Annotated in this window: 50 protein-coding genes (1 of these 50 only partly in view); 17 read left to right on the plus strand and 33 right to left on the minus strand. The window is 65.9% G+C overall.

What is annotated here, in order from left to right:
• The 3 genes from VSR72_RS06425 to VSR72_RS06435 all read right to left on the minus strand — a co-directional run.
• Nucleotides 1-984, minus strand: a 984-nt coding sequence (locus VSR72_RS06425) for a DUF1501 domain-containing protein (RefSeq protein ID WP_342951595.1), incomplete at its 3' end; no start/stop codon positions are given.
• A gap of 76 nt (nt 985-1,060) precedes the next feature.
• Nucleotides 1,061-2,569 (minus strand): DUF1800 domain-containing protein, encoded by a 1,509-nt coding sequence (locus VSR72_RS06430; protein WP_342951596.1) that lies wholly within the window; start codon nt 2,567-2,569, stop codon nt 1,061-1,063.
• Nucleotides 2,570-2,811: 242 nt separating this feature from the next.
• The gene (locus VSR72_RS06435) at nt 2,812-3,126 is read right to left on the minus strand and encodes a hypothetical protein (protein WP_342951597.1); all 315 of its coding nucleotides are present in this window, start codon (nt 3,124-3,126) and stop codon (nt 2,812-2,814) included.
• Nucleotides 3,127-3,386: 260 nt separating this feature from the next.
• Here VSR72_RS06435 and ompR point away from each other — a divergent pair, with 260 nt between their 5' ends.
• The 3 genes from ompR (at nt 3,387) to VSR72_RS06450 (ending at nt 6,221) form a co-directional block, all read left to right on the plus strand.
• Nucleotides 3,387-4,112 carry a two-component system response regulator OmpR gene (ompR, locus tag VSR72_RS06440; protein WP_035514479.1) on the plus strand — a complete coding sequence of 242 codons (726 nt, stop codon included), beginning with the start codon at nt 3,387-3,389 and terminating at the stop codon, nt 4,110-4,112.
• 53 nt (nt 4,113-4,165) lie between these two features.
• Nucleotides 4,166-5,515 carry an ATP-binding protein gene (locus tag VSR72_RS06445; RefSeq protein ID WP_342951598.1) on the plus strand — a complete coding sequence of 450 codons (1,350 nt, stop codon included), beginning with the start codon at nt 4,166-4,168 and terminating at the stop codon, nt 5,513-5,515.
• Nucleotides 5,516-5,672: 157 nt separating this feature from the next.
• Nucleotides 5,673-6,221, plus strand: a complete 549-nt coding sequence (locus VSR72_RS06450; RefSeq protein WP_342951599.1) for a peroxiredoxin — start codon at nt 5,673-5,675, stop codon at nt 6,219-6,221.
• Nucleotides 6,222-6,246: 25 nt separating this feature from the next.
• Here the strand turns inward: VSR72_RS06450 and VSR72_RS06455 are convergent, their stop codons facing one another.
• From VSR72_RS06455 to ispD, 3 genes are all read right to left on the minus strand, one after another.
• Nucleotides 6,247-7,371, minus strand: a complete 1,125-nt coding sequence (locus tag VSR72_RS06455) for an acyltransferase (RefSeq protein WP_342951600.1) — start codon at nt 7,369-7,371, stop codon at nt 6,247-6,249.
• 192 nt (nt 7,372-7,563) lie between these two features.
• The gene (gene ispF, locus VSR72_RS06460) at nt 7,564-8,043 is read right to left on the minus strand and encodes a 2-C-methyl-D-erythritol 2,4-cyclodiphosphate synthase (RefSeq protein WP_342951601.1); all 480 of its coding nucleotides are present in this window, start codon (nt 8,041-8,043) and stop codon (nt 7,564-7,566) included.
• A 34-nt stretch (nt 8,044-8,077) separates the two neighbouring features.
• On the minus strand, nt 8,078-8,797 hold the full coding sequence (gene ispD, locus VSR72_RS06465) for a 2-C-methyl-D-erythritol 4-phosphate cytidylyltransferase (protein WP_342951602.1): 720 nt from the start codon (nt 8,795-8,797) through the stop codon (nt 8,078-8,080).
• A 214-nt stretch (nt 8,798-9,011) separates the two neighbouring features.
• Between ispD and mfd the strand changes: the two genes are divergently transcribed.
• The 4 genes from mfd to mscL all read left to right on the plus strand — a co-directional run bounded on the left by mfd (nt 9,012) and on the right by mscL (nt 15,578).
• Complete coding sequence (gene mfd, locus VSR72_RS06470; protein ID WP_342951603.1) at nt 9,012-12,491, plus strand: transcription-repair coupling factor; 3,480 nt, start codon at nt 9,012-9,014, stop codon at nt 12,489-12,491.
• Nucleotides 12,492-12,675: 184 nt separating this feature from the next.
• A complete protein-coding gene (gene argE, locus VSR72_RS06475; RefSeq protein WP_342951604.1) occupies nt 12,676-13,899 on the plus strand; it encodes an acetylornithine deacetylase in 1,224 nt (407 codons plus the stop codon).
• Nucleotides 13,900-13,930: 31 nt separating this feature from the next.
• Nucleotides 13,931-14,941 (plus strand): threonine/serine dehydratase, encoded by a 1,011-nt coding sequence (locus VSR72_RS06480; RefSeq protein WP_342951605.1) that lies wholly within the window; start codon nt 13,931-13,933, stop codon nt 14,939-14,941.
• A gap of 190 nt (nt 14,942-15,131) precedes the next feature.
• The gene (gene mscL, locus VSR72_RS06485; protein ID WP_342951606.1) at nt 15,132-15,578 is read left to right on the plus strand and encodes a large conductance mechanosensitive channel protein MscL; all 447 of its coding nucleotides are present in this window, start codon (nt 15,132-15,134) and stop codon (nt 15,576-15,578) included.
• Nucleotides 15,579-15,648: 70 nt separating this feature from the next.
• Here the strand turns inward: mscL and VSR72_RS06490 are convergent, their stop codons facing one another.
• The 3 genes from VSR72_RS06490 to VSR72_RS06500 all read right to left on the minus strand — a co-directional run bounded on the left by VSR72_RS06490 (nt 15,649) and on the right by VSR72_RS06500 (nt 19,996).
• Complete coding sequence (locus VSR72_RS06490) at nt 15,649-17,646, minus strand: response regulator (RefSeq protein WP_342951607.1); 1,998 nt, start codon at nt 17,644-17,646, stop codon at nt 15,649-15,651.
• A gap of 119 nt (nt 17,647-17,765) precedes the next feature.
• Nucleotides 17,766-18,266 carry a response regulator gene (locus VSR72_RS06495; RefSeq protein ID WP_342951608.1) on the minus strand — a complete coding sequence of 167 codons (501 nt, stop codon included), beginning with the start codon at nt 18,264-18,266 and terminating at the stop codon, nt 17,766-17,768.
• A gap of 77 nt (nt 18,267-18,343) precedes the next feature.
• Nucleotides 18,344-19,996, minus strand: a complete 1,653-nt coding sequence (locus VSR72_RS06500) for an ATP-binding protein (RefSeq protein ID WP_342951609.1) — start codon at nt 19,994-19,996, stop codon at nt 18,344-18,346.
• 416 nt (nt 19,997-20,412) lie between these two features.
• Between VSR72_RS06500 and VSR72_RS06505 the strand changes: the two genes are divergently transcribed.
• A complete protein-coding gene (locus VSR72_RS06505; protein ID WP_342951610.1) occupies nt 20,413-20,913 on the plus strand; it encodes a hypothetical protein in 501 nt (166 codons plus the stop codon).
• A 95-nt stretch (nt 20,914-21,008) separates the two neighbouring features.
• Here the strand turns inward: VSR72_RS06505 and VSR72_RS06510 are convergent, their stop codons facing one another.
• Nucleotides 21,009-23,528, minus strand: a complete 2,520-nt coding sequence (locus VSR72_RS06510) for an AsmA family protein (RefSeq protein ID WP_342951611.1) — start codon at nt 23,526-23,528, stop codon at nt 21,009-21,011.
• A gap of 130 nt (nt 23,529-23,658) precedes the next feature.
• Between VSR72_RS06510 and VSR72_RS06515 the strand changes: the two genes are divergently transcribed.
• Together VSR72_RS06515 and fetB are read left to right on the plus strand one after the other, a co-directional pair.
• Complete coding sequence (locus tag VSR72_RS06515; RefSeq protein WP_342951612.1) at nt 23,659-24,405, plus strand: ATP-binding cassette domain-containing protein; 747 nt, start codon at nt 23,659-23,661, stop codon at nt 24,403-24,405.
• Entirely contained in the window at nt 24,402-25,214 is an 813-nt protein-coding gene (fetB, locus tag VSR72_RS06520; RefSeq protein WP_342951613.1) for an iron export ABC transporter permease subunit FetB, read from the plus strand. The genes VSR72_RS06515 and fetB overlap by 4 nt, the downstream gene beginning before the upstream one ends.
• A 66-nt stretch (nt 25,215-25,280) precedes the next feature.
• On the opposite strand, the gene VSR72_RS06525 is transcribed toward fetB, so the two are convergent.
• Nucleotides 25,281-25,850, minus strand: a complete 570-nt coding sequence (locus VSR72_RS06525) for a DUF6013 family protein (protein ID WP_342951614.1) — start codon at nt 25,848-25,850, stop codon at nt 25,281-25,283.
• Nucleotides 25,851-26,148: 298 nt separating this feature from the next.
• Nucleotides 26,149-27,201: a non-homologous end-joining DNA ligase gene (gene ligD, locus VSR72_RS06530; protein ID WP_342951615.1), complete on the minus strand. Its 1,053-nt coding sequence runs from the start codon at nt 27,199-27,201 to the stop codon at nt 26,149-26,151.
• Between the two features lie 369 nt (nt 27,202-27,570).
• Between ligD and serB the strand changes: the two genes are divergently transcribed.
• The gene (serB, locus tag VSR72_RS06535) at nt 27,571-28,410 is read left to right on the plus strand and encodes a phosphoserine phosphatase SerB (protein ID WP_342951616.1); all 840 of its coding nucleotides are present in this window, start codon (nt 27,571-27,573) and stop codon (nt 28,408-28,410) included.
• 83 nt (nt 28,411-28,493) lie between these two features.
• Here serB and VSR72_RS06540 read toward each other — a convergent pair whose 3' ends face one another.
• The 5 genes from VSR72_RS06540 to rimO form a co-directional block, all read right to left on the minus strand.
• Nucleotides 28,494-29,699, minus strand: coding sequence for a cystathionine beta-lyase (locus VSR72_RS06540; RefSeq protein WP_342951617.1), 1,206 nt, complete (start codon nt 29,697-29,699; stop codon nt 28,494-28,496).
• Nucleotides 29,700-29,801: 102 nt separating this feature from the next.
• A complete protein-coding gene (locus tag VSR72_RS06545; protein WP_342951618.1) occupies nt 29,802-30,407 on the minus strand; it encodes a hypothetical protein in 606 nt (201 codons plus the stop codon).
• 46 nt (nt 30,408-30,453) lie between these two features.
• Nucleotides 30,454-31,638 (minus strand): beta-ketothiolase BktB, encoded by a 1,185-nt coding sequence (gene bktB / locus VSR72_RS06550; protein WP_342951619.1) that lies wholly within the window; start codon nt 31,636-31,638, stop codon nt 30,454-30,456.
• A gap of 82 nt (nt 31,639-31,720) precedes the next feature.
• The gene (locus VSR72_RS06555) at nt 31,721-32,659 is read right to left on the minus strand and encodes a sugar kinase (RefSeq protein WP_342951620.1); all 939 of its coding nucleotides are present in this window, start codon (nt 32,657-32,659) and stop codon (nt 31,721-31,723) included.
• A gap of 5 nt (nt 32,660-32,664) precedes the next feature.
• The gene (gene rimO / locus VSR72_RS06560) at nt 32,665-34,002 is read right to left on the minus strand and encodes a 30S ribosomal protein S12 methylthiotransferase RimO (RefSeq protein WP_342951621.1); all 1,338 of its coding nucleotides are present in this window, start codon (nt 34,000-34,002) and stop codon (nt 32,665-32,667) included.
• A 318-nt stretch (nt 34,003-34,320) separates the two neighbouring features.
• On the opposite strand from rimO, the gene VSR72_RS06565 reads away from it, so the two are divergent.
• A complete protein-coding gene (locus VSR72_RS06565; RefSeq protein ID WP_342951622.1) occupies nt 34,321-34,611 on the plus strand; it encodes a helix-turn-helix domain-containing protein in 291 nt (96 codons plus the stop codon).
• Nucleotides 34,612-34,694: 83 nt separating this feature from the next.
• Here VSR72_RS06565 and phaR read toward each other — a convergent pair whose 3' ends face one another.
• From phaR to VSR72_RS06595, 6 genes are all read right to left on the minus strand, one after another.
• Nucleotides 34,695-35,300, minus strand: coding sequence for a polyhydroxyalkanoate synthesis repressor PhaR (phaR, locus tag VSR72_RS06570; protein WP_233881611.1), 606 nt, complete (start codon nt 35,298-35,300; stop codon nt 34,695-34,697).
• Nucleotides 35,301-35,451: 151 nt separating this feature from the next.
• Entirely contained in the window at nt 35,452-36,192 is a 741-nt protein-coding gene (locus VSR72_RS06575; RefSeq protein WP_342951623.1) for a 3-ketoacyl-ACP reductase, read from the minus strand.
• A gap of 146 nt (nt 36,193-36,338) precedes the next feature.
• Nucleotides 36,339-37,520 (minus strand): acetyl-CoA C-acetyltransferase, encoded by a 1,182-nt coding sequence (locus VSR72_RS06580; RefSeq protein ID WP_342951624.1) that lies wholly within the window; start codon nt 37,518-37,520, stop codon nt 36,339-36,341.
• 90 nt (nt 37,521-37,610) lie between these two features.
• Complete coding sequence (phaC, locus tag VSR72_RS06585) at nt 37,611-39,509, minus strand: class I poly(R)-hydroxyalkanoic acid synthase (protein WP_342951625.1); 1,899 nt, start codon at nt 39,507-39,509, stop codon at nt 37,611-37,613.
• Nucleotides 39,510-40,018: 509 nt separating this feature from the next.
• Nucleotides 40,019-40,888 (minus strand): peptidoglycan editing factor PgeF, encoded by an 870-nt coding sequence (gene pgeF, locus VSR72_RS06590; RefSeq protein WP_342951626.1) that lies wholly within the window; start codon nt 40,886-40,888, stop codon nt 40,019-40,021.
• Nucleotides 40,885-42,138, minus strand: a complete 1,254-nt coding sequence (locus tag VSR72_RS06595; RefSeq protein ID WP_342951627.1) for an RluA family pseudouridine synthase — start codon at nt 42,136-42,138, stop codon at nt 40,885-40,887. The genes pgeF and VSR72_RS06595 overlap by 4 nt, the downstream gene beginning before the upstream one ends.
• 41 nt (nt 42,139-42,179) lie before the next feature.
• Between VSR72_RS06595 and VSR72_RS06600 the strand changes: the two genes are divergently transcribed.
• Entirely contained in the window at nt 42,180-43,076 is an 897-nt protein-coding gene (locus VSR72_RS06600; protein WP_342951628.1) for an outer membrane protein assembly factor BamD, read from the plus strand.
• A gap of 118 nt (nt 43,077-43,194) precedes the next feature.
• On the opposite strand, the gene rlmD is transcribed toward VSR72_RS06600, so the two are convergent.
• Nucleotides 43,195-44,499 carry a 23S rRNA (uracil(1939)-C(5))-methyltransferase RlmD gene (rlmD, locus tag VSR72_RS06605; protein ID WP_342952025.1) on the minus strand — a complete coding sequence of 435 codons (1,305 nt, stop codon included), beginning with the start codon at nt 44,497-44,499 and terminating at the stop codon, nt 43,195-43,197.
• Nucleotides 44,500-44,842: 343 nt separating this feature from the next.
• Here rlmD and VSR72_RS06610 point away from each other — a divergent pair, with 343 nt between their 5' ends.
• The 3 genes from VSR72_RS06610 to VSR72_RS06620 all read left to right on the plus strand — a co-directional run bounded on the left by VSR72_RS06610 (nt 44,843) and on the right by VSR72_RS06620 (nt 46,459).
• On the plus strand, nt 44,843-45,034 hold the full coding sequence (locus VSR72_RS06610) for a hypothetical protein (RefSeq protein ID WP_342951629.1): 192 nt from the start codon (nt 44,843-44,845) through the stop codon (nt 45,032-45,034).
• 91 nt (nt 45,035-45,125) lie between these two features.
• The gene (locus tag VSR72_RS06615; protein ID WP_342951630.1) at nt 45,126-45,434 is read left to right on the plus strand and encodes a hypothetical protein; all 309 of its coding nucleotides are present in this window, start codon (nt 45,126-45,128) and stop codon (nt 45,432-45,434) included.
• Between the two features lie 134 nt (nt 45,435-45,568).
• Entirely contained in the window at nt 45,569-46,459 is an 891-nt protein-coding gene (locus tag VSR72_RS06620; protein ID WP_342951631.1) for an endonuclease/exonuclease/phosphatase family protein, read from the plus strand.
• A 23-nt stretch (nt 46,460-46,482) separates the two neighbouring features.
• Here VSR72_RS06620 and VSR72_RS06625 read toward each other — a convergent pair whose 3' ends face one another.
• Genes VSR72_RS06625 through surE form a run of 5 tightly spaced genes read right to left on the minus strand, consistent with a single transcriptional unit; the run spans nt 46,483 to nt 51,159 of the window.
• On the minus strand, nt 46,483-47,262 hold the full coding sequence (locus VSR72_RS06625) for a 3'-5' exonuclease (protein WP_342951632.1): 780 nt from the start codon (nt 47,260-47,262) through the stop codon (nt 46,483-46,485).
• 19 nt (nt 47,263-47,281) lie between these two features.
• Complete coding sequence (rpoS, locus tag VSR72_RS06630; RefSeq protein ID WP_342951633.1) at nt 47,282-48,388, minus strand: RNA polymerase sigma factor RpoS; 1,107 nt, start codon at nt 48,386-48,388, stop codon at nt 47,282-47,284.
• Between the two features lie 13 nt (nt 48,389-48,401).
• Nucleotides 48,402-49,325: a peptidoglycan DD-metalloendopeptidase family protein gene (locus tag VSR72_RS06635; protein ID WP_342951634.1), complete on the minus strand. Its 924-nt coding sequence runs from the start codon at nt 49,323-49,325 to the stop codon at nt 48,402-48,404.
• 5 nt (nt 49,326-49,330) lie between these two features.
• A complete protein-coding gene (locus VSR72_RS06640; protein WP_342951635.1) occupies nt 49,331-50,401 on the minus strand; it encodes a protein-L-isoaspartate(D-aspartate) O-methyltransferase in 1,071 nt (356 codons plus the stop codon).
• A complete protein-coding gene (surE, locus tag VSR72_RS06645; protein WP_342951636.1) occupies nt 50,398-51,159 on the minus strand; it encodes a 5'/3'-nucleotidase SurE in 762 nt (253 codons plus the stop codon). The genes VSR72_RS06640 and surE overlap by 4 nt, the downstream gene beginning before the upstream one ends.
• A 278-nt stretch (nt 51,160-51,437) precedes the next feature.
• Here surE and VSR72_RS06650 point away from each other — a divergent pair, with 278 nt between their 5' ends.
• A complete protein-coding gene (locus VSR72_RS06650; protein ID WP_342951637.1) occupies nt 51,438-52,409 on the plus strand; it encodes an NADPH:quinone oxidoreductase family protein in 972 nt (323 codons plus the stop codon).
• Between the two features lie 78 nt (nt 52,410-52,487).
• Here VSR72_RS06650 and VSR72_RS06655 read toward each other — a convergent pair whose 3' ends face one another.
• The 4 genes from VSR72_RS06655 to dnaX all read right to left on the minus strand — a co-directional run.
• A complete protein-coding gene (locus VSR72_RS06655) occupies nt 52,488-53,759 on the minus strand; it encodes a CaiB/BaiF CoA-transferase family protein (protein ID WP_342951638.1) in 1,272 nt (423 codons plus the stop codon).
• 75 nt (nt 53,760-53,834) lie between these two features.
• Nucleotides 53,835-54,431, minus strand: coding sequence for a recombination mediator RecR (gene recR / locus VSR72_RS06660; RefSeq protein WP_133184310.1), 597 nt, complete (start codon nt 54,429-54,431; stop codon nt 53,835-53,837).
• 174 nt (nt 54,432-54,605) lie between these two features.
• The gene (locus VSR72_RS06665; protein ID WP_322033073.1) at nt 54,606-54,932 is read right to left on the minus strand and encodes a YbaB/EbfC family nucleoid-associated protein; all 327 of its coding nucleotides are present in this window, start codon (nt 54,930-54,932) and stop codon (nt 54,606-54,608) included.
• A gap of 82 nt (nt 54,933-55,014) precedes the next feature.
• A protein-coding gene (dnaX, locus tag VSR72_RS06670) for a DNA polymerase III subunit gamma/tau (RefSeq protein WP_342951639.1) crosses the window boundary here: on the minus strand, nt 55,015-57,039 show its 3' portion. Its footprint extends 330 nt past the window's final position; 2,025 of the gene's 2,355 nt are visible here — the last part of the coding sequence; the start codon falls outside the window, past its right edge — the gene reads right to left on this strand; its stop codon occupies nt 55,015-55,017.

Genomic DNA, 57,039 nt, shown 5'->3' on the forward strand with positions numbered 1-57,039 from the left:
CCGCCCAAACTCCGCATACGTCACGATCAGCGTGCGATCCCAACGCCCGAGTTCCACAAGTGCCGAGCGCATGGCCTCCATACCCGCGGCGAACTGGCGCAGCAAGTCGGCGTGACGCTGCGGCTGGTTCTGGTGTGTGTCGAAGCCGTTCAGCGTCAGACGAATCACCGCGACGCCTCGCCCCGCCACCGGCGCGCCTTGCGGCGTGTCGCTCGATGCGAGCGCCTGCATGGCCGTCTTGATCGAGGCGCCGAACGCGCCCGCTGGAAACGCCGTCTTCAGTGCGTAATTGCCCGGCCGCGGCCGCAGTGCATCGGCGGCATGCACGATGTCGTTCTCGACGTCGAGGATATGCGCGAGCGCGGGGTTGCGCTCCTTGAGCGAGACCGGTGTGACAAGGCGCGAGGCGCGCGCGAACTGCGCCGGATTCACGAGCGCGATGGCGCGAGCGCCGTTCGAGAGCGGCCCCATCTCCGCGCTTCCGAGCACCAGCGCATCGGCGGCAAATCCAGGCGGCACCGGCTCGCGTGCAAAGGCCCGCGTGAGCCAGCCCTCGCGCAGATATTCGTTGGAGCGCGAAGCCGTGTCCCAGATCTCGATCGAACGAAAATGCGAAAGATTCGGTTGCGCGTAGCTCACGCCCTGCACGATCGCGAGTTCATGTGCGCGCCACATCGGCATGAGCGGCGCGAGTGCGGGATGGAGCGCCGTGCGCTCGTCCAGTTGTATCGCCTGCGCGCGCGGCACGCCGATGGTTTGCCGGTAGCTGTAGTAAAGCGGATCGGCAAACGGCACGACGGTGTTGAGGCCATCGTTGCCGCCTTTCAGCTCGACGAGAATCAGCAGGTTCTCGTAGCCGCTCGCGTTGCCCGTGTGCAGGAGCGCCGCGCCTTGCGCGCGCGCAGCGCCAGGTAGCCATAACGATGAACCCGCCATCGCGGCGGCCGCTGTCGCACCGGCTGCAAGAAAGTCGCGTCGCTTCATGGCTTGCCTCGCTCGTCAGTGCGGCGGCGCACATTGCCGCCCGGGATTCGGCCGTTCATATCCATGTTTCACTTCTTCACTTCAACTGATACACCGGATCCATCAGCAGTGCCTGGAGATATGCCTGCGCACTGCTGCCCACTGCAATCGCATCGACGGGCGCAAGCGGCAGGACGGCGTGCTGCATCTGCAACTGCGCAGAGAGGTTGGGCCTGGCGTCGGCGCTAAGACCGAAGTGCGAAAGCCAGCCATCCAGATCGAAACGCATGCCGCCTTGCAAGACGTCTCGCCGCATCGCGTTCGGTGCGTTGAGCATGCTTTGCGGCATGCTCGCCGCGACCTTCGCCGGCGCGGCCGAAGCATGCGGGCGCCCTGCTTCCGTCGCACGAAACAACTGCTCGACGAACTGCTTGCGCGCGAGCAGCGTCGAGCTATTGATCCACGACGCGCCGCCGGGCCACCCCTTCACGTTCGGCGGATAAAACAGGTTCTCGCCCAACGCGGCAGCGCGCCGCGCGAACGGCAGCGTGTCGCCATACACCACGTCGAACCGCCGCATCGTCCCGACGATGAATTCCACCGGCGAACTCACGAGCACGCCCCGATTGCCTGCATCCCAGAACGCCGGCGTCAAAAGCAGCGCGTGCAGCGCAGCGCCGACCTCATAACCACTTGCGCGGAAGCGATCAGCGACGCCTGCAAGCTGCGCATCGTCCGGCGTACCGGAGATGAACTCGCGCCACAGCCTGGCCGACACATATCGGGCAGTTTGCGGCTGCGCGAGCAGGATGTCGAGCACCTGATCGCCGTCGAACGCGCCGCTGCGTCCAAGCACGGTCTTCTCTGCGTCGTCGTGCAAGTTGGCGCGCCAGACGAACGCCTGGGTGTCGGGGTCGAGACTCCAGCCCGTGTAGGCGCGCGCCGCTTCGGCAACGTCGCGCTGCGAGTATTGCCCTTCGCCCAGCGTGAACAGCTCCATCACTTCGCGCGCGAAATTCTCGTTGGGCCTGCCCTTGCGATTGCTCGCGCCGTCGAGATAAAGCAGCATCGCGGGATCCTTCGCGACGGCGTGCAACATGCTCGCGAAACTCCCCAGCGCATCGCGCCGCAAGAGCGCGTTTTGCGCGGCCATCAACTGCGGCTCGCCGACTTTGTCCTGCCCCGAGGTGAAGTGGTTGTGCCAGAAGAGCGTCATGCGCTCGGTCAGCGGTGAAGGCGTGACGAGCATCTCGCGCAGCCACCACGCGCGCAATTCGTCGTAGCGCGCACCGCGCTGGCGCTGCGCTTCCTGGCGTTCTTCGGGTGTCCATGCGTTGCGCTGCGCGCGGCTCGGCGGCACTTCGGCTGTCCATGCGGGTAGTGGTGTGAGCGCCTCGCTGCGCGCGCTGCCGACGAGCCGCGCGACCGCCTGTTCTCGCGTGAGTCCCACGTAAGACCCGACTTCGCTGGCCCGCGGTGCGAAGCCCGTGCGCACGAGAAGATGGCGGGCGTCGTCGGCATCGAGCAGCGCATCCGCGCTGTCGTCGGGCGTCGCTGCGTCCGCGGCGGACTGCGCGTTTGGCCTCGACCGTCTGGAATCGCTCATGATGATTGGGCGCCCGACAAAACCGCCGGCGCAGTCATTGAATGTACCGGCTTAACGGTCGCGGTCAAACGGATGTTGACTGCCCAATTGCTACGGTATTTTTCAACGCGTCTCACCGGCACGATTACACGATTCGATGCCGATAAAATCATGAAAGGCGCGAGAAAGGCGCGAACGAGGGCGAAGGGAAAATCGTGAATACGTTATCGCGGCGAGCGGCATTTACGCGCGCCGAAGCGGCATTAGCGCTTGTACAGTTCGCGCACGGCGTCTTCGATATGCTGACGCAAGAGGCGCCGCTCGTCGGGCGTCATATGGCCGTCGCGGCGACGCTGATCGAGATCGGGGGGAACCGCGGGACGCTGGTTGATGTCGGATGCAGGGCGCGGGATCGTGTCGCTGCGTATGCGTCGCATCGACGGTTTGCCGCCCGGCGAGCGAGTGGAGGACTGCGAGTTCTCGTAGCGGTCTGCGGAGGGCTGGGCCCGGGCTGGCACCGACTCCAATGCAGCCGCCACGCCACCGGCTAGCGCCAGTGCAAGCATGGTGTGGCGCATTGTCGGCCTGACCCCTCCCATCGTTTTGTTCCCTTCTTGACGCGGCAAACGGCTACCTCGAATACATGTACGAACCCGGCTCGGCGCGGGCATGAATTTTAAAGTCGAATGAAGTATCTACCGAACTGCCGCTTTACGTAAAGAAGTCTATCTGTCAGTGCTTGCCGTCGTGGCACAGCACGGGTAAATTTTGTAACTGACTGTAACCTGATAATTGGTGCAAACTCGCATCAGTATCCAATCGCGCTAAGATGCCAGGCATGGAAACCAAAAACCCGTCCAAAATTCTCGTTGTCGATGACGATCCCCGGCTGCGGGACCTGCTGCGCCGCTACCTCGGTGAGCAAGGCTTCAACGTCTATGTGGCCGAAAACGCCCCCGCCATGAACAAGCTGTGGGTGCGCGAGCGTTTCGACCTGCTGGTGCTCGACCTCATGCTGCCAGGCGAAGACGGCCTGTCGATCTGCCGCCGCCTGCGCGGCAGCAACGACCGCACGCCCATCATCATGCTCACCGCCAAGGGCGAGGACGTGGATCGCATCGTCGGCCTCGAAATGGGCGCCGACGACTATCTGCCCAAGCCCTTCAACCCGCGCGAACTTGTCGCACGCATTCACGCGGTGCTGCGCCGCCAGGCGCCATCCGAATTGCCGGGCGCGCCCTCGGAAACCACCGAGGTGTTCGAGTTCGGCGAATTCGCATTGAATCTCGCCACGCGTACGCTCACCAAGGCTGGCCAGGAAATTCCGCTCACCACGGGCGAATTCTCGGTGCTCAAGGTGTTTGCGCGTCATCCGCGCCAGCCGCTCTCGCGCGAAAAGCTCATGGAGCTTGCGCGCGGCCGTGAATACGAAGTGTTCGACCGTAGCCTCGACGTGCAGATCTCGCGCCTGCGCAAGCTCATCGAACCCGATCCGGGCAGCCCGCGTTTCATTCAAACCGTCTGGGGACTTGGCTACGTGTTCATTCCCGACGGCGCCGCCTGATCCTGGATGGTGTCTCGTTGTCTGCACTGCCTCTGTTGAAACGGGAAGGGTCCATGCGGATTGACCGGCGTTTGCTCACGCTCGCGTTCGGCGATCTGTTCTGGCGCACCTTCCTGTTGATCGCCCTTCTCATCGCGGTCAGTCTCGCCGCGTGGTTTCAGAGCTTTCGCGTGATCGAGCGGGAGCCGCGCGCACAGCGCGTGGCGCTCCAGCTCGTTGCGGTCGTGAAGCTCACGCGCACCGCGCTCCTCTACTCCGATCCCGATCTGCGCCGCGCGCTGCTGCAGGATCTCGAGAGCAACGAAGGCGTGCGTGTGTACCCGCGCGAAACCACCGACAAATACAAGCTCCAGCCCGACGAGTCGCTCAATCGTCTGATCGAGCATGACATTCGCGGGCGGCTTGGCGACGACACCGTGATCGCGCAGTCCGTGAACGACATTCCGGGCGTGTGGATCAGCTTCAAGATCGACGACGACGACTACTGGGTCGCGCTCGACCGCGACCAGCTCGACAACGTCACAGGCTTGCAGTGGGTCGGATGGGGCGTCTCCGCGCTTGCGCTATCGCTCTTTGGGGCGGCCTTCATCACGAGTCTCGTGAACCGGCCATTCGCGCGTCTGGCCATGTCGGCACGGATGCTGGGCTCCGGGCAGCCGCCCGCGCCCTTGCCTGAGAGCGGCATGGGCGTCGCAGCGGAGACGAATCGCTCGTTCAACCAGATGGTGCGCGACCTCGAGCAGCTAGAGGCCGACCGCGCGCTCATGCTCGCGGGCATTTCGCACGATTTGCGCACACCGCTTGCACGTCTGCGGCTCGAGACGGAGATGAGTCCATCCGACCAGGCGACCAAGGACGCGATGATCGACGACATCGAGCAGATGGACATGATCATCGGCCGCTTCCTCGATTATGCACGGCCTGCCCAACGCATGCCCGAGCGCGTCGATCTGTCGGTCATCGCGGGCGAGATGGCCGCGCGCATGGCGACCGAAGACGGCGTGCGCCTCATCACGCGGCTCGCGCCTTCGGCCATGATCGAGGCCGACGACACCGACATGCGCCGCGTGGTGGGCAACCTCATCGAGAACGCGCGCAAGTACGGCGCGAGCGAAACCGACGGCATTCCGCACATCATGCTCGAAACGCGCGTCTCGCATTCGCGCGTCGAACTCTCGGTGGTCGACGAAGGCCCCGGCATTCCCGAAGATCAACTCCCGCTCGTCACGCGGCCGTTCTACCGCGTCGACACGGCTCGCACGCAGGCCAACGGCACAGGCCTCGGCATGGCCATCGTGCAGCGCCTCGTGGGCCGCTATCGCGGCGCGCTGCGCCTGCGCAACCGGCTGCCGGGCCCCGGCCTCGAAGTGACGATCGAGTTCCCGCTCGCCAAGGGCGCCTGAGCTCCCCCTCTCCTGCGCGAGACCCGGCGGCGGCGCACCCTCGCATCATGCGCCGCCCGCACCTGCGACAATCGTTTTCATGGGCACGCCACGTTGCGCACCGCGCGCGGCGTCAAAGCGGGCCGCCCGGCCCGCCTCTCGTCTGAGGACATCCGCCATGAAAACCGTCGGCGACAAACTCGAAGCCTTCACCGTCACGGCCGCGAAACCCGGCTTCAACCATCCCGAAGAAAACGGCGCATCGGCGTTCGTCGAGATCACCGAGCAGACCTTCGCCAACAAGTGGAAGGTGATCTACTTCTACCCCAAGGATTTCACGCTCGTTTGCCCCACCGAGATCGTCGCATTTGCACGGCTCATCAAGGAATTCGATGACCGCGAAACAGTCGTCATGGGTGGCAGTTGCGACAACGAATATGTGAAGCTCGCCTGGCGGCGCGAGGACAAGAGTCTCGATCGCCTCAATCACTATTCGTTCGGCGACGTGAAGGGCGAACTCATCGATCAGCTCGGCATACGCGACAAGGAAGCGGGCGTGGCGCTGCGCGCGACGTTCATCGTCGACCCCGACAACACGATCCAGCATGTCACGGTGAACAACGTGAACGTCGGGCGCAGCGCCGAAGAAGTGCTGCGTGTGCTCGATGGCTTACAGACCGGCGAGTTGTGCCCCGACGGCCGCGAGGTCGGCGGCGAGACGCTTTAGGCCTCGCCTCCTCGCGCATTGCGCTTCACGTCTGGCTCGCCGCGGCGCGCGTGGGCAGGCGGTTGCGTATCGCTGTTTCGAGCGGCCGCTTCCACTCGAGCACGCGCTTTTCCAGCACCTGCCACGACAGATGCGCGAGCAGCACGGCCAGCGCGAACTGCAGCGTGAGCGCGAGGACGGTCTGTGCGGCGTCCGGCAAGTGGATCCGCGCATAGAGCCCCGGCGCTACGCCAAGACGCGCCGGCACGAGGTTGTGGAAGAGATAGAAGCCGTAGCTGATCGTGCCGAGATATGCGAGCGGCCGTACCTCGAGCACCGCGACGAGCACGCTGTCCTGGCAACGCACAAGCCACAGGAATAGCGCGCAGAGCGCGAGGGCGAGCCCGATGTCGATGAAGCCCGGCAGCATCGTCGCGCTCGTTACGCCTTCGGCCCACTCGCCACAATCGGCACGCGCCAGCGCGAAGCCGGCGATCGCCGCACACGCCACGACGAACCACACCGCGCTCAAAGCGCGCGAGCGCAACGGCACGCGCGCGCCGCCAATCGCCAGCGCGCCGCCGAGCGCGAGCATGGCGAAGTTCCACGGTGAGAACGCGTAGATGAGCGGCGCGATCGCGCCTTCCTCGTAGAGCGCGAGATGCGCGAACGCAGCCGCCGCGATGACCACCGCGCAAAGCGCGAGGTGACGCGACGCACGCACGAACAGGAGCGCAAACGGCGCGACGAGATAGAACTGCTGTTCGACCGCGAGGCTCCAGAAATGCGACACGGTGCCGGGCCAACCGTCGTGCACCACGCCAATCCAGTAATTGGAGAGGAATGCGAAATGCCAGGCGAGTCCAAGATCGACATCGCGCTGATAGAAGCTCGCATGCGCGATGGTGAGCGCAATGAGCAACAGGTAATACACGGGAAAAATGCGCAGTGTGCGCTTCATGAAGAAGACATACAGCAGCGCGGCCGTGCGCGCACCGTGCTGCTCGATGCGGACCCGATTGCGATGCAACTCACCGATGATCAGATAGCCACTGATCAGAAAGAACAGCCAGACACCGATCTTGCCAGCGTCGACGGCATCGACGTGGGCCTTGTGCGAGAGGAATACGAGCACGACTGCCAGCGCCCGCAGGCCGTCGAGGCCTTTCACGCGTCTTTCAACTCCCGCCATCGTCCTCCCCACTTCCGGTTACCGGTTCAGTATGGGACGAAAAAAACGGAAATTAATCGGCAAGAAAAGCAACGGCGATGATTGCAGCTGCAATCATCGCCGTCGGGTGCGCAGCGGGCACGCGCCCTGCTCGCGCCGTTCAACCCTTCAAAACAAGGGTTGAATAACGCATCACGCGCGCAGCAGCAGGACCGCAGCCTGCGCTTCGATCCCTTCGCTGCGGCCGAGATAGCCGAGCTTCTCATTCGTCTTCGCCTTCACGTTGACGCGCTCGACCGCCAGGTTCAGGTCTTCGGCGATCGTCTGGCGCATCGACTCGATATGGGGCGCGAGCTTGGGCTGCTGCGCGATCACCGTGGTATCGACGTTCATGAGCGTGAAACCCGCCTCCTGCACGCGGCGCAGACATTCGCGCAGCAGCACGCGGCTGTTGGCGCCGTAGAACTGCTTGTCGGTGTCGGGAAAATGGCGGCCGATGTCGCCGAGCGCGGCGGCGCCGAACAGCGCGTCGGTGATGGCGTGCAGCAGCACGTCGGCGTCCGAGTGGCCGAGCAGGCCGCGATCGTAGGGGATCGTCACGCCGCCGAGCACGAGCGGGCGGCCGGGCACCAGCGCGTGCACGTCGTAGCCTTGTCCGATTCTGATGTCCATGTGTGGGGTTCCGGTAAATGGATTGCGGGTGCGCTTATTCTGCGGGCCGGCTGAGGATCGCTTCGGCGAGCGCGAAATCTTCGGGGTACGTCACCTTGAAGTTGCGCAGGCTGCCCTGCACGAGTCGCGGCGCGTGGCCGAGCCATTCGATCGCGCTCGCTTCGTCGGTGAGATCGTGGCCGTCTTGCTGCGCGCGTTCGATGGCCGTGCGCAGCATGCCGATGCGGAACATCTGCGGGGTCTGGGCCTGCCAGAGTCCGTCGCGCGATTCAGTGCGCGCGATGTGCGTGCCGGGCGCCGCGGGGTCTTTCGGTGCGACGCGCTTGAGCGTGTCGGCCACCGGCAGCGCCATGATGCCGCCCACGGGGTCGTCCTTGAGCGACTCGACGAGCGTGCGGATCAGCGCGGGCGTGATGCCGGGGCGCGCGGCGTCGTGGACGAGCACCCAGTCGTCGTCGGTTGCGCCGAATTCGGCGAGCGCGGCGAGGCCGTTGTACACCGAAGCCTGGCGCGAGGCCCCGCCGCAGCGACGCACGGCAAAGCGCAAGCCGCCGAAACGCCGGGCGTCGAAGTGGCTATCGTCGGGCGAAAGCACCACGAGCGTCTGCGAGAATTCGTTGCAGGCGTCGAAAGCGGCGAGCGTATAGTGCAGGAGGTCGCGTCCGGCAACGATTCGATATTGTTTCGGCATGGCCGAGCCCGACCGGCTGCCGGTGCCGGCGCACGGAATCAGGGCAAAGAGGCGTGAAGTCACGGTATCGCGAGACGCATGAGTCAAAGTAAAGGACGGATTTTATAATAGGTCCCTTACCCGCACGCCGGACGCCTGCAAAACGTCGGTCGACGTGAGAAATACGCGCGACGAATTCGCTTGAAGACCAGAAACCGGCCCCCATATTCCGGCGTTGCACTCCGCCCGAACTGAACTGGCCACCATACCGACACACGCGTCGGCCACCCTGCTGCCTATGTCCGATATCGCCGCTTCCTCGCAATCTCCGTCCCCCGTCGCCGTCGTCAAGCCGGGGCAGCGCTACGCGTTCGACGGCACGCACGGCTCGTCCGACGCGCTACTGATCGCCCGCTACCGCGAGGCCGCGCGCGCCGGCGCGGGCCAGGCGCCACTGCTCGCCGTGTTCTGCGCAAGCGCCGTGGACGCGCAACGGCTCACCCAGGAGATTCCGTTTTTCGCGCCCGAGGCGCGTGTGCGCCTCCTGCCCGACTGGGAAACGCTGCCGTATGACACCTTCTCGCCGCACCAGGACCTCGTTTCGGAGCGTCTTGCCACGCTGCACGACCTCGGCGAAGGCCGCTGCGACATTCTCATCGTGCCGGCCACCACGGCGCTGTATCGCATGCCGCCCGCCTCATTCCTCGCGGCCTATACGTTCTCGTTCTCGCAGGGCGAGCGCCTCGACGAAGCGAAGTTCAAGTCGCAGCTCACGCTCGCGGGCTACGAGCACGTGAGCCAGGTGGTGCGCCCCGGCGAATACTGCGTGCGCGGCTCGCTCATCGACCTCTTTCCGATGGGCTCGCCGCTACCCTACCGCATCGATCTCTTCGACGATCAGGTCGACTCGATCCGCGCATTCGATCCGGACAGCCAGCGCAGCCTCTACCCCGTGAAGGACGTGCGCCTGCTGCCGGGACGCGAATTCCCGTTCGACGAAGCGGCACGCACGGCGTTTCGCAGCCGCTGGCGCGAGGTGTTCGAGGGCGACCCGAGCCGCGCGACGATCTACAAGGACATCGGCAACGGCGTGCCTTCGGCGGGCATCGAATACTACTTGCCGCTCTTCTTCGAAGAGACGGCTACGCTCTTCCACTATCTGCCGGAAAACGCGCAGCTGGTGTTCTCGGGCGACCTCGAAGCCTCGATCCGCCGCTTCACGAACGACACGAAGCAGCGCCACAACTTCCTCTCGCACGACCGCGAGCGGCCGATCCTCGAGCCGCAGCGCCTATTCCTGACCGACGAGGACTTCTTTGCGTTCGCGAAGCCCTTCGCGCGCCTCGTGCTGCCCGCGACGAGCGCCGGCGGCTGGGCCACGGCGCTGCCGAGCCTCGCGATCGACCGTCACGCCGACGACCCGCTCGCCTCGCTGCGCACGTACCTCGACACGACGAAGAACCGCGTGTTGTTTGCGGTGGAGTCGGCAGGCCGGCGCGAAACCATCGCGCAGCTGCTCGCCGACAACCATCTTCGCCCCGGGGGCGCGGACAGCTTCGAGGACTGGCTCACCGGCGACGAGCGCTTCGCGCTGGGCGTCGCGCCGCTTTCCACGGGCTTCTCGCTGCCGGGCGAGGAACTCGCGGTCATCACTGAGACCGAGCTTTACGGACCGCTCGCGCGCCGCGCCGGGCGCCGCCGCCAGGAACAGGCGAGCAACGTCGATTCGATGGTGCGCGACCTCTCCGAACTCAAGGTGGGCGATCCGGTGGTCCATGCGCAGCACGGCATCGGCCGCTATCACGGCCTCGTGACGATGGACCTCGGCGAAGGCGACACAGAATTCCTGCACCTCGAATACGCAAACGGCAGCAAGCTCTACGTGCCGGTCTCGCAGCTGCATGTGATTTCGCGCTACAGCGGCGCCGATCCGGATAGCGCGCCGCTGCATGCGCTCGGCTCGGGCCAGTGGGAAAAGGCGCGCCGCAAGGCCGCGCAGCAGATCCGCGACACCGCCGCCGAGCTGTTGAATCTCTACGCGCGCCGCGCCGCGCGCGAGGGCCACGCGTTCGCGCTCGAACCGAAGGACTACGTGAAGTTCGCGGAGAGCTTCGGCTTCGAGGAGACGCCCGACCAGGCCGCGGCGATCGCCGCTGTGATCGGCGACATGACGAGCGGCAAGCCGATGGACCGCCTCGTGTGCGGCGACGTGGGCTTCGGCAAGACCGAGGTGGCGTTGCGCGCGGCGTTCATCGCCGTGATGGGCGGCAAGCAGGTGGCGATCCTCTCGCCCACCACGCTGCTCGCCGAGCAGCACACGCAGACCTTCACCGACCGCTTTTCCGAGTGGCCCGTGCGCATTGCCGAGCTGTCGCGCTTCAAGTCCGCCAAGGAAGTGAGCGGCGCGATCCAGCAGATCAACGACGGCAGCGTCGATATCGTGATCGGCACGCACAAGCTGCTTTCATCCGATGTTCAGTTCAAGCGCCTCGGGCTCGTGATCATCGACGAGGAACACCGTTTCGGCGTGCGCCAGAAGGAGGCGCTCAAGGCCCTGCGCGCGGAAGTGGACGTGCTCACGCTCACCGCGACGCCCATTCCGCGTACGCTCGGCATGGCGCTCGAAGGCCTGCGCGACTTCTCCGTGATCGCGACCGCGCCGCAAAAGCGCCTCGCCATCAAGACCTTCGTGCGCCGCGAGGAAGACAGCGTGATTCGCGAGGCGATGCTGCGCGAACTCAAGCGCGGCGGCCAGGTGTACTTCCTGCACAACGAAGTCGAGACCATCGAGAACCGCCGCGCAATGCTCGAAGCGCTCGTGCCCGAAGCGCGCATCGCCGTGGCGCACGGCCAGATGCACGAGCGCGAACTCGAAGCCGTGATGCGCGATTTCGTGGCGCAGCGCGCGAACGTGCTGCTCTGTACGACCATCATCGAGACCGGCATCGACGTGCCGACCGCGAACACGATCCTCATTCACCGCTCCGACAAATTCGGTCTCGCCCAGCTGCACCAGTTGCGCGGCCGCGTCGGACGTTCGCACCACCAGGCGTACGCGTATCTGCTTGTGCACGATCCGCAAGGACTCACGAAGCAGGCGCAGCGGCGTCTCGAAGCCATCCAGCAGATGGAAGAACTCGGTTCGGGCTTCTATCTGGCGATGCACGACCTCGAGATTCGCGGCACTGGCGAAGTGCTCGGCGACAAGCAGTCGGGCGAAATTCAGGAGATCGGCTTCCAGCTCTACACAGACATGCTCAACGACGCCGTGAAGGCGCTCAAGGACGGCCGCGAGCCCGATCTCAACGCGCCGCTCGCGGCGACCACCGAGATCAACCTGCACGCACCCGCTATCCTGCCCGCCGACTATTGCGGCGACGTGCAGGAGCGCCTGTCGCTCTACAAGCGCCTCGCGAACTGCGAGCACGACGACTCGATCGACGGCATTCAGGAAGAGCTGATCGACCGCTTCGGCAAGATGCCGGCGCAGGCGCACGCGCTCATTGAAACGCATCGGCTGCGGCTGGCCGCCAAGCCGCTCGGCATCACGAAAATCGATGCGGGCGAAGCGGTCATTGGCCTGCAGTTCGTGCCGAATCCGCCTGTGGACGCCATGCGCATCATCGAGATGGTGCAGAAGCACAAGCACATCAAGCTCGCGGGCCAGGACAAGCTGCGCATCGAAACGCGCAGCCCCGACCTCGCCGTGCGCGTGGCAACGGTGAAGGAGACGTTGCGCGCGCTCGGCGCGCCCAATCGCGCCAGCGCATCGCGCTAAGCGCCCTTGCGGCACCTTCAGACGCCCGCGCGGTTTGCCCTCCGCGCGGGCGTTTTCACGTCATGCTGCAGCGCGCCATACACGCTGCAATTGCGCGTTACGTGAGACGCCGCACAGCCGGCAGCTTTGGCTTGCCGCATTCTTTTTGGGTAAGATGAAGAATACAAGCAAGCCGGAGTCCAACATGTCCCTCGCCGCTGAAACAGCGCAGTCGTCCACGCCTTCCGCCGCCCTTCCCGCCTCGCTCCCCTGGGTTACCCGCCTCGTTTCGATGGATACGGTCAGCCGCCATCCGAATCTCGGCCTGATCGAAACCGTGCGCGACGACCTGCGCGCGCGCGGCATCGAGTCGACGCTCACCTATGGCCGCGACGGCAAATGGGCCAACCTGTTCGCCACGATCCCCGCGCATGACGGAGAGACGAACGGCGGCATCGTGCTCTCGGGTCACACCGACGTGGTGCCCGTGGACGGCCAGAAATGGGACAGCGACCCGTTCAAGCCCGAGATCCGCGACGGCCTGCTCTACGGCCGCGGCACCTGCGACATGAAGGGATTCATTGGCGCGGCGCTCACGCTGCTGCCCGAGATCCAGCAGACGAAACTCGCCAAGCCCCTGCACCTCGCGCTCTCGTTCGACGAGGAAGTGGGCTGCGTGGGCGCGCCGCTCATGATCGAAGAACTCGTGAAGCGCGGCGTGAAGCCCGAAGGCTGCATCGTGGGCGAGCCCACGAGCATGCGCCCCATCGTGGCCCACAAGGGCATCAACGCGTATCAGTGCTGCGTTCGCGGCCAGGCCGCGCATTCGTCGCTCACGCCGCGCGGCCTGAACGCGATCGAGTACGCGGCGCGTCTCATTTGCTATATCCGCGACATGGCCGACGAGTTCCGCGCGAACGGCCCGTTCGACGAGCTTTACGATGTGCCGTTCACGACCGCGCAAACCAGCACGATCGAAGGCGGCAACGCCATCAACACGGTGCCGGCAGAATGCCGCTTCGCATTCGAGTTCCGCAATCTGCCGACGCTCAACCCCGATACGATCTTCGCGCGCATCGAGCAGTACGCACGCGAAACGCTCGTGCCGAAGATGCAGCGCGAGCACGCGGTGGGTGCAATCGAATTCACGAAGATCGCAGCCGCCCCCGGCCTCGACGCCACCGAGCAGGCCGCGATCACGCAACTCGTGCGCGCGCTCACTGCCGACCAGTCGCGTCGCAAAGTGGCCTACGGCACCGAAGCTGGCCTCTTTGCGCGCGCGGGCATTCCGAGCGTGGTGTGCGGCCCCGGCGACATCCAGCAGGCGCACAAGCCGAACGAATACGTCTCGCTCGAACAGCTCGCGGCCTGCGAAGGTTTCCTGCGCAAGCTCGTGCACGGCATGTCCGTCGAAACCCTGGCGCAGTAACCCCTGCTAACCACGCTGGACGCGCACCATCATGTCCACCGCCGCGCCGCTCCCCACCAGCCACACGATAGACGGTGAGGCGATCCCCACGCTCGACGAGATCGCCTCGCAGCATTTCGCGCTCGCGCCGTGGGTGTTGCGAACGCCGGTGTTCGACCGCCACGATCTGTCCACTCTCGAAGCCACGCTCGTGAACTTCAAGTTCGAGCTGCTGCAATCGAGCGGCAGTTTCAAGGTGCGCGGCGCGTTCACGCATCTGCTCGCGCTCGACGCCGCGCAACGCAGCGCGGGCGTCACGTGCGTGTCGGGCGGCAATCACGCCATTGCGGTCGCGTATGCGGCGATGCGCCTCGGCATCAGCGCGAAGGTCGTGCTCTTTCGCACCGCGAGCGCGGCGCGCGTCGCGCAATGCAAGCGCCTTGGCGCGGAAATCGTCGTGGCGGGCAACAGCAGCGAGGCGTTCGAGATCGTGCGCCGGATCGAGACCGACGAGGGACGCTATTTCGTGCATCCGTTCAACGGCTATCGCACGGTGCTCGGCACGGCCACACTCGGCTACGAATGGGGGACGCAAGCGCCCGATCTCGACGCCGTCGTCGTGCCCATTGGCGGCGGCGGGCTCGCTGCGGGCGTGTCCACCGCGCTGCGGCTCGCGAATCCGAGCGTGCGCGTGTATGGCGTCGAGCCCGAGGGCTCGGATGTGATGAGCCGCAGTTTCGCCGCGAACCGCACGGTGCGCCTGACCCATATGCATTCGATCGCCGACTCGCTGATGGCGCCGCATGCGGAGCAATACAGCTATACGCTGTGCCGCCGCCATCTCGAACGGGTCGTCACGGTCTCCGACGACGCCCTGCGCAGCGCGATGCGCGTGCTATTCGAGCAACTCAAGCTCGCCGTGGAGCCCGCTTGCGCCACCGCGACGGCGGGGTTGCTCGGGCCGCTGCGCGATACGCTGCAAGGCAAGCGCGTAGGCGTGCTGTTGTGTGGCACGAACACCGATCCCACGACTTTCCATCAGCAGATCTCGCACGCGCATTGAATCCATGCGCGTGCGGTAGGCACGCGAAGTGCGTTTGCCGGGGCTTCGTCGCGAGTCCCTGGCAAAACCGCCCGGCAAAACGTCAGGGAATGTCAAATTGCTACCGCGATACGGATGCGTTCGCTATGATTGCGCCAATACGCCGTATTGACCCCAGCCCCGTGCCGCGCCATTCAGGGAGAGCCCGCTCATGAGCATCGTCCAGGAGTTCAAGGAATTCGCCGTCAAAGGCAACGTGATGGATCTCGCCGTCGGTGTGATTATCGGCGGCGCGTTCTCGAGCATTGTCAACTCAATCGTGAAGGACCTCATCATGCCGGTCATCGGCGTGATCACGGGCGGCCTCGACTTCTCGAACATGTTCGTGCGGCTCGGACACATCCCGGCCAGCTATAAAGGCAACCCCGAGTCGTACAAGGACCTGCAGACCGCGGGCGTGGCCGTGTTCGGCTACGGCTCGTTCATCACCGCGGTGATCAATTTCGTCATTCTCGCGTTCATCATCTTTTTGATGGTGAAATTCATCAACAAGCTGCGCCAGCCGCAAGCGGCCGCCGCCGCCGAGCCGGCGCCCACGCCCGAAGACGTGCTGCTGCTGCGCGAGATCCGCGATTCGCTGCAGAACAATCCGCGCTGATCCGCGCGAGAATCCAGACAAAAGCCCGCGCCGCCGCAAGGCCGCGCGGGCTTTTTTGTGCCCAACGCAATCAGGGAGCAGGTGCGGCGGAACCGGGTTCGGCCGCCGCGCTGCGCGCAGCGATGGCCTCTTCGATCAGCCGTTCGAGTTGCTCGAAATTGACGGGTTTCGTGAGATGCGCGGTGAAGCCCGCTTCGACGCTGCGGCGCACGTCGTCGTCGGTGCCGAAGCCGGTGAGCGCGACGGCGGGCGCCGTCGATTGCGCACGAAACGCCCGGATGAAGTCGATGCCCGAGCCGTCCGGCAGGCCGATGTCGCTCACCACGAGGTCGAACGGCATGCTGGCCGTGAGCGCGAGCGCGCCGGCCACGCTGCCCGCCACCGTCACCTCGTGGCCGCCCGCGCGCATGAGCTGCGACATGACCTCGGCAGTGTCTTCGTGATCCTCGATCAGCAGGATGTTCAGCGCGCCCGCCCGATGCGGCCCGCGCAGTTCGGCTGTCGTCGCCGCGCCCTCGCCTCGCGCCGCGCTCGGCAGCACGATGGTGAATGTCGCCCCGCAATGCGCGCCGGGGCTCTTCGCGCCCACGCTCCCGCCGTGCGCCTCGGTCAGCGCCCGCGTCACCGCAAGACCTAGACCGAGCCCGCCGAACTGGCGCGTGAGATTGTGGCTGCCCTGTTCGAAGGCATGAAAGAGCTTGCCGATCTGCTCGGGCGCAATGCCAATGCCCGTGTCTTCGACCTCGATCTCCACGTGCATGCGCTCATCGCGCGTACGCACGTAAATGTGGCCGCCGTCGGGCGTGAACTTCGCGGCGTTGCGCACGAGGTTCCAGAGCATCTGCTGCAGGCGCGCGCGGTCGCCGCGCACATAGTGTTGCTGCGCGCGCAGATCGACGTGCACGTCCTGCTGCTTGATCTGGATTTCGCTATGAAAGAGTTCGAGCACCGCCCCGATCACTTCGTGCACGTCGACCGTGTCGAGCGCGAGGCTCAGCTTGCCATTGGCCACACGCGTGAGATCGAGCAGATCGTCGATCAGACGCGCCTCGAGTTCGATATTGCGGCGGATCATCAGCACGCCCGAGCGCGCCGCGTCGGGCAGGCCCGGGATCTGCTCCAGCAGACGCGTGCCCGCGAGCACCGGCGTCAGCGGCGTGCGCAGCTCGTGCGAAAGCATCGCGAGGAACCGGTCTTTCGCGCGGTTGGCGTCTTCGGCGGTCTGCCGTGCGGCCTGCTCCGAGGCGAGCAGGCGCTCGCGCTCCTCGGTCGCTTCGCGTTGCGAATCGATGTCGGTGCAACTGCCGAACCACTTGTTGACGCCGCCGCGCGGGTCGCGCATCGCAACGATTCGGACATCGAACCATCGATAAGCGCCATCGCGGCGGCGAATCCGCATCTCATGGCGATAGTCGGTGGCGCCGCTGCCCACGGCATCGAGCCAGGTATCGCGAATCTCGTCGCGATCGTCGGCGTGCACGGCATCGAGCCAGGCGAGACCGTGCGACTGGCCCGCGTCGAGCCCCGTGTAGTCGAGCCACTGCTTCGAGACAAAGTCGCAATGGCCGTCCGCGCCGCAGGTGAGCACGAGGTGCGGCAACGCCTCGGAAAGCGTGCGGTAGTGCTCTTCGCGGTCGCGCAGCAGCAGTGCTTCGTCGGAGGCACGCTGGAGCGCCACTTGCGACAGCACGCGTGCAACGGCTTCCGGCAGATAGTCGAGATAGTCGCCCGATTTCGGCACCACGTCCGAGACGCCCGCGCGCAGCGCTGCGATCACGCGGGATTCGTCGGTGAACCCGGTCACGAGGATGGCCGGCACGCGCACGTCGTCGGCACGCAGGCGGCGGAAGAAGTCGAGGCCCGTTTCCGCGCCGTCGAGCTGATAGTCGAGCACGAGCACGTCGGGCGTCTGAACGGCGAGCAATGCGCGCGCCTCCCCCACACCCGTGCAGGTGTCCACGCGCGCTCCGGCGCGCAGAAGCGACTTGCGGGCGAGGCGCAGGATGCCTTCGTCGTCGTCGACGACGAGCACGCGCGCGCCGGCCAGCATCGTGGGTTCCTCAGTCATGCGCGAAGCGTCCCTTCGGGCACGGTTCGGGCTTGCAGTGCATGCCGCCGTTTTTGCCGCCGTTCTTCCATGCTGTTGCCAATGCGTGACGATTCCATGCGTGATGCTTGCGTAAAGCGTTATTGTGCGCCGGCCGGGGGCGCCTGAACGAAGCGATGCCCCGGCGGCAGCTTGACGACCTGGAGAAAGAAGCCGAGTCGGCGCACAGCTTCGATGAACGCGTCATATTCGACCGGTTTCGTGATGTACACGTTGCAGCCGAGCTCGTAGCAGCGTTCGATCTCGCGAGGGTCGTCGGTGGTCGTGAGCACGATCACCGGCACCGACGCCGTGGCAGGCTCCGCTTTCAGGCGCCGCAGCACCTCGAAGCCGTCCACGCGCGGCATGCGCAGGTCGAGCAGCACGACGAAATTGCCGAGCGCCTCGCGCGACGGCCAGGCCGCCGACGCAGCCGGGTTGTCGCCCGGCGTGCCGAAAAAATAATCGAGCGCCTCCTGGCCGTCGCGAAAGCGCAGAAAGCCGTTTGAAATCCCCGAACGCCGCAGGTTGCGCTCGACCAGCGTGGCATGCCCGTCGTCGTCTTCGATCAGCACGATGCTGACCTGTTCCCCGTTCGTCATCTCGACTCTCCTACGTACTGCATGAATTCTTCAAGGCTTGTTGAAAGCTTGCGGCGCTGCGCGCGCCGGCTTACCCGCTATGTGGTACGCATCGGCTGATCGGGCAGCGCGACGAAGAACGTCGAGCCCGCGCCCTCGGTCGATTCGACCCAGACGCGCCCGCCATGGCGCTCCGCGATACGCTTGGCGAGCGCGAGGCCCGTGCCCTGCCCAGGCGATTCGCCGCCGTGCAGGCGCTGGAAAGCGCGAAACAGCTTGGGCAGATACGCTTGCGCGATGCCTACGCCATTGTCGCGCACAAAATAGGTCCGCGTACGCTCGCCAGGCTCTGCGGCCTCTGTTTTTCCTGCGTCTTTTCCGGCGCCTTTACCGGGTTCGCCGGCGGATTGGCCGCCGGCCTCGAGCGCGCCGATCTCGACCCGGCCCGGCCGCGCTGGATCGAGATGGTGCAGCGCATTCTCGATGAGGTTGCCGAAGATCTGCTCGAGTGCGGCCGGGTCGCCCCACGCGGGTGGCAGCTCCCCCACTTCTATGCGCGCAGCCTGCGCGCGTTCCTCGGCGAGACCGCCCAGCACGCGTTCGACGAGCCGCGCGACGTTCACGCGCTGCCAGCGGTATTCGAGACGCCCGGCGCGCGAAATGCGCAGCAGCGCGTCGATGATGGCCGAGGCGCGCGCCACCGCCAGGCGCAGGAATTTCAGCGATTCGTCGACATCGCCGTCGAGCACTTCGGCCATCGCGCGATACTCGTGCTCGGGCAGCCCCGCCGAGTCGACCTGCGCGCGCAAGTCGTCGCAGGATACCTGCAGTTCCTTCGAAAAACCCTGCAGGTTCACGAGCGGCGAGCGCAAATCGTGCGACACGCTGTAGATGAACATCTCGTTGTCCTGACTCTCCTGCCGCAAATGCTCGTTGGCGCTCGCGAGGTCCGCGGCGCGCGCCTGGAGCTGCACCTTCAGTGCGGCCTGCTCGCGCTCGGCCACACGCAGCCGCGCGCTCGTCTGATGCAGCACCGCATCGAGTGCGGCGATTTCGTCGTTGCCCGTGAGCGGCGGCGCGAGCGGCGCGCCGTCGCCCAGACGCTCGGCGTTCGCACCGAGCGCGGCGAGGCGCACGCCCACGTTGCGCGCGAACGCCATGGCCGTGAACGCCCAGATCAGCATCGAGCCCACCACCGCAAAAATGAGCGCATTCTGCTGGCGCTCGCGCGTCTCGCGCAGCATGGCCGCGCGGGCCTCGTCGAGCCGCGTTTCCTCGGCGATGAAGTCGCCCAGCACCTCGCGCACCGTCTCGATCTCGGGCGGCATGCCGTTGCCCGCCACGCGCGCGAACGGTGCGCTGTGGCCCATGCGCAGCGCATCGGCAATATCGCCGGCTTCCTTGCGCCATGCATAGGCGGCATCGCGCATACGCTGGACGCGCGCGAGTTGGGGAGGATTGTCGGCGACCATGCGCGCGAGCAACGTGATGCGGTCGGAGAATTCAGTCCAGACGGCGTGGCGATCGATGAAGGAAGGGTCTTCGAGCACGATGCCGGTGCGCACGCGCGCCGCTTCGCGCAGCAGCGGGTCAACGAGACTGTTGGCTTGCCAAAGGATTTGCTGCGTGTTTTCCGCGCGTTTGGCCGCGAGCGCGGCCTCCCCCTGGGTGTCGAACACGACGCCGAGCAACGCCAGTTCGACGGCGCTCGGAATCGCGATCAGCAAGAGCCCCTTGGCGAAGAGTTTCATGTCGGTCTGGTTCTGTGGCGGGTCCGGGCGGCGCCGCGCTCACCAGAACCGCAACATTATCTGCGCGATTTTTCGGGATGACAATGTATGTGACACCACACACCTCTCGTCGTGGAAAACCCGCTTTTTTGCGGCAATTCGCCACACCGAGCGGACACACAGGTCTATTATTGAGACGGAGACAAGCGAGAGAGCGCCGGGATATCTACATGAGCGCGACGTGCGATCCGGCATGGCGTTTGCGAACGCAATGAGGGTGTCGAGACAGGGGCAGCAAGGCGGGCCGCGCAGGCTGGGTCGCTTCAGCGGTTCGTGCGCCAATAAAGCGGACCGTCCCCATCTCTATCCTCGTGAACGCAGCAAATCCGTGTGCTATAAAGGATCGACGTGCGGCGCACCAGTCCGGGAGTGGTCGCATGGGAACGCTGCGTGTACTGCAATCCAACTTTTTCAGGCGAATTTTTATGTCCTTCCCGAAAAAGCGCAAACGCGTCAAGGCTGACGGCGACGAGTCATTTCTCGCCGTGCTGAGCCATTTCAAACCGTTTGGCCAACTGGATACCAAGATTGCGCGCGCGCGTGCGCAGGACGAGCCAGTGCTCTATGCGCATGTCCTGCCGGGGCTCGATGTGCTCCTGTGCAGCGTGCGCGGTGCGCAGCCGCCCTATCCGGGCACGAGCGAATTGCGCAAGCGCTGCATCGAATCGATCGCTCACGCGCTCGAGCAGCCGATCGAAGGCCTCGAGAACGGCGGTTATTGGTATGAGGCGGACGGCTTCGGTTTTCTCGTGTTCGCGAGCCGTGCGCGCGGCCGGGTCTTGCCCGAGTTCGGCGCAGCGCGTCCGACCATGACCACACGGCGGGTATCGCGCCGCCAGGACGCCGCCGGCGACACCGCCCCCCGCTCGTTGCGCTAAGTTGCGCTAAGCCGCGCTTTCCACGAAGTTTTCTGCACTGCTGCGCCGGGGCGATTTACCCGGCGCAGCAGCGTCTGCACGTCAGCCTTCCCGATTCAGCTTCCCTTGTAGAGCGGCTCCTGCCCCTGCGTCGGCTTGCCGGCCGACGCAGGCGACGCCGTGCTGGGCGTTGCCGGGCTCGCTTTCGCGCCCCGGTCTTTCTTGTCAGACGCGGCGGCACCGCTCGCGCCCGCGCTACTGAGATCGGGCTTCGGCAACGCGTGCATCTTCTGGCCCGGCGGCGGCGCCACAGGATGCTGATGCATCTGCGCGAACAGCGCGTCGCACGGCAGCGGCTTGTTGTTGCTCGGCGCGATCAGCGGAATCAGCGCGGCGAACGGGTTGAGGAGCCCCAGCCCGATCATCGCGCCGCCGCGCAGCGCCAGCGCGGTCGCATCCACGCCCACGTGCGGATTCTTGAACGTGCCCTTCGCGTAGAGCGGCGAGCGCAGCGAGAAAACGCGGAAGCCCTTGGTGTGCGGATGGATCTTCATGTCCATCGACTCGTCGCGCAGGTCGATCGGACCGTCGATGTCGATCACGGCGTCGTCCGTGTCGAGCGCGAACACGCGCGGATCGAGCACGCCGTTGGTGGCGACGAAGTCGGCCGCCGCGCAGTTGATCTTCACGTCGCGCGAGCCGAACAGCTTTTCGTAGACCACGTTCGCCACGTTCAGGCCCGCCGCCTCCATGAGCAGCATGCTGATCTCGCCCTGCGTGACGAGCAGTTTCACCTCGCCGTTCGAGGTCGCGGCGAGCGCCGCCGGCGAGTTGCCGGTCGCCGTGAGCGAAGCGTCGCCGTTGATCTCGCCGAGCGCCGACTGCATCGTCTTGAAGTTCGGGAAGAGCTGTTTGAGCTTCAGGTGACGCGCCTCCAGCGTGCCGCGCGCCTTGAGCGGCGCACCGCTGCCGTCGAGCGAGACGCGCATGCCGAGCGTGCCGCCCGCCACGCCGAACTGCAGCGGATCGAGCACGAGCACGCCGTTCGTCAACACGACGTGCGTGTAGAGGTCCTGAACGGGCAAACTGCCCTGCTTGATGATGCGCCGGCCCGTGAACTTGACGTCGGCGTCGATGGCGCTCCAGCGGTCGGTGCGGAATGGCTCGACCGGAATCACGCGATCGGCCGGCTGATTGACTGTGTCGCCGCGCTTTTCCTTGCTCGCCTTGGTGTCTGCGCCGATGATCGGCGCGAGGTCCGAGAACTGCAGCAGGTTCGAAACCAGTTCACCCGTCAGGAGCGGCCGTGGCGAGCGTTGCTGGTAGACCACCGTACCGTTCAGATCGCTGCCGCCCACGCGGCCCGTGAAGTTCTCATATCGGAACACGCTCGCGCCGCGCTTGAAATTGCCGACGAAGCGCCCTTCCGTCGCATACGGCGGCGTTTCCGGCAGCGTCACGCCGGTAAGGTTGTAGAGGTGCGCGAGGCTCGGCCCTTGCAGCCACAGGCGCAGATCGACGGCAGCCAGATGCATGGGATCGGTGAGCGTGCCGACCAGCGCGATGTGCATGTCGCCCGCGCGCACGTCGGCCTGGATCGGGAACGGACGCTTCGCGTCCTGCAGGGCGAGCACGCCGCCGAGCTTGCCGTTGCCCGAGAGCGCCGTCTTGCCGTACGTGCCCTTGATCGTCCAGCCGATCGCATAGAACGGCTGTTTCATCGGCGGCTGTGCGGGCGCCGCGCCCGAGCCGGCGATGGAGCCGCTGGCACCGCTCGCGGCGAGCGTCTGCGAGCCCGCTGCGGGCGCGCTTGTTGCCGCCGTTGTTGTGCCGGCGCCGCTCGCGCCAGCCGGCACGCTCGAAGCCGCCGCCGCACTAGCCTCGCCCACCTCGCTCGCCGCGCTGGCAGCCGCCGCCTCCGAAGCCTGTTCCTTCTGCACCTGTTGCGTGAGCCGGTTCGCGCCCGCACGGCCTATGACCTGCGCGGAACCCTGGCGCGACGCCGCTTCCTGCTCCTCCATCACCTTGCCGATCGGGATACCCTGCCCGAGCAGGCTCACCGCGATCTTCACGTCGGTTTTCGTCTGCTGATCGCTCACGTCGATGTTGCCGCTCGAGAACGTGATGTCGTGCAGATCGAGCCGCCATGTGGACGGCCCGCTCGAGGCGGGCAGCTTGAACGTCCAGTTGTTGCGCCCGTCGACAAGACGCTCGACGTCGATGGACGGATTCACGAGATTGATCGCCGGAATCACGATGTCGTGCGCGAGAAGCGGCAGCACGGCCACCTCGAAGTCGATCTCGTCGAGCGTGGCGAAGTGCGGGGACTTCGTCCAGTCCGGATTGGCGATCTCGATCTGCGTGGCGGAAAAGCGCGGCCAGGGCACCCAGGCGCGCCAGCCCGTTTCGCCAGGCGGTTTTTGCCAGCCCACCTTGAGATCGCCTTCGATCGCGAACGGCCGCCCGATGGCCTCGGTGACCTTCTCGTTCACGTAGGGTTTGGCGTGGTTCCAGTCGAACGTCAGGATGAAAACGACGAGCACGGCAATCAACACGACGACAACCGCGACGAGCCATGCGATGATCCTGGCGAGCGTGCGGCCAAGGCTGAAGGGCTTGGGCTGCGGTGACGTCATGCGTACTCCACGTTCTACGTTGTTGTTTGGCCTGCTATGTTGCAATACCGCAAGAGCAGTCAGCGTGCCTGGTTAGATCTGCATGACTGCCTCTCGCGGCTTGCGGGCCAGTCATGTTTGCAATCTTTCGATGCTCAAGCACCCTCATTCTCCCCCACCCCACGCCGACGGCGCACCGCTCGTCGAGGTGCGCCAGATCGCCCGGCGCGACGCGCAACGCGGCCAGTGGCTGCTGCATCCCACCGATTTCGCACTGCGCTCGGGCGAGCGCGCCGTGCTGACGGGACCGTCCGGCTCCGGCAAGAGCGTGTTCCTGCGCGCGCTCGCGCTGCTCGACCCGCTCGACGGCGGCGAGGTTCGCTGGCATGACCAAGCGGTCACGCGCGGGCGCATTGTCCACTATCGGCGGCATATTGCGTACCTGCGGCAGCGGCCCGCGCTGCTGGACGGCAGCGTCGAGGACAACCTGCGCTACCCCTATACGCTAGCGGTCTACCGTGACGCGCGATTCGACGCGGCCCGCGCGAGCGCCCTCTTCGCCGCCACCGGCCGCTCCCGCGACTTCCTCGCACGCGATACTTCCGAGCTTTCTGGCGGCGAAGCGCAGATCGTTGCGCTCGTGCGCGTACTCCAGCTCGATCCCGAAGCGCTCCTGCTCGACGAGCCGACCGCCTCTCTCGACCCCGAATCGGCGCGCGCCGTCGAAGCGCTGGTGGCGGGCTGGTTCGACGAGGCGCACACGGCGCGCGCCACGGTCTGGGTCTCGCACGATCCCGCCCAGGCGCAGCGCGTGGGCGAGCGGCATCTGACCATGCGCGCGGGCGTGCTCGAAGAACCCGCCACGCGCGCGGCATTCACTCAGGGAGCCGCGCAATGAGCCCCGGCGTGCTGCAGAACCTCGGCATCGGCGACGTCGCCATTGCGGCGCTGCTCGTGTTCGTCAACGGCGCGGTCTCCGTGCTGCTCAAGCTCGACCTCGAACGCAAGCTGGCGTGGGCCGCCGTGCGCACCGTCGTGCAGCTGCTCGCGATCGGTTACGTGCTTGGCTGGGTATTCGCATTCAACCGCTGGTACGTCGTGCTGCCGCTCATGGTACTCATGACGCTGATCGCCGGCTTCGCCGGGGCGCAGCGCGGCGCACGCACCTACGGCGGGCAACGCGCGGACAGCATCGTGTCGATCTGGGTGAGCGCGTGGCTCGTGGCGGCGGTCGGGCTCTTCGTGGTGATCCGCATCCGGCCGTGGTACGAGCCGCAATATGCGATTCCGATTCTTGGGATGATTCTCGGCAACACGCTAACGGGCGTGTCGCTCGGCGTGGAGCGCATGATGCAGGAGCTGACCGCGCGGCGCGACCGTGTGGAGAGCGCGCTCGCGCTGGGCGCGACACGCTGGGAGGCCGCGCAGGCGAGCGCCCGCGAGGCCGTGCGCGCCGGCATGATCCCGACGCTCAACCAGATGGCCGTGGTCGGCGTGGTGAGCCTGCCCGGCATGATGACGGGCCAGGTGCTCGCGGGGCAATCGCCGCTGCAGGCCGTGCGCTATCAGATCGTGATCATGTTCCTGATCGCTGCATCTTCGGCGCTCGGCACGGTGGGCGCGGTGCTGCTCGCGTACCGGCGCCTCTTCTCGCCGGAGCATCGCTTTCTCGTTGCGCGGCTTATCGAGCGCAAAGCGCGCGCTTAAGCCTGTGCGGCGCGTGTGACACATGCGGCCGGCCCACTGCGCCGGCCATCCCGCTCGCGGCGCGCCCTAGCGCTGCGCCGAAATCGTGATCTGCGTGCCGTCGCTGAGCTTGAGCGTCTTCGCGGTGCCGTTGGTGGGCATCGTGAGGTGCGCGACCTCGCTATGCGCGACCACGGCAGGGCACGTAATCGATGCGCCGTTGCTCGACACCGACTGCGTGCCGTGCGGCGCCTGGGCACGGAAGCTCACCTGCACGGTGGCCGTGCCGTTGCTCGCGACGATCGGCGCAAGACGCACCTGGGTCTGCCTGACCATCGCGCCGTTCGCGTCGAGCGGCAATGAGGCGTAGTCGGGGCAGCCTTGCGGCGTGGCGACCGCACCGCCCGGCGGCGTGGTGCGCCACGTGAAGTCGTCGGTGTCGCCCGAGCGCAGCGTGCGCGTTTCCTGAGCGTCGCCGAACGCCTTCGACGCGACCCGCACGGTGTAGCGGATCGGCCCGTCGGTGGCGGCCTTCGAGGTAACCGTAATCGGCGTGGCCGCGAGCGCGGGCAGCGCGATGACGCAGGCAGCGGCGAGGACACACTGGACGAGCGCCGCGCGGCGGCGGCGAGTATGGCGGGAGCTGCGGCAAGGCATGCGTCACCTCCTGGCGGGAACGGCCGCGCCCGCGAGCGAAAAGCGGCGTACACAACGAACGCGGCAAGCCGCGCTGGCGGTACGACGCTCCGCTCCCGTGCGGCGGATGGTCTGTTACCAGTCTAGCGCGCTGCGCGTCGCCTTGCGCCGAGCGCATGCATCGAACGGACCAGGTTTTATCCTGCTTGTCATCGCGGGCAATTTGCTTGCCGTCCGACAGCGCGCGGCGATGCGCCGGCTTCGTCCACGTTGCCGATCCGTCGTGCATAGGCGCCTTTCGAAGCCGGCTCGCTGCACGTCACTTCCCTGCAGACTCAAGAGTCAGCGTCAGCTCCGCCGTCAACTTCTGGCGCACGCGCCCATAGGCCGCCCAGGGATCGGCTTGCTCGACCTGGGCGAGGCGTGCGTCGATGGTCGCAAGCGTCCATTGCGCGCCACCCGTCGTCGACTCCAGTTCGTCCCAGCCGATCGGCACGGACACGCCCATGCCCGGCCGCGCCCGCACGCCATACGCGAGCGCCGTGCTTGCGCCGCGCGCATTGCGCAGATAGTCGATGAAGATCTTCTTCTTGCGGTGTTCGGGGCCCATGGTGGCCGTGATCTGCGTGGGCCACACCGAGGCCAGATGCTGCGCAACCGCGCGAGCGAACGCCTTCGCGTCATCCCAGCCCGCCTCCGGCGTGAGTGGCACGACGATATGCAGTCCTTTGCCGCCGCTCGTCTTGCAAAACGATTCGAGCCGGAGATCCGCAAGCAACGCGCGCGTGGATTGCGCCACCTCGATCATGCGGTCCCAGCCCAGCGCTGGATCGGGGTCGAGGTCGAACACGACCCGATCGGGCCGCTCGATGTCGTGGACACTGGCGTTCCAGGTGTGCAGTTCGATCACATCCATTTGCGCGGCGCTCACCAGCGCTCTCGCCGTCTCGATCGTAAGCAGCGGCGGATGGCCCGGGTCGAGCCCTTCGTGTTCGGTGAGTTCGGGCAGCGGCGCGCGCCCGCAGTGGCGCTGGAAGAACATCTCGCCGCTCAGGCCGCGCGGTGCGCGCACGAGCGACACGGGGCGATCTCGCAGATGCGGCAGCATCCAGCGCGCGGCGCGCTCGTAGTAGCGCACGAGTTCGAGCTTGTGGGTGCCGCTGTCCGCATCGATGACGCGCCTTGCGCTCGTGATGCGTATGCCGTCGATTTCGCTTTCGGCGGAGTCGTCGCGCCGGCGCCGAGCCGTGCGAGGCAAGCGGTGCACGGACGCGGCAGGCGTGGCCGGCGCGGCGGCGTCCGATGTCGGGGCCCGCTCGCCGCGCGGCGTTCGGGCAGATGTCGTGGCTGGGGCCTTGCGAGCGTCCTGCATACCGGTTCCCCCCCGGCGCCTTCGCGCACATGACGCGTCGCGCGACGCGAGTCGCGACACGTTCGGTTGACGGCATGCGGCAGCCGCCCCCGTCTGACCGCCGCACGAGCTTTCATTGTGCCTCGATTGGGAGCTTTCGTCGCTGCAAGGTGATCGCAAACTTACGCCAAAAACGGGGAAACATCCGCCACCTCCAGAAGCGCGAAGGACGGCGCATGCGACCGCCACGGTCAGCGGGAAGTTACAATGACGGCCTTTGCGGCGCGCTGCAGGGAGCACTGCAGGACCTGACACGCGCGACTGCGCCCTTTTTCATCCGATTCATCCGAACCCTCCGACGACGCGTGCGTCGGCTTTGCCCGTGCTGCCATGAACCTCGTCATCCAGAGTCCCGCCCCGCTCGACACCGTCCATCACAAGCCGCTCCTCGGCCTCGCCCGCGGCAGCCGCCTCACGCAGATCGACGCTCACGCGCTGCGCATCGAGCACGCCGAGCCGGCCCAGCGCGCCGACCTCGAGGTCTACTGCGGCACGCACGAGCTTGACTATGCGTTCGTCGAAGCGGGCCGCGCGCTGGCCGATTTCGGCCTCGTGGCGATGGACATGGACTCGACGCTCATCACGATCGAATGCATAGACGAAATCGCGGACTTCTGCGGCCTGAAAGCCGAGGTTGCAGCGATTACCGAAGCCTCGATGCGCGGCGAGATCAAGGACTTCAACGAAAGCCTCACGCGCCGCGTGGCGCTGCTCAAGGGGCTCGACGCGAGCGCCCTGGAACGGGTGTATGAAGAACGCCTGCAACTCTCGCCGGGCGCCGAGCAGATGCTCGCGGGCGCGAAGGCCGCGGGACTGAAGACGCTGCTGGTCTCCGGCGGCTTCACATTCTTCACCGAGCGCCTGAAAGCGCGTCTCGGGCTCGACTACACGCGCGCCAACTCGCTCGAAATCGTCGACGGCAAGCTCACGGGCCGCGTGACTGGCGAGATCGTCAACGCCGACGTGAAGGCACGTACGCTCGCAGAAACCTGTGCGGAGATCGGCATCGACCCGCGCCGCGCAATCGCAATGGGCGACGGCTCGAACGACCTCAAGATGATGGGCGTGGCGGGCTTGTCGGTCGCGTTCCGCGCGAAGCCGGTGGTGCGGGAAGCCGCGAGCGTCGCGTTCAACTTCGTCGGGCTCGACGGGCTGCTGCGTCTTTTCTGATTCGTCTTTTTTGCCGCGGCCAGAAACAGCAACGACCGCTCGTGTCCCTTTGGACGCGAGCGGCCGTTATCGGTTTGCGCAGTCTATTCAGGCGTACTGGCTTTTTCCGCAAGCCTCGCGAGCGCGCGCTCGATATCGGCGCGCAGATCGGCTTCTTCTTCAAGACCGATGTAGAAGCGCACCAGCGTGCCGCGATGCGGCCAGCTCGCTGCCGTGCGCATGGAACCGACGTCGTACGGCATGGCGAGGCTATGCGCCCCGCCCCAGCTCCAGCCCAACGCAAAGAGATCGAGCGACTCGCAGAATCTGTCGATTTGCGCAGCACTGTAGCGCTCGTCGAACACCACGGAAAAGAGCCCGCCCGCGCCTGTGAAGTCGCGCTTGTAGAACTCGTGGCCCGGGCAGTCTTCGAACGCCGGGTGCAGCATCGCCGCGATTTCGGGGCGCGTCTTGAGCCATCCAGCGAGTGCGAGCGCGGTGCGGTCGTGCGCCTCGAAGCGCGCCTTCATGCTCGGCAGCGCGCGCAGCACAAGCGAGCAATCGTCGACCGAAACGCCAATGCCAAGCCGCATGCGGGCCGCCTTGAGCTTGAGATAGAGATCTCGGTCGGCGGTGATCGTCGCGCCCATCAGCACGTCGCTGCCGCCCGACTGGTACTTCGTGAGCGCCTGCACCGAAATGTCGATGCCGTGCTCGAACGGCTTGAAAGCCAGGCCCGCCGACCACGTATTGTCGATGGCCGTCACGACGTTGCGCGCACGCGCCGCCGCCGTGATGGCGCGCACATCGGGCACTTCCATCGTCACCGAACCGGGCGCTTCCAGCCAGATCAGCTTAGTGTTCGGCTGGATCAGCTCGGCGATGCCTGCGCCGATCATCGGATCGTAATAGCGCACGGTGAGGCCGAAATCGCGCGCAAGCCAGTCGCCATGATCGCGGTTCGGCGAATAGACGTTATCGGGGATCAGCACGTCGTCGCCTGACTTCAGCAGTCCGAAGTAGACGTTCGAGATGGCCGAGAGACCCGAGGGTTGCAGCAGCGCATGCTCGCCGCCTTCGATCTCGGCGATGCGCTTTTGCAGCATGGCCGAGGTGGGCGTGGCGTGCAGGCCGTAGCGCCATTGCGCGTCGTTGCGCCAGTCGAGCGCGCGAACCGAGGCGAGATCGGGAAACACCACGGTCGAAGCCCGCGTGACAGGCGCGGCGAACGACTCGAAGCCGGGCGTGAGGTCGTCTTGCGGGTGAATGATGCGCGTCTGCAACGCGCGGCTGGAGTCGGATTTGGTCATGTCGGAGCGAATACGGTTGAGGCGCGAGGACGTTGCGGCGCGCGGCTTGCGCGGGTGGCGCGCGCAACGCCGCATACCGAAGAGTAACACCCGCAGCGGCGCTTATTGCCCGATGACGAGATTGCCCACGCCGTTCACAGCCTGAGCGCCATTAGGAGTCGATGCGGGCGCGGGAACCGCACCGGTCGACACGGCCGGAGCCGCGGACCCCGCGGCGAGCGGCTTCAGATCGAATGGCACCGGATGGGAATCGTCCGGGTCCATCCGGTCGCCCGAAAGCGTGCCGTCCTCGGCGAACGTGCCCACCCAGTTACCGGTGATATGCGTGCCGTCGTTCGAATCCTCGGCTTCGAGCGTGGCGTCCGAGCGGTCGCCGGCGATCAGGACCACCTCGCCGGTATCCGTGAACTGGTATTCGCCATGCACGCCAGTCGGGTCGTCGTCGCCTGCCTTGGCGCCAAGGCGCATGACGATCTGGCGCTTGCCGAGCGTGCCGACGTATTGCGGCAGCTTCGCGAACTCAGGGTTCGGCTTGAGCGTGGATTTGACCGGCGGCGGCGTGCTTGCGTCCTGCGCGCGCGCCGCGAGCGGCAGCGCGAGGACCATGGCCGCCGCAGCCGCGGCCACGATCCATCTGCGCGCCTTGCTGGCGCTGCCCTGTCGGGCGGCCGCGCGCTGCGGCCGCTGTGCTTGCGTCACAACTTCCATCTGAATCGTTCCTTCACTTGCACAGCGGACTGTGGACGCGCACGCGTCAGATGCGTTCGAAGATCGCGGCAATGCCCTGGCCGCCACCGATGCACATCGTCACGAGCGCGTAGCGGCCCCCGATACGCTGCAGTTCATAAAGCGCCTTCACGGTGATGAGCGCGCCGGTCGCGCCGATCGGGTGGCCTAGCGAGATACCCGAACCGTTCGGGTTGACCTTAGCCGGGTCGAGTCCGAGTTCCTGCGATACCGCACAGGCCTGCGCCGCGAAGGCTTCGTTCGCCTCGATCACATCGAGGTCGCTGACCTTGAGGCCCGCGCGTTCTAGCGCCTTCTGCGTAGCCGGCACCGGGCCAATGCCCATGTATGCCGGATCGACGCCTGCATGCGCATACGAGACGAGGCGCGCAAGCGGCTTCACGCCGCGCGCGCGGGCGGCGTCGCCGCTCATCAGCAGCACCGCGGCCGCTGCGTCGTTGATGCCCGACGCGTTGCCCGCCGTGACCGTGCCGTTTTCCTTCGCGAACACCGGCTTGAGCTTCGAGAAGTCTTCCAGCGTGGCGCCTTGACGCACGTGCTCGTCGGCATCGAACAGCACCTCGCCCTTCTTCGACTTGAGCGAAATGGGCAGGATCTGATCCTTGAAGCGGCCTTCGGCGAGCGCGCGCTCGGCACGGCGGTGCGATTCGAGCGCAAGCGCGTCCTGCGCCTCGCGCGTGATGCCGAACTTCTTCGCAACGTTTTCCGCCGTCACGCCCATGTGGATCGTCTGGAACGGGTCGTGCAATGCGCCGATCATCATGTCGACGAGTTGTGTGTCGCCCATGCGCTGGCCGAAACGCGCGGCCGGCATCGAATACGGCGCGCGGCTCATGTTTTCCGCGCCGCCGCCGATCGCGATGTCGGCGTCGCCGAGCAGAATGGTCTGCGCGGCCGAGACGATCGCCTGCAGGCCCGAACCGCACAGGCGGTTCACGGTCAGCGCGGGCGCGTGCTGCGCAACGCCGCCGTTGATTGCGGCCACGCGCGCGAGGTACATGTCCTTGGGCTCCGTGTGCACGACGTTGCCGAACACGACGTGACCCACCGCGTCGCCTTCCACATTTGCGCGCGAGAGCACTTCGCGCACCACGCGTGCGCCGAGATCCGTCGGCGAGAAGTCCTTCAGGCTGCCGCCGAAGTCGCCGATTGCCGTGCGCACACCGCTTGCCACCACTACTTCGCGTTCCATAGTCTTGCTCCTCGTCTTCCTGAATGGATGAATCTTGTTATAGGGGCGCTTCGGGTTGGCGTGTGGCCTGGCCACTGCGCGCTCAGCCTGCGGGCTGACCGGCCAGCAAGCGCTCGACGTCCGCTTGATAAGGGATTGGCGCAACCGCGCCAAAGCCCAGCGTCGAAAGTGCGGCAGCCGCGTTCGCATAGCGCGCAGCCGCGAATGGATCGTCGCCGGCCGCGAGCCGCGCGATGAATGCACCGCCAAAACAGTCGCCCGCGCCCGTGGCGTCTACAGCCGCGACCACGTGGCCCGGCACGACTCGCCGCTCATCGGGCGTCGCGACGTAGGCGCCGTCCTTGCCCAGCTTGAGCGCGACCACGCGAGCACCATGCGCGAGCAGGTAATCGACGATCGCGTCGCGGTCGTCGAGACCCGTGAGCACCGCCACGTCGTCCCAGCTAGGCAGGCAGATGTCGGTGAGGCGCAGCACCTCGTTCATCACGGCGCGTGCGCGCGCGAGCGGCCACAGCTTCAGACGCAGATTGGTGTCGAAGCTCACGCGCACGCCGCTCTCGCGCGCATGCTCGACGGCGGCGAGCGCCGCGTCGCAGGCGCTATCGCTGATCGCCACGCTGATGCCGGAAAGATGCAGCACGCGCGCGGCCGCGATGACGTCGAGCGGCAGATCACGCGGCGTGTATCGGCTAGCCGCCGAGCCCTTGCGCAGATAGTCGAAGGCATGGCCGCTCGGGCCATGCGAGACGAAGTAGACGCCCGTGGGCGCCGTGGCGTCCACGCGCACCGTCGACGTATCGACGCCTTCGCGCGTCCACAGGTCGGTCAGGAGGCGTCCGAAATGATCGTCGCCGACCGCCGAGACGAAGCCCGTGCGCGCGCCCTGGCGAGCCGCCGCGATGGCGAAGTTCGACGTGTCGCCGCCAAAGCCTTGCAGATACTCCGGGCGGTCTTTCGACGACTGGTTGAATTCGACCATGGCCTCGCCATAAGCGAGGACTTGCGGGGCGACGCTCGTCATGCCGGTCAGACCTCGCCCCAGAGATCGTGGCCGTCTGCGCCGGTGATCTTCACCGAAACGAAATCGCCGACCTTGTAGCGCTTCGACGCCTTGGTCGCGGGCGCAACATACACCACGCCGTCGATCTCGGGGGCATCCGCCGCGGTACGGCCAATGCCGCCGTCGGCATTGATCTCGTCGATCAGCACCTTCAGCGTCTTGCCCACCTTGCGCTGGATACGCTTGGCCGACACCTCCTCCGCGACTTGCATGAAGCGCGCGCGGCGCTCCTCGCGCACCTCGTCGGGCAGCGCGCCGTCGAGCTCGTTCGCCGTTGCGCCTTCGACCGGCGAATAGGCGAAGCAGCCCACGCGGTCGAGTTCGGCCTCGCGGATGAAGTCGAGCAGCGTTTCGAACTGCTCTTCGGTCTCACCCGGGAAACCGGCAATGAACGTGCTGCGGATCGTGAGATCGGGGCACATCTCGCGCCATGCCTTCACGCGCTCCATGACCTTCTCCGCGTTCGCGGGGCGCTTCATGCGCTTGAGCACTTCGGGATGTGCGTGCTGGAACGGCACGTCGAGATACGGCAGCACGTGGCCCTTGAACGGACCTTCGGCCATCATCGGAATGACTTCGTCGACGCTCGGATACGGGTAGACGTAGTGCAGGCGCACCCAGGCGCCGTATTGCGCGGCCAGCTCGCCCAGCGCCGCGACGAGATCGGTCATGCGCGTCTTGATCGGCTTGCCGTTCCAGAAGCCCGTGCGGTACTTCACGTCGACGCCGTAGGCGCTCGTGTCCTGCGAGATCACGAGCAGCTCCTTCACGCCGGACTTGAAGAGGTTTTCCGCTTCGAGCATGACCTCGGCGACCGGGCGCGACACGAGGTCGCCGCGCATCGACGGGATGATGCAGAACGTGCAGCGGTGATTGCAGCCTTCGGAGATCTTCAGGTACGCGTAATGGCGCGGCGTGAGCTTGATGCCCGCAGCCGGCACGAGGTCGACGAACGGATCGTGCGGCTTGGGCAAATGACTGTGCACTGCCTGCATGACTTCGCCCACGGCGTGCGGGCCCGTCACGGCGAGCACCTTCGGATGCACTTCCTCGATCAGGTTCGAGCCGCTCGCGCTCGCCTTCTTGCCAAGACAGCCAGTGACGATCACCTTGCCGTTTTCGGAAAGCGCTTCGCCGATGGCGTCGAGGCTCTCCTGCACCGCTTCGTCGATGAAGCCACACGTATTGACGACCACGAGATCCGCACCGTCGTAGGACCCCGAGATTTCGTAACCCTCGGCGCGCAGCTGGGTAATGATCTGCTCGGAGTCGACAAGCGCCTTCGGGCAGCCGAGGGAAACCATCCCGACGCGCGGAGCAGGATTGCGGGAGGTCGTTGATTCAACAGGGTTTTTCACGTGTACGTCCGGATGTGGGGCGCAGGGCATTCGTTGCGCCGCGCGAGGGTCAAGCCAATCCGCCATTTTACCCGTTTGGCGTATCGTGCGGCGCAGCATGGTGGGCGCGCGCCTGGAAGCGCCGGGGTCGGATGGAATATGGACAGGATCAAACTTCGTTCAGCTATTGCTCGCTTGCGAAGTACGCGGCGGGGTAATTTTCGCCCGGTGCGCCTTGCGCACGATCAAGCACACCCTTTCACCGGCTGCGCGGAGAGCGCAAATATGAGAAAGACAATGAACCCGTTTCAGGTCGATTTGCTGAAGTCGGTACGTGAGATGAAAGCCGCCGCTGCGCGAGTCACACGCGGCAAACCCACCGCCGCCGCGCTCGCGCGTGCAAGCGCCGGCCTCTCGCAGCGCGCGTTCGCTGCACTGTTAGGCGTTTCCACCCGCACGCTGCAGGATTGGGAGCAAGGCCGGCGTGAGCCCACGGGCGCCGCACAAACGCTCCTGCGCGTGGCCGTCCTCCACCCCGAAGCCTTGCGCGATTTGCAAGGCGCCGCCCGAAGCTGATAGCGAGGCACGGCGCTGCCGCGCGAGGCCGCGGCGCGCCGCAACTTGCCAGCGCGCGCCACCCGCCATGTGCGCCGCGCCGCTTACTTCTTCTCTTCCTCGCCGCCTTCGGGCGCGCCCTGCGCCGGCGCCGCCGCGCCGCCCGGCGTCACGGGCTTGAACGGGAAGGTGCTGAACATGTTCTTCGCCTGGTTCTGCATCTGCTCCTGCATCTGCACGAACATGTTCTTCGACTGCTCGATGTAGCTCGTCATCATGCCCTGCATCATCGGCGCCTGCATGTTCATGAACTGCGACCAGACCTCGGGGTTCATCGCGTTGCCTTCGTAAAGGCTCTTCGACTGGTCCGCGAGCTTGTTCTGGATGTCGATGAACGCCTGGATGTTCTTTTCCAGGTAGGTGCCCATCATGCCCTGCATCGCATGGCCGTAGAAACGGATGATCTGCGACAGCATCGACGACGAGAACATCGGCAGACCGCCGCTTTCCTCTTCGAGAATGATCTGCAGCAGGATGCTGCGCGTCAGATCCTCGTTGGTCTTCGCGTCGATGACCTTGAACTCCTCCTGCTCCAGCACGAGTTGCTTCACATCAGTCAACGTGATGTACGTGCTCGTCTCCGTGTCGTACAGCCGACGATTCGGATATTTCTTGATGAGACGTTCGGCGGTTTTCTTTGTAGTCGTCATGTGTCGCCCTTGTTAGCGCCAACGCGCGACGGCCGTTGCCGTCGCGCGTTGGTCTAGCCCGTCAAACGTGCCTGCCCCGGTGAGCAAACAGGCCCGCTGCCGTTCTCGATCCCAGCTTCGCGCGTCCCCTGCAGGCGCGCTTCGCTCAGGATCAGCCCATGTGCAACCCGCCATTCAGCGAGAAGTCAGCACCGGTTGCAAAGCCTGACTCGTCGGACGCGAGCCACGCCACGATCGACGCGATCTCCTCCGGTGCGCCAAGACGGCGCACGGGAATCGTCGCGACGATCTTTTCCAGCACGTCGGGACGGATCGATTTCACCATGTCCGTGCCGATATAGCCCGGCGAAACGGTGTTGACCGTCACGCCTTTGGTCGCCACTTCCTGCGCCAGCGCCATGGTGAAGCCATGGATGCCTGCCTTGGCCGTGGAATAGTTGGTCTGGCCAAACTGGCCTTTCTGGCCGTTCACCGACGAGATGTTGATGATGCGGCCCCAGCCGCGCTCGACCATGCCGTCGATCACCTGCTTCGTGACATTGAAGAGGCTCGTGAGATTGGTGTCGATCACGGCCGTCCAGTCTTCGCGCGTCATCTTGCGGAACACCACGTCGCGCGTGATGCCGGCGTTGTTCACGAGCACATCGATTTCGCCGACTTCGGCCTTGATCTTGTCGAACGCCTGGCGCGTCGAATCCCAGTCGCCGACGTTACCTTCCGAGGCCACGAAGTCGAAACCGAGCGCCTTCTGATCTTCCAGCCACTTCACGCGGCGCGGCGAATTCGGGCCGCAGCCTGCGATCACCGTGAAGCCCTGCTTGGCGAGGCGCTGGCAAATGCCAGTTCCGATGCCGCCCATCCCGCCCGTCACATACGCAATACGCTCAGACATAAACCACACTCCATTATCGTTTTCCGGGCGCGTCCTTCAACGGCCCTGGCCTCGCTCCTACCCGCTGCCACCACTCGCGCCGCGCGTTCGTTGCAGCGCCCAGGCGGACCGTTAGCGGCCCGCCCAGGCAGTCGCATCAAGCGTGATCAAGCGCGCTCGAGTGCGAGCGCCACGCCCATGCCGCCGCCGATGCACAGCGAGGCGAGACCGCGCTTCGCGTCGCGGCGCTGCATTTCGTGCAGCAGCGTCACGAGAATCCGGCAGCCCGACGCGCCGATCGGGTGACCGATCGCAATCGCCCCGCCGTTCACGTTGATCTTCGACGTGTCCCAGCCCATCTGCTTGTTCACGGCCAGCGCCTGCGCCGCGAACGCCTCGTTGATCTCCATGAGATCGAGGTCGTTCACCGACCAGCCCGCGCGCTCCAGCGCACGCTTCGACGCCGGCACCGGGCCCATGCCCATGATCTTCGGATCGACGCCACCGCTCGCATATGCCTTGATGCGCGCGAGCGGTTTCAGGCCCAGCGCTTCGGCCTTCTTCGCCGACATCACCACGACCGCTGCCGCGCCGTCGTTGAGGCCCGACGCGTTCGCGGCCGTCACCGTGCCTTCCTTGCTGAACGCCGGCTTCAGGCCCGCGAGCGATTCGGCCGTCACGCCGTGGCGCACGAACTCGTCGGTCGCGAACTGCAGCGGCTCGCCCTTGCGCTGGGGAATCGCCACCGGCACGATTTCTGCGTCAAAGCGGCCCGCCTTCTGCGCAGCCTCGGCCTTGTTCTGCGAGAGCGCAGCAAACGCGTCCTGCTCTTCGCGCGTGATGCCGTATTCCTTCGCGACGTTTTCCGCCGTCACGCCCATGTGGTACTGGTTGTACACGTCCCACAGGCCGTCGACGATCATGGTGTCGATGAGCTTCGCATCGCCCATGCGGAAGCCGTCGCGCGAGCCCGGCAGCACGTGCGGCGCGGCGCTCATGTTCTCCTGGCCGCCGGCCACGACGATGTCCGAATCGCCGGCGATGATCGCGTTGGCTGCGAGCATCACGGCCTTCAGGCCCGAGCCGCACACCTTGTTGATCGTCATGGCGGGCACGGCCGTGGGCAGGCCCGCCTTGATCGACGCCTGGCGGGCCACGTTCTGGCCCGACCCGGCGGTCAGCACCTGACCCATGATCACGTCGCTCACCTGCTCGGGCTTCACACCCGCGCGCTCGAGCGCGGCCTTGATGACGATGGCGCCCAGGTCAGGCGCCGCCACCTTCGCGAGCGAGCCGCCGAATTTGCCTACTGCCGTACGTGCGGCCGAAACGATCACAATGTCAGTCATTTCCAGATCCTCCGGGCGGCTTGATGGCGCGCCATGCGCCCCGCCCGTCAAGTTGTTAATCCGAATTCCACAGCAAGCGAATCAACCGCTTCAATCGCGCTGCTGCACATATCGCCCCGGCGCCGGCTCGATCTCGGGGAATTCCGCCGAGCCGGCCTGCGCACGCGGCTTCACCTTCTTGCCGCCGTATTGATCGAGCCATTCGGCCCAGGTCGGCCACCAGCTGCCGGGCTTTTCTTCGGCAGCGGCAAACCAGTCGTCGGCCTCTTCGGGCAAATGCTTTGCGTCGGCCTCGATGCTCCAGAAGCTGCGCTTGTTCTTCGACGCAGGGTTGATCACGCCCGCGATATGACCCGACGCGCCAAGCACGAATTTCAGCGGCCCGGAAAGCAGCGGCACCGACGCATACGCCGTGCGCCACGGCACGATGTGATCCTCGCGCGAGCCGTAGATGAAGGTCGGCACGTCGACGCGCGAAAGATCCACTTCCTCGCCGCATACCGTGAGTGCGCCAGGCTCACGCAGCTTGTTTTCCAGGTACGTATTGCGCAGGTACCACGCGTACATGGGCCCAGGCAGGCTCGTCGAGTCGCTGTTCCAGAACAGCAGGTCGAACGGCGCGGGCGTGCGGCCCTTCAGATAATTGTCGACGACGTAGTTCCAGACCAGGTCGTTGGGCCGCAGGAACGAGAACGTGTTGGCGAACTCGACGCCGCGCATGAGCCCCGGCGTGCCGCCGTTCTTGCCGCCGATGGTCTGCTCGCGCATCTGCACGTGGGCTTCGTCGACGAACACGTCGAGCACGCCCGTGTCGCCGAAGTCGAGCATCGCGGTGAGCAGCGTCATCGACGCAGCGGGGTGCTCGCCGCGCGCCGCCGCAACGGACAGTGCCGTGGCGAGGAGCGTGCCGCCCACGCAGAAGCCGAGCGTGTTGATCTGCTCGCGCTCGCTGATGCTGCGCGTCGTTTCGATGGCCGTGAGCACACCCTCTTCGATGTAGTCGTCCCAGGAGCGGTCCGCGATCGACGCGTCGCCGTTGTGCCACGAAACGAGGAACACTTGCTGCCCCTGCTCGAGCGCATACGCGACGAGCGAGTTCTCGGGCTGCAGGTCGAGGATGTAGTACTTGTTGATGCACGGCGGCACGATCAAAAGCGGCCGCTCGCGCACGGTGGCCGTGCGCGGCTTGTACTGGATCAGCTGGAAGAGCGCGTTCTCGAACACGACCGAGCCTTCCGTGGTCGCGAGATTGCGCCCCACCACGAAGCGCGATTCGTCGGTTTGCGAGATCTTGCCGCGCGACATGTCGCCGAGCAGATTCATCACGCCCTGGCGCAGGCTTTCGCCGTGGGTTTCGAGCAAGGCGCTCTGCGCGTCGGGATTGAGCGCGAGGAAGTTGCTGGGCGAAGCCGCCGCGGTCCACTGCTGCACGGCGAAGCGAATGCGCTCGCGCGTTTTCGCGTCGGTATCGATCGCGTCGACGAGTTCATGCAGATAGCGCGCGTTGAGCAGATACCACGCCGCCGTGAACGCATACGCAGGCGTTGCCTTCCAGGCGTCGGAGCTGAAGCGCCGGTCCTTGAGTTCGGGCGCCTTGGGCGTGGTGTCGGTGGCCTGGCGCAGCAAGTCGAGCGCGTCGCGCGAATATTCCGCTTGCAGATGCTGAAGCCGCGTAGGTTCGATCGATGCCGTGGGAAGCTTGAAACCTTCGAACGGGTTCGCGCCGCCGAACGGGTTGCCGGCGCCGAACGGATTAGCCGAGGCGAACGGATTGCCCGCAGCGAAGGGGCTGCCCGCAGCAAAGGGGTTGCTCGCAGCGAAAGGATTGCCTGCGGCAAACGGATTGCTCGGCGCACCGTTGCCCGCCGGCGGCCACCAGTTGGCCGCGAGTCCCGCGAAAGGCGCTTGCTGCGCCGCGCCGCCAGTTTGCTGCGCAGCATTCAAGGCGCTCTTCCAGGCATTCGTCCACGCGTCGAGATATTGCTGCATGCCTGCTGCGTCGGGAGCGAAAGGCTGAGTGCCGCGCGTTGCACCATCAGTTGAAGCGCCCGTGCCCGGGGCAGTCTTGGAACGTTGAGATGCCGTCATGCCTGCTTTTGACCGATGTGTCCCGAAGGACTGGTTGAGAGGCAGGTGGTACGCATACGGACGCCGTTGCGGCGCTCGTCACGACCTGTCCCGTGGGTGAAGGACATTCTTGCTCCCCATTGCAAAGCGTGTCAATGCTTGTGCCCGATTTTGCCGCGCTGCGATATTTTTTTAATTATCGTTTTCCCGATGTAATCAATTGTTTAACTGTCGCGACACGTTGCTGTGCTGTCTGGCGCACAAAAATCCGCCGTCGCGGCAAGCGCTTGCAGTGCAATGCGGCAAACGGGGACCCAATGCGCCGTCAGTGACGCCCAGCGCTTTGCGGGAATAGATGCAGCGCAACAAAAATGGCCTCGCCCGGGACGCGCCGCCGCGTTCCATCACGGCGGCGGCGCGTCACGGCAACGTCAGGGATGGAGCCAGATCAGCGCGGCCATGCGGCCGGTGACGCGATCGCGCCGATACGAGTAGAAGCGCTCGCGCAGCGTGACCGTGCATATGTCGCCGCCGCTCACGTGGCGCACGCCGAGCGTATCGAGCCGTAGCCGCGCCAGAGCCGCGAGGTTGGCGAGGTATTTGCCGCTTGCCTCCGGATGTGCCACGAAGGCCGCCGCGGTGGCCGCGCGGTGCGCGTCGCGTCGTGCCCCGTCGAGCTGCTCCACCTGGGTCATGAACGCGTCGCGCACGTCGGCACCGACTTCGAATGCCGTGGGCCCGATCGCTGGGCCGAGGTACGCATGCAGGTCGCCGGTCGCACAGCCCGCCAGAGCCGCGACGCGCTCGGCCGTGCGCTCGATAACGCCCGCGGCCAGCCCGCGCCAGCCCGCGTGCGCGGCGCCCACGGCGCGGCCCTCGGCATCGCACAACAACACGGGCATGCAGTCGGCCACCATCACCGTGCAGGCGATGCCGGGCTCGGCAGTCACGCTCGCATCGGCTTCCAGCGGGGAGCCCGCGCGCGCGGCAGCGAGCGCCTGCGCGGCGTCGACCACCACCGGACCGTGGATCTGCTTGAGCCACGCCGCAGGCACGCCCGCATGTGCGAGCAGCCGTTCGCGGTTCGCCTCGACGTGCACGAGATCGTCGCCGGATCCGCGACCGAGATTCAGGCCGCCGGGAACATCGACGCCCTCACTGCCATGTACCGTCTGCCAACGCCCGAAAGGCGGCTCGCTCACACCGCCGTTGCGCGTCGTCACCAGCGCGCGCACGCGCGGCGAAACCTGCCAGTCGGGATGCAACAAATCGTCGGATGTCAGTTCCGCGCAGGTCGTCATGCGTGCTTGTCCTCGTCTTGCGGATCGTCGTCTTCTTCGTCGTCTTCGTAATCTTCCTCGTCGCTGCCGATCACATAGCCTTCGTCGGTGTAGGCGCTGTCGAACATGTCTTCATCGAAGCCGGCTTCGTCCTCGTCTTCCGCGCCGCCGAAGCCGAGCGCCTCGATCAGCGCGTCCATGTCGTCGGGCACTTCGGCGCGCCATTGCATCGTCCGGCCCGTGACCGGATGAACGAGGCCGAGGCGCCATGCGTGCAGCGCCTGGCGCGCGAAGCCGTCCGGCAATGCGGCGACCGAGCGCTTGCCGCGCGCATGGCCGTACACGGGATCGCCCAGCAACGGATGACCGATGTGCGCGCAATGCACACGGATCTGGTGGGTGCGCCCCGTCTCCAGGTCGCAATGAATGGCGCTCACGGGCTGGTTGTGCCAGAGCGTCTTGTCGATGCGCCGGAAGTGCGTGCGGGCGGGCTTGCCCGAAGCGCCCTTCATCACCGCCATGCGCGTGCGCTCGCGCGGGTCGCGGCCAATGGGCGCGTCGATGGTGCCTTTGTCGGCCATGTTGCCCCAGACGAGCGCGAGATAGCGGCGCTTGACCGTGCGCGCCTGCAACTGGCGCACGAGATCGGTCTGCGCCTGAAGCGTACGCGCGACGACCATCAGCCCGGACGTTTCCTTATCGAGCCGGTGGACAATCCCTGCGCGCGGCAGGCCCGCCGCCGCTTCGCCATAGCGATGCAGGAGGCCGTTGAGGAGCGTGCCGCTCCAGTTGCCCGCAGCCGGGTGCACGACGAGCCCCGCGGGCTTGTTGATGACGACGATGGCGTCGTCTTCGTAGACGATGTCGAGCGGCACCGGTTCGGGCGTAAACGCGAGCTGCTCGGGCAGCAGGTCCGGCACGAGCTCGATGGTCGCGCCGAGCGGCACCGGCTGACGCACCTTGGCCGGCTTGCCGTCCATGCGCACGCGCTGCTCTTCGATCCAGCCCTGCAAACGGCTGCGTGAAAATTCCGGAAATATTTTGGCAAGCACCTTGTCGAGGCGCTCGCCTGCGAGCTCATCAGGCACCTGAATCGAGCGCGGTTCCTCGCCGGCGCGCGCACGCGGGGCGCGAGCGGCGTCCTCGCCTGCGCGTTCGTCGTCGAGCGCCTTACTGGCGGCTGCGTCATCGGGCGCATCGCCCAGGCTATAATCGCTGATGCTGTTTTGGGCGCCGGGAGCGCCGGCCCCCGGAATAACTGTACGGGTCATTGAGTCTGGGTCACCTGTGGACCTGAAGCTGGACTGGATAAATGCGAGCCTTGAACACGATTACGAAACTGGCCCAACACGCGGTGGCCCGAAACGCAATGCGCGCGACGCGAGCAAACACGCTCGGCAAGATTGGCAACATCATTCGACTTGCTGCTTGCGGCGCGGCGCTCGCTGTGGTCGCGGCCTGCCATGGCCTGCCGGAAAAGACCGACGAAACGGCAGCATGGAACAACAACAAATTATATACGGAGGCCCAGGACGCGCTCTCCGGCGGCGACTGGGGCAAGTGCGCGAAATATTTTGAAGCACTTCAGGGCCGCGACCCGTTCGGCCACTTCGCCCAGCAGGCGCAGATCAACGTGGCCTACTGCAACTGGAAGGACAACGAGAACGACGCCGCCGACCAGGCGATCAACCGCTTCATCCAGCTGCACCCGGATCACCCGGACATCGCCTACGCGTACTACCTCAAGGGCATGATCCACTTCAACGACGACCTCGGTCTCTTTGGCCGCTTCTCGGGCCAGGACATGAGCGAGCGCGACCCGAAGTCGCTGCGCGAGTCGTATGACGCCTTCAAGATGGTGGTCGACAAGTATCCGCAGAGCAAGTACGCACCGGACGCCGCACAGCGCATGCGTTACATCGTGAACGCGCTCGCTTCGCACGAAGTGCACGCGGCCGACTACTACTATCGCCGCGGCGCCTACGTGGCGGCCATCAACCGCGCGCAACTCGCGATCCAGGACTACAAGAGCGCGCCGGCGATCGAAGACGCGCTGCACATCATGATCCTGTCGTACGAGAAGCTCGATCAGCCGCAGCTTGCCGAAGACACGCGCCGCGTGCTCGCCGGCACCTTCCCGGACAGCCCGTACATCACCGGTCACGCGCGCCCCGGCAAGGAAAACAAGTCCTGGTGGCAGATCTGGTGATCGCCGCGCCTCAACGCTGAGGCGCGCAGGAAAGCAAAACGCCACGGAAATTCCGTGGCGTTTTTTTTGGCTTCTGCGCACGGCGCAGGCGTCTCGTGCCCGCGCGGCGCGCGCTATTTCAATCGCGCTCGAACAGCGCGATCGATTCCACGTGCGAGGTATGCGGGAACATGTTGACCACGCCCGCGCCCTTGAGCCGGTAGCCAGCCTCGTTGACGAGCACGCCCGCATCGCGCGCCAGCGTGCCGGGGCTGCACGATACATAGACGATGCGCCTGGGCAGCGGGCCATTGCCGCTCTGCGCGATTTCCGCGAGCGCCTGCGAAACGGCCAGCGCGCCTTCGCGCGGCGGGTCGACCAGGAACTTGTCGAAGTGGCCGAGCGCGCGCATGTCGTCGGCGGTGACTTCGAACAGATTGCGGCACGCAAACGACGTGTGCCCGTCCACGCCATTGGCGCGCGCATTTTCCAGCGCGCGGGCCGTGAGCGTATCGCTGCCTTCGATCCCCACCACCTCGCGCGCGAGACGCGCGAGCGGCAGCGTGAAGTTGCCGATGCCGCAGAACAGATCGAGCACGCGGTCGCCCGGCTCGGGCGCGAGCAGGCGCAGCGCGCGACCCACCAGCACGCGGTTGATCTGGTGATTGACCTGCGTGAAGTCCGTCGGCTTGAACGGCATGCGAATGCCGTATTCGGGCAGCGTGTAGTCGAGTTCCTTGTCGAGCGGATAGAACGGGAACACCGTGTCCGGGCCCTTCGGCTGCAGCCAGAACTGGACGTTGTGCTCGTCGGCGAATGCGCGCAGCAGGTCCTCGTCGGCGGCCGTGAGCGGCTCGAGAATGCGCAGCACCAGCGCCGTCACGCTCGAACCCACTGCGAGTTCGATCTGCGGCATGCGATCGCTGATCGACAGCGCGGCCACGAGATGGCGCAGCGGCACGAGCATCGCCGAGACGTTCGGCGGCAGCACTTCGCAGCTCGTCATGTCGGCCACGTAGCTGCTCTTCTTCTCGTGGAAGCCGACCAGCACGCCGCCCTTCTTCGGCACGTTGCGCACCGTGAGGCGCGCGCGATAGCGGTAGCCCCACGACGGCCCGTGAATCGGCCGGAACATCGTCTCCGAACGCACTTTCGAGAGGTGCTTGAGGTTGTCCTCGAGCACGCGCTGCTTGACGGCGATCTGCGCACGCACGTCGAGATGCTGCATCGAGCAGCCGCCGCAGGTGCCGAAGAACGCGCACTGCGGCTTCGTGCGGATCGCGCTTTCGCGCAGCACGTTCACCACTTGCGCCTGCTCGAACGTGGGCTTCTTGCGGTAGCTCAGGTAGGTCACGCGCTCGCCCGGCAGCGCGCCCTCGACGAAGATCACCTTGCCGGGCTCGCCCGTCTCGGTCACGGTGCGGCCAACGCCGCGGGCCTCCATGTCGAGCGATTCGATCTCGAGAATGGGGGCATGAGCGACCGAGGCTTCGATGGCGGCGCGCTTTTCAGCGCGGCGCTCGCGCTTGCTGCGCTTTTTCGTGGGCGTGGACGGCATGGGCTCGGCCTGAACAGGCTCGGCTTGAGGGTCGGGGGCAGCTTGAGACACCAGCGGATTCCTGACTGACGATGAGTGAATTGTGGGCGAAGGCGAGATTGTAGTCGATGTCGGCGCCTGCGCTCCGCAGATGCCGTTTTCGAACTTGTCCGATCGTGCTCACTGCGCCCCGTCACTACGATGATTCCTGACGCGTGATAAGTCCGACCCACGCGAAGGAATCGTCATCATGTCTGCCCTCGTCTTCCTGCAATCACGCGCGCTTTTGCTCGTCGTGCTCGGCGCCGCCACCGTCGCCGAACCGCTGATGTCCACGCACACGAGCACACGCCGGCCACTGCTGCCTGGCTTTGCGAGCCTCGCTGTGCCCATCGCGCTATTCGCCGTGTTGCTGTTCGGCCTGCGCATCCTGTTCGATTGAGCCTGCTCGATCAGGCGCTTTCAGATTCGTCCCATAGATTGCCGCCGGTTGCGGCGGCAAGGATATCTACCCCTTCACCAACGGAATCGAAGTGAGCAAGTTACCTCTCTATGCGCTCGCAGCAGCGACACTCGTGGGCCTCGCTGCGTGCGGCAGCCCGACCATCCAGCCCGACCAACTCGTTGCCTCCATCCAACCCGGCATGACGCAGAGTGAAGTCTACAAGCGCATGGGGCCGCCCGATCGCGGCTACCAGACCAACCGCTTCGACTGCTTCCAGTACGACCTCGGCAAGTACAACCTCGACAGTTCCCGCAACGTGCCGTTTTCCGTGTATTTCGACCGCAGCAACCACGTGGCCGGCACCGCGCGCGCCGCGTGCCAGGGTCGCCGGATCTAACGCCAATAACGGCAAACCGCGGCACGACGCCCTATCCGCCGCGGCCTTCACATTTATCATACAACACTGCAGAAAAAACCAGGCTAGGGTTAAACGTGCGGGAACTGCCGCCGCACCGTGCGAGGAGCCTGCCGATGAAACTGGTTAGCTGGAATGTGCAGTGGGGACGCGACGCTTCTGGCGTCGTCGATCTCGCGCGTACGGTGCACGAGGCCAGGCGCCTCGCCGATTTCGACGTGTTATGCCTGCAGGAAATCACGCGCGGTTTCCGGGCGCTGCCGGGTGGCCCCGGCGACGATCAGTTCGCCGAACTGCGGGCGCTACTGCCCGGCTATACGATCATCGAGGCGATCGGAGCCGATTTGCCTGCGCCGCCTGCGCCACGTGATGCGCAAGCCTCAAGCCAACGCACGGCGCCAATGCAGCGCCGCCAGTTCGGCAACGCGATCGCCACGCGCCTGCCTGTCGCGCAGGTTTTTCGCCACGCCCTGCCGTGGCCTGCCGACTCAACCGCGCCCTCGATGCAACGCGTCGCGCTCGAAGCCGTGCTCGACGCGCCGGACGGCGCACTGCGCGTGCTGGTCACGCATCTGGAGTTCTATTCGTTGCGCCAGCGGCTCGCGCAGGTAGACGAGTTGCGGCGTCTGCAACAGGAAGCCGCCGATCACGCGGCGCATCCCGCGCCCGCCGAAAACGATGTGGGTCCGTTCGTCCGCACCGCGCGCCCCGTATCGGCGATCGTGTGCGGCGATTTCAACAGCGCCTGGGGCAGCGAGGCATACACACGCATGCTCGAGCCGCTCGCGGGCAGCCCCGTCTTCATCGACGCGTGGACCACGCTCCATGCGGGCGCAACGCCGCCGCCCACGGCCGGCGTCTACGACACGGTGCAATGGTCGGACGGGCCGCTCGCGTGCGATTTCGTCTTCGTCACGGAGGATTTGCGCCCACGCTTGCGAAGCTGCGAGATCGACGGCGCGACCCAGGCTTCGGATCATCAGCCGATCGTGCTCGAACTGGGCTAAGAGGTAGTCGGCCGGCTGCGAGCTCAGCCAGCGAACGCCTTGAGATACTCGCCCCAATGCGGTGCGGTCTCCGCGGCGAGCGACTGCTTCACGAACTCGATCTCATCCGCATATTCGCGCTCTGTGAAACCGCCGCGCATCATCTGAAACCGGCAATACAGCAGATACGTGTTGACCACGTCGGTTTCGCAGTAGTTGCGGATTTCCTCGATGCGGCCGTCCTGAAACGCAGTCCATACATGACCGCCGTCCATGCCGAGCTTGCCCGGAAAGCCGCAGAGCTTCGCGAGCGCGTCGAGCGGCGCGTTTGCGCGCGGCTGGTACATCGCGAGAACGTCCATCAGGTCGGTATGGCGCGTGTGGTAGCGGCTAAGGTAGTTGTTCCACTTGAACTCGCGGTCCTCTTCGCCGGTTTCCCAGTAGCGCACCGCGCGAATGCCGTGCACGAGCGCGCGATAGTGCAGCACTGGCAGGTCGAAGCCGCCGCCGTTCCACGAAACGAGCTGCGGCGAATACTTCTCGATCGTGCGGTAGAACGAATCGATCAGCCGCGCTTCGCCGTCTTCAGGCGTGCCGAGCGAGCGCACGCGAAAACCCTGCCCATCGCGAAACACGCACGAGATCGCGGCGATGCGCTGCAAGTGATGCGGCAGGAAATCGCTGCCGGTTTTCTCGCGGCGCGCGGCGAAGGCGTGCTCGGCCACTTCGATGTCGGTGAGCGTGGCGGGCAGATCTTCGAGACGGCGAATGCCGTCGACATCGGGAATCGTCTCGATGTCGAATACGAGTACAGGAACTGTCATTCAGATGGACTGCGAGGGTTTAGAGAACGGCGTCCTTGCGCACGCCGTTCGAAGCGAAAAAGCGCTTGAGGCGCACCAGCGCTTCCTGCTGGATCTGCCGCACGCGCTCGCGGGTGAGGCCCATTTCGTCGGCCAGTTCTTCGAGCGTGGCGGGCTCGATATGGTTCAGCCCGAAGCGCCGTTCGATCACGTGGCGATGCTTATCGGATAATCGCCCAAGCCACGCGCGTGTAAGCGTTTCCAGTTCGCGATGCTGCACTTCTGCATCGGGCGACTGGCTCTGGTCGTCCGAGAGCAAATCGAGCAGGCTGCTGGCCGGGTCGAGGTCGAGCGGCGCGTCGAGCGAAGCCGTGTGTTCGTTGAGCGCGAGAATGTCGGTGACTTCCTCGGTGGTCTTGCCGGTGAGATACGCGATGTCGTCGATGCTCGCGTCGCGCCGCTCGGAGGCCGAATCGGCGTTGAGCGAATTCTTCTCCAGATGGCGCTTCGCACGCAGCACCTGGTTGAGCTCGCGGATCACGTGCACCGGCAAACGCACGGTGCGCGCCTGGTTCATGATCGCGCGCTCGATGCTCTGGCGGATCCACCAGGTCGCATAAGTCGAGAAACGGAAGCCGCGTGTCGGATCGAACTTCTCGATCGCATGCATGAGGCCGAGGTTGCCCTCCTCGATCAAGTCGAGCAGCGGCACGCCGCGATTGAGATAACCCTTGGCAATGCTGACGACGAGGCGCAGATTGCGCTCGATCATGACCTGGCGCGCTTCGAACTCGCCGGCCTTCGCAAGACGCGAGTAGCGCTGCTCCTCCTCGACAGTGAGGAGCGGCTTCACGCTGATCCGGTTCAGATAATGCTGGATGGTGTCGGCCGTGAGTTCGGCCTGCAGCATGGCGCGGAAATCGTCGGCGTCGGGCGCGGCCTCTGCCGTTTCTCCGCCCTCGCCCGAGCTGCCTTCGTCGGCCGAGGAATCGCGTTCCTCACGCTCCTCGCGCTCTTCATAGTCACGGCCGCCGTCGAGGTCGGGCGACGCGTCGTCGTCGCCCGCCTGCGCGCCGTCCTCCACCGAGACCTGGGCGGCTTGGCTGTCAGACTCGGATTGCTGCAGACGGCGCTTCGATTTCGGCATGGTCGGCTCGCTTTTATTGCGGCGGCAAGTACTTCAGTGGGTCGACGGGCTTACCCTGACGGCGTACTTCGAAATGCAGCATCACCCGGTCCGAGTCGGTATTGCCCATTTCGGCGATCTTCTGACCTTTGGTGACCGCATCCCCTTCTTTTACCATCAAAGTCCGGTTGTGTGCATACGCGGTCAAAAACGTGGCGTCATGCTTGATGATAATGAGATTGCCGTAACCGCGCAGCCCATTTCCGGCATAAACCACGCGTCCATCGCCGGCTGCCTTGACAGGATCGCCAGGCGCACCACCAATATTGATGCCCTTGTTCTTCGAATCGTCGAAGCCGTTGAGCACCGGACCACGCACCGGCCACGCGAGCGCGATGTTGCCGCCCGGCGCCGCGGCCATATCGCCGCCGCTTGCACCCGGTTGCGGCGGCACGGCAGCCGATGGCGCCGCTGCGTTCGCACCCGAGCCGTAGATCGGCGGCTGCGCCGGCGCCCCCGCTGCCGGCGCGCCCGGCGCTGCGCCCACGCCCGGAACCGGTGCGGTCACGACACCCGGCGTGTACGCCGACGGATTCGCCCCCGGCGGCACCACGCGCAACAACTGATCCACCTCAATCTGGTTCGGATTGGTGAGATTGTTCCACGTCGCGATGTCGCGATAATTCTGGCCGTTTTCGAGCGCAATCCTATAGAGAGTGTCGCCCGGCTTCACCCGGTAATATCCCGGAGGCGGCGGCCCGAGCGGCACCGGAGGCTGCGCGGCCGCAGTACCGAGCGGCGCGGTGCGGTCCACTACGGGTGCCTGATCGAGTCGCGTGGCGCATGCGGCCAGAAGGCAGAGCGCGGCGAGCGCGGCGCCGCGCTGGGCTGCGCTCAGCGTGGCTGCGGGCAGGTCGACATTCAGGCGGTTTCTTTTGATCGCGCGCAACATACTCATCGGATTCAGATCACTCCAGATTTTAAGGGGACAAAGAAAACGCGATCGAGGCGTGACTCCCGCCACTGCGCCGGCCCCGTGCGCTCGACGAGCGTGAGAACCTGCGTCGCTTCGCCGGCGGCACTCTGGGTGCCGGACACCGCCACGGGCGCCACGAGCCGCCCGCCGATGGCGAGTTGCTCGAGCAGCGCCTGCGGCACGTCAAAGCCAGCGGCAGCGATCACGATCGCGTCGAACGGCGCCGCCGACGGCAAACCGAGCCGTCCGTCGCCGTAGTGCAAGCGGATATTCGGAATACGCAGCGGACGAAGGTTCGTCTTCGCGCGCTCGTATAACGGCTTGATGCGCTCGATGGAATACACATCGCGCGCAATCTGGCTCAGCACGGCTGCCTGATAGCCGCAGCCGGTGCCGATTTCCAGCACGCGCTCCAGCACGCGGCCCGCACCCGCGAGTTCGAGCATTCGCGCGACCACGGAAGGCTTCGAGATGGTCTGGTGATGACCGATCGGCAGCGCCGCATCTTCGTAGGCCTGGGTCGCGAGACCCGGGTCGATGAACATGTGGCGCGGCACGGCCGCGAGCGCCTGGAGCACGCGCGCATCGGCAATGCCGTTTGCACGCAGGCGTTCGACCATGCGTTCGCGTACGCGTTCCGAAGTCAGCGCGTGCGCGCCATTGAGCGCAACGGCGGGCGCGCCTGTGACGGCTACGGGCACACGCGGTGCACTCGCACCGACCGGCATTGCGGCCCGCGGCGCGGCTGCGTTGCCGGCAGGATGCACGGGCTTGAGCGAGTTCGCTGGCTTTGCGCTAACCGGCTTCGCAGGCGGCGCCTTGAACGGCGTGTTTGCCGTGGGCTTCGCAACAGCAGATTTGCCGACCTGCGTGCCGACCTGAGTGCCAACCTTCGCGCCTGGCTTCGCGAGTGCGCCGACTCCCGGCTTCGAGGGGCTGCTGTTGCCCGCGCCCGCGAGCGGCGTGCGTGCCTCGCCCGGGCGCGTGTCGCGCCGGCGTGGCTCGCGCACGAGATCCGCGAGCCCGAGCGGAAAACGCTTCGTGCGCTCGCCCGTCATGAAACGCTGCCGCCCTTGCGCGCCCAGTCTTGCGTCGCGGACAACAGCTGTGTGTGAGTGAGATCGAGTTGCAGCGGTGTGATCGACACGTGGCCGTTCGCCACCGCGTGGAAGTCCGTACCCTCGCTCGCGTCGCGCGCGCTGCCCGACGGCCCGATCCAGTAGATCGGCTCGCCGCGCGGGTTGGTCTCGCGGATCACGGGCTGCGAAGGATGACGCTTGCCAAGGCGCGTGACGCGCCAATCGCCAAGTTCGTCGTACGGCAGGTTCGGGATGTTGACGTTCAGCAGCGGATGACCGGGCAACGGGTTCGCGAGGTAGTGCGCCACGATCTCGGCCGCGACGCGCGCAGCGGAATCGAGATGCACCCAGTCCTTGTCGACGAGCGAAAACGCAATGGCCGGCACGCCGAACATGATGCCTTCGGTGGCCGCGGCCACGGTGCCCGAGTACAGCGTGTCCTCGCCCATGTTCTGGCCGTTGTTGATGCCGGAGACCACGAGGTCGGGCTGCTGGTCGAGCATGCCCGTGAGCGCGATGTGCACCGAGTCGGTGGGCGTGCCGTTCACGTAATAGAAGCCGGTGCTCGCCGAGCGCAACACCGACAGCGGGCGCCACAGCGTAAGCGAGTTCGATGCGGCGCTGCAGTTCTGCTCGGGCGCCATGACCGTGACTTCGCCGAGCGGCTTGAGCGCTTCATAGAGCGCCGCAAGGCCGGGGGCGAGATAACCGTCGTCGTTGCTGAGTAGTATTCGCATCGAGCGATTGTAACCGAGGAAAGAAGGCACGCGAACGACAGCCCGGACCCTGCCGCGGCGCGCTGCGCACCGCGTCGGACGGCGAAGTCTCACGCAGAACCGCGACGCATTCGCAGGTGCAATGCTGCTCGCCGCGCCCTCGCGTAGTGCACGGCAATCGACGCGAATAAATCGCACGATCGTTCGCATTGATGCGGTTTGCCGTACACTGTTCCGCTGCAGCGAATCCATGATCGATGCAACTGAAAGCAACCGAACCGGATAAGACAGGAGACACGATGCGCGCAATCCGCTGCAACCAGTACGGCCCGCCCGACTCGCTCACGCTCGAAGACTCGCCCGACCTCGTGCCAGGCCCCGGCCAGGTCGTGATCGATGTGAAGGCCGCGGCGGTCAACTTCCCCGACGTGCTGATCATCGAGAACAAGTATCAGATGAAGCCGCCGCTGCCCTTCACGCCCGGCGCCGAACTTGCGGGCGTGGTGCGCGCCGCGGGCGAAGGCGTGAAGCTCGCACCGGGTACGCGCGTGGTGGCCTATGTGGGCACCGGCGCATTCGCCGAGCAGGCGCTTGCGGACGCATCGGCGTGCGTGGCGCTGCCCGACGGCGCGGACTTCGCAACAGCCGCCGCCTTCACGCTCGCGTACGGCACGTCGCACCACGCCGTTGTCGACCGCGCCGCGCTGCGCGCCGGCGAAACGATGCTCGTGCTCGGCGCGGCGGGCGGCGTGGGGCTTGCGGCTGTCGAGATCGGCAAGGTGCTCGGCGCGCGCGTGATCGCGGCGGCTTCGAGCGAAGAAAAGCTCGAAGTCTGCCGCCGCTTCGGTGCGGACGCCACCATCAACTACAGCACCGAGGACTTGCGCGAGCGCGTCAAGGCGCTTACCGACGGCAAAGGCCCCGACGTGATCTACGATCCGGTGGGCGGCGAGTATGCGGAACCGGCGTTCCGCAGTATCGGCTGGCGTGGGCGCTATCTCGTGGTGGGCTTTGCGAATGGCGAGATTCCCAAGCTGCCGCTCAATCTCGCGCTGCTCAAGGGTGCGAGCCTCGTCGGCGTGTTCTGGGGCGATTTCGCGCGGCGCGAACCGCAGCATAACGCGGCAGCATTCGCGCAGATGGTGGGCTGGATCGGCGAAGGCAAACTCAAGCCCTATGTCTCGAAGCGCTATAAGCTCGCCGACACCGCGCAGGCGCTCAAGGACATGGCTTCGCGCAAGGTGACCGGCAAGATCGTGATCGTGCCCTGAACGTCTCCTGCAACGCGGGAAGCAAAACAAAAACGGCTCGCAATGCGCGAGCCGTTTTGCATGGTGCAAGCCATCGTCCTAGACAATCTGTTGTGCGCGCAACCGTGCAATGTGGTCCGCGTCATACCCCAGCGTCTGCAGGACTTCATCGGTATGTTCGCCCAACGCGGGGCCAAGCCAGCGCGTGTCCCCGGGCGTAGCCGAAAGCTTGGGCGTGACCGAGGGCAGCGCGATATCCACGCCCTCGCCCGCCTTCGCACCCGGCGCCTGCCAGCGGAACTGCTGGATCATCTGGCGCGCCGCGAACTGCGGATCGGCGAACATGTCGGCCACGCTGAAGATGCGGCCCACGGGCACGTCGGCGGCGTTGAGCACGTCGAGCGCTTCGTCGATGGTGCGAGTTGAGAGCCACGCCGCGATGGCGCCGTCGATCTCCGCCGTACGCGGCACGCGGCCGTCGTTGTGCGCGAGTTGCGGATCGTTGGCGAGATCCGCGCGATCGATCGCCAACATCAGACGCTTGAAGATCGGATCGCTGTTGCCGCCGATCACGATGCTGCCGTCGCGGCACGGATACGTATTCGACGGCACGATGCCAGGCAGGGACGCGCCGGTGCGCTCGCGCACCATGCCATACACGCCGTACTCGGGCACAACGCTCTCCATCATGTTGAACACGGCTTCATAGAGCGCGACATCGACGATCTGGCCGCTGCCGCCGTTCATGTTGCGATGATGGAGCGCCATCATCGCGCCGATCACGCCGTGCAGCGCGGCAATCGAATCGCCGATCGAAATGCCGATGCGCGGCGGCGGCAGCTCGGGATAGCCGGTGATATGACGCAGGCCGCCCATCGATTCGGCGATCGCCCCGAAGCCCGGACGGTCGCGATACGGGCCGGTCTGGCCGTAGCCCGAAAGCCGCACCATCACAAGACCGGGATTCTCCTTCGAGAGGACGTCGTAGCCGAGCCCGAGCTTTTCGAGCAGGCCGGGCCGGAAGTTCTCGATGACGATATCGGCTTCCTTCGCGAGGCGCCGCACGATCTCCTTGCCCTCTTCGGCCTTGAGATTCACCGTGATCGACTTCTTGTTGCGCGCCTGCACGGCCCACCAGAGCGACGTGCCACCCGCTTCGGGATAGAGCTTGCGCCATTTGCGCAGCGGGTCGCCGCCCTTGGGGTCTTCGATCTTGATGACCTCGGCGCCGAACTCGCCAAGAAAGCGCGCGGCGAACGGACCCGCGATCAGCGTGCCGAGTTCGAGGACTTTGACGCCCGCGAGCGGGCCCGTGCCTTTGGCTGCGGATGCGTCCGCTTGGGAGTCGGGGGAAGCGGCGGCTGCGCTCATGGTGTCTCCTTTCGTTCTGTTCGGCGTGCGACGACGCGTTTCGACGTATTGGGGTTGCGCACGCAACGACGCGCGTTACATCGAGCGCCGGTCGAGCATGGCCCGCGCGATGGTGCCGGCGTCGACATATTCGAGCTCGCCGCCCACCGGTACGCCGCGCGCAAGGCGCGTGACGGCGAGACCGCGCGCCTTGAGCGTCTGGCCGAGGTAATGCGCCGTTGCCTCGCCCTCGTTCGTGAAATTGGTCGCGAGCACCACTTCCTTGACGACGCCGTCCGACGCGCGCTTCACGAGCCGGTCGAAATGGATCTCTTTCGGGCCGATGCCGTCGAGCGGGCTCAGATGACCCATCAGCACGAAATACAGCCCGCGGTACGTCATGGTCTGTTCGAGCATGATCTGGTCAGCCGGCGTTTCGACGACGCACAACAGCGTCGGGTCGCGCTCCTCGTCCAGGCAAGTTTCGCAGACCTGAGCTTCAGTGAAGGTATTGCACTTCTCGCAGTGCTTCAGATTCTCGGTCGCGAACAGGAGCGCGTTGCCGAGCTTTTCGGCGCCGTCGCGGTCGTGCTGCATCAGGTGATACGCCATGCGTTGCGCCGACTTCGGCCCGACACCGGGCAACACGCGCAGCGCCTCGACAAGTGCGGCGAGAGCGGATGGTTGTTTCATGCGGATTCAGCGCGAGATGCGCAACGGGGTTTGAAGCGAAGGTTGCTTCTGCGGCTACTTGCTACTTTTGACGCCTTGACGCCAGCGCCTGCGCAGCCGTGCCGGCCGCGGCAAGGCCTGCGAAACGCGCGGGCGCCGCCCTGCCGAAAGCAGACGCGGCGCTCGCAACGTTCCTTAGAACGGCATCTTGAAGCCCGGCGGCAGCGGCAGGCCGGCGGTCATGCCGCTCATCTTTTCCTGCGACGTGGCTTCGGCCTTGCGCACCGCGTCGTTGAACGCCGCGGCCACGAGGTCTTCGAGCATGTCCTTGTCGTCCGCGAGCAGGCTCGGATCGATCGACACGCGGCGCACGTCGTTGCGGCAGGTCATCGTGACCTTGACGAGACCGGCGCCAGCCTGACCCTCGACTTCGATCAGGGCAAGCTGCTCCTGCATCTTCTTCATGTTTTCCTGCATCTGCTGGGCTTGCTTCATGAGCCCGCCGAGTTGGCCTTTCAACATAGTCACTGCTCCTTCTGGATCGTAGTCGTTCGAATCGATGCGCTCAACAGCGCGCGACGCTTGCGGCGCCGCGCGGCGCAATTCAGTGGGCGGCCTGAGTGCCGCCCGATGCGGCGTCCGGCGCGACCGGCCGGATCGAGCCCGGCACGATGCTCGCGCCGAAGTCGCGAATCAGTTGCTGCACGAAGGGGTCGGCGCCAATCTCGCGCTCGGCTTCGCGTTGACGCTGCGCGCGATCGGCGGCGTCGAGCGCGGCCGCCGTTCGGCGCGCCGGGCCGACTTCCACGCTCACTTCAACAGTCTTGCCAAGGCGCTCGGCGAGCGCCGTCTTGAGCTTCGCGACCTGCGAGGCTTCGGCGTACTGCGGCACCGGCACGCTCAACTTGAGCAGCGTGCCTTCGAGCGCCGTCAGTTCGCTGTTGAAGGCGAGCTGGTACGAGATGCCCTTCAGCGATAGCGTGGCGGCGAGCGCGGGCCAGTCGCCCGTGAACCCGATCGGATCGAGCGGGATACCAGGCGGCAGCTTGCTCACGTCGACCACGGCCGGCGACGGCGTCGGTGCCGAAGCGGCGGCGCGCGGTGCGGACCGCTCGCTGTCGTAGGCCGGCACGAAACCGTCGTCGGGCGGCGCAAAGTACGCGTCGTCGGCGCCGAGTGGTACGTAGTCGTCTGGCGGGATGTCGTCCCACGGCGGTGCGCCAGAGGCGTCTTGCTGTGCGCTCGCGTTGCGCGCCGGTTGGCGCGCCTGCTGCGCTTCCTGCGCGGCGGCGGCGCGGCGGGCCGGATCGGGCGTCGGCACCTTGACTTCCATGCGCGGCGCGGCCTTCGGCGCGGGCGCCGGGGCGGCCGCGCCGGCAGCGGGACCGCGACCCGTGGCTACGCGCATGCCCTTGCTGCGCAGCACGTCGAGCGCAGCGCTCGCACCACCACGCCCGGACGCCGCAGCGGCAGGTTCTTCATGCGATTCGGCTTGCGGCGCGGGCGCAGCGGGCGCGCTTTGAACAGGTTGCGTCTCTTCTGCCGGAGCGGGAGCGGGAGCGGCGGCGGCCGGCTCGACCGCGGCGACAGGCACAGGACCCTCGTCTTCCCAGGGAGGCACGACACGCGCTTCAACTACAGGCCTGGCAAGCGGCGCAGGTGCGCTCACTTCCGGCTCGACAACGGGCGTCGCGACCGGTGCGGCCTCTACCGTCGGCGGTACGTTCGCCACTGTTTCCGGCTTCGGCGCGACCGGCTGCGCAACGACAGGCGCCGCACTGCGCGCCGAGGCGACCGCCGGAGCCGCCGCACGCGCGCCCGTGCCCGCCGCAGCGGGCTTCGACGCCGGCGCACTGCCCACGCTGCCTGCGCTCGCGGAAGGCTCGAACGCAAGCATGCGCAGAAGCGTCATCGTGAAGCCCGCGTATTCGTCGGGCGCGAGACCGAGTTCGCTGCGGCCGAGGGTCGCGATCTGATAGAAAAGCTGGACCTGTTCCGGGCTCAACACTTCTGCAAAACGGCGGATGTCGTCGGCTTCGGGCCACTCGTCGAGCACCGAGGAAGGCGAAAACTGCGCCCAGCCGATGCGATGAAACAGACTCGCGAGGTCCTGCAAAGCCGTGGAGAACGACAGACTGCGCAGCGCCATTTCGTCGGCAATGGCGAGCACGTTCGCGCCGTCGCCGGCCACGAGCGCGTCGATCAGGCGGATCAGATAGCTTTGATCGAGCGCGCCGAGCATGCCGCGCACCGCTTCTTCGGTGACCTGGTTGGCCGAATAAGCGATGGCCTGGTCGGTGAGCGAAAGCGCGTCGCGCATCGAGCCGTCGGCGGCGCGCGCGAGCAGGCGCAGCGCCTGCGGCTCGAACTCGACCTTCTCCTCACCGAGAATGTGCGAGAGGTGCTCGACGATGTTGCCCGCCGGCATCTGCTTCAGATTGAACTGCAGGCAGCGCGAGAGCACCGTGACTGGAATCTTCTGCGGGTCCGTCGTCGCGAGAATGAACTTCACGTGCGGCGGCGGCTCTTCCAGCGTCTTCAGCATCGCGTTGAAGGCGTGGTTCGTGAGCATGTGCACTTCGTCGATCATGTAGACCTTGAAGCGCGCATCGACCGGCGCGTAGACCGC

This window comes from Paraburkholderia sp. JHI869, from assembly GCF_038900775.1.
In the GTDB taxonomy this organism is placed as follows: domain Bacteria; phylum Pseudomonadota; class Gammaproteobacteria; order Burkholderiales; family Burkholderiaceae; genus Paraburkholderia.

Bases quoted from the DNA above. Each gene is read 5' to 3' on its own strand.
- VSR72_RS06430 (WP_342951596.1), bottom strand. From the start codon at position 2,569: ATGAGCGATTCCAGACGGTCGAGGCCAAACGCGCAGTCCGCCGCGGAC.
- VSR72_RS06435 (WP_342951597.1), bottom strand. From the start codon at position 3,126: ATGCGCCACACCATGCTTGCACTGGCGCTAGCCGGTGGCGTGGCGGCT.
- ompR (WP_035514479.1), top strand. From the start codon at position 3,387: ATGGAAACCAAAAACCCGTCCAAAATTCTCGTTGTCGATGACGATCCC.
- VSR72_RS06445 (WP_342951598.1), top strand. From the start codon at position 4,166: ATGCGGATTGACCGGCGTTTGCTCACGCTCGCGTTCGGCGATCTGTTC.
- VSR72_RS06450 (WP_342951599.1), top strand. From the start codon at position 5,673: ATGAAAACCGTCGGCGACAAACTCGAAGCCTTCACCGTCACGGCCGCG.
- ispF (WP_342951601.1), bottom strand. From the start codon at position 8,043: ATGGACATCAGAATCGGACAAGGCTACGACGTGCACGCGCTGGTGCCC.
- mfd (WP_342951603.1), top strand. From the start codon at position 9,012: ATGTCCGATATCGCCGCTTCCTCGCAATCTCCGTCCCCCGTCGCCGTC.
- argE (WP_342951604.1), top strand. From the start codon at position 12,676: ATGTCCCTCGCCGCTGAAACAGCGCAGTCGTCCACGCCTTCCGCCGCC.
- VSR72_RS06480 (WP_342951605.1), top strand. From the start codon at position 13,931: ATGTCCACCGCCGCGCCGCTCCCCACCAGCCACACGATAGACGGTGAG.
- mscL (WP_342951606.1), top strand. From the start codon at position 15,132: ATGAGCATCGTCCAGGAGTTCAAGGAATTCGCCGTCAAAGGCAACGTG.
- VSR72_RS06490 (WP_342951607.1), bottom strand. From the start codon at position 17,646: ATGACTGAGGAACCCACGATGCTGGCCGGCGCGCGCGTGCTCGTCGTC.
- VSR72_RS06495 (WP_342951608.1), bottom strand. From the start codon at position 18,266: ATGACGAACGGGGAACAGGTCAGCATCGTGCTGATCGAAGACGACGAC.
- VSR72_RS06500 (WP_342951609.1), bottom strand. From the start codon at position 19,996: ATGAAACTCTTCGCCAAGGGGCTCTTGCTGATCGCGATTCCGAGCGCC.
- VSR72_RS06505 (WP_342951610.1), top strand. From the start codon at position 20,413: ATGGGAACGCTGCGTGTACTGCAATCCAACTTTTTCAGGCGAATTTTT.
- VSR72_RS06510 (WP_342951611.1), bottom strand. From the start codon at position 23,528: ATGACGTCACCGCAGCCCAAGCCCTTCAGCCTTGGCCGCACGCTCGCC.
- VSR72_RS06515 (WP_342951612.1), top strand. From the start codon at position 23,659: ATGCTCAAGCACCCTCATTCTCCCCCACCCCACGCCGACGGCGCACCG.
- fetB (WP_342951613.1), top strand. From the start codon at position 24,402: ATGAGCCCCGGCGTGCTGCAGAACCTCGGCATCGGCGACGTCGCCATT.
- VSR72_RS06525 (WP_342951614.1), bottom strand. From the start codon at position 25,850: ATGCCTTGCCGCAGCTCCCGCCATACTCGCCGCCGCCGCGCGGCGCTC.
- ligD (WP_342951615.1), bottom strand. From the start codon at position 27,201: ATGCAGGACGCTCGCAAGGCCCCAGCCACGACATCTGCCCGAACGCCG.
- serB (WP_342951616.1), top strand. From the start codon at position 27,571: ATGAACCTCGTCATCCAGAGTCCCGCCCCGCTCGACACCGTCCATCAC.
- VSR72_RS06540 (WP_342951617.1), bottom strand. From the start codon at position 29,699: ATGACCAAATCCGACTCCAGCCGCGCGTTGCAGACGCGCATCATTCAC.
- VSR72_RS06545 (WP_342951618.1), bottom strand. From the start codon at position 30,407: ATGGAAGTTGTGACGCAAGCACAGCGGCCGCAGCGCGCGGCCGCCCGA.
- bktB (WP_342951619.1), bottom strand. From the start codon at position 31,638: ATGGAACGCGAAGTAGTGGTGGCAAGCGGTGTGCGCACGGCAATCGGC.
- VSR72_RS06555 (WP_342951620.1), bottom strand. From the start codon at position 32,659: ATGACGAGCGTCGCCCCGCAAGTCCTCGCTTATGGCGAGGCCATGGTC.
- rimO (WP_342951621.1), bottom strand. From the start codon at position 34,002: ATGGTTTCCCTCGGCTGCCCGAAGGCGCTTGTCGACTCCGAGCAGATC.
- VSR72_RS06565 (WP_342951622.1), top strand. From the start codon at position 34,321: ATGAGAAAGACAATGAACCCGTTTCAGGTCGATTTGCTGAAGTCGGTA.
- phaR (WP_233881611.1), bottom strand. From the start codon at position 35,300: ATGACGACTACAAAGAAAACCGCCGAACGTCTCATCAAGAAATATCCG.
- VSR72_RS06575 (WP_342951623.1), bottom strand. From the start codon at position 36,192: ATGTCTGAGCGTATTGCGTATGTGACGGGCGGGATGGGCGGCATCGGA.
- VSR72_RS06580 (WP_342951624.1), bottom strand. From the start codon at position 37,520: ATGACTGACATTGTGATCGTTTCGGCCGCACGTACGGCAGTAGGCAAA.
- phaC (WP_342951625.1), bottom strand. From the start codon at position 39,509: ATGCAGCAATATCTCGACGCGTGGACGAATGCCTGGAAGAGCGCCTTG.
- pgeF (WP_342951626.1), bottom strand. From the start codon at position 40,888: ATGACGACCTGCGCGGAACTGACATCCGACGATTTGTTGCATCCCGAC.
- VSR72_RS06595 (WP_342951627.1), bottom strand. From the start codon at position 42,138: ATGACCCGTACAGTTATTCCGGGGGCCGGCGCTCCCGGCGCCCAAAAC.
- VSR72_RS06600 (WP_342951628.1), top strand. From the start codon at position 42,180: ATGCGAGCCTTGAACACGATTACGAAACTGGCCCAACACGCGGTGGCC.
- rlmD (WP_342952025.1), bottom strand. From the start codon at position 44,499: ATGGAGGCCCGCGGCGTTGGCCGCACCGTGACCGAGACGGGCGAGCCC.
- VSR72_RS06610 (WP_342951629.1), top strand. From the start codon at position 44,843: ATGTCTGCCCTCGTCTTCCTGCAATCACGCGCGCTTTTGCTCGTCGTG.
- VSR72_RS06620 (WP_342951631.1), top strand. From the start codon at position 45,569: ATGAAACTGGTTAGCTGGAATGTGCAGTGGGGACGCGACGCTTCTGGC.
- VSR72_RS06625 (WP_342951632.1), bottom strand. From the start codon at position 47,262: ATGACAGTTCCTGTACTCGTATTCGACATCGAGACGATTCCCGATGTC.
- rpoS (WP_342951633.1), bottom strand. From the start codon at position 48,388: ATGCCGAAATCGAAGCGCCGTCTGCAGCAATCCGAGTCTGACAGCCAA.
- VSR72_RS06635 (WP_342951634.1), bottom strand. From the start codon at position 49,325: ATGAGTATGTTGCGCGCGATCAAAAGAAACCGCCTGAATGTCGACCTG.
- VSR72_RS06640 (WP_342951635.1), bottom strand. From the start codon at position 50,401: ATGACGGGCGAGCGCACGAAGCGTTTTCCGCTCGGGCTCGCGGATCTC.
- surE (WP_342951636.1), bottom strand. From the start codon at position 51,159: ATGCGAATACTACTCAGCAACGACGACGGTTATCTCGCCCCCGGCCTT.
- VSR72_RS06650 (WP_342951637.1), top strand. From the start codon at position 51,438: ATGCGCGCAATCCGCTGCAACCAGTACGGCCCGCCCGACTCGCTCACG.
- VSR72_RS06655 (WP_342951638.1), bottom strand. From the start codon at position 53,759: ATGAGCGCAGCCGCCGCTTCCCCCGACTCCCAAGCGGACGCATCCGCA.
- recR (WP_133184310.1), bottom strand. From the start codon at position 54,431: ATGAAACAACCATCCGCTCTCGCCGCACTTGTCGAGGCGCTGCGCGTG.
- VSR72_RS06665 (WP_322033073.1), bottom strand. From the start codon at position 54,932: ATGTTGAAAGGCCAACTCGGCGGGCTCATGAAGCAAGCCCAGCAGATG.